The following is a 57,671-nucleotide window of genomic DNA, read 5'->3' on the forward strand; positions in this document are numbered from 1 at the left end:
GCGGACGCCGCCGAGTCGTTCTCCCGGCGTGACTTTCGGGAGATCCTCGGTTCGGGGATCGTTCTCACCCGGCTGGGACGGGTCGAGGAGGCCCGGGCGCGGTTCGAATGCGCTTCGAATCCGTCCCTGACCCCGCTCCAGCGGATGTACCTGCTCACGGCGCAGGTCGACTGCGAGATCATTGCGGGAAATCCCGTCGGAGCGAGGAATCTTTGGGAGCAGGCCGACGCGATCTTCTCGTCTCACACGCACCTGCGGACGATGCGCTTGGCTCAGCGCGTGCAGATCCTTGGGTTGCAGGGTCGGTTCGACGAGGCCGAACAGGTTGCGGCCCAGTTACTTTCGGTCGGTGCTTCGGGGGAGATCGACAGCCTGCAGGCGAGGGTGCTCGCGGCCCTGGGTGAGAACGCGTTGATGCAAGGGGATGCTGAGCGGGCGATCGCCCTGCTCGAGCAGAGCATCGACCACGTCGACCGCCATGCCTGCATCTGGAAGACGAAACGGTACGTCGACCTCATCGAGGCGCTCGTGCTTGCCGGCGATCTGCGGGCCGCCACCCGCATGCTGGACGTGACGACCGGGCGGTTGCAGCAGCGCACCCGCACGACTCTGACGTCGGCGATCCTGGCACGGGGACGGCTGCTGGTCGCCGAAATCACCGACGCCCGTGAGTTGGTCGAGCTGGCGCTGGGTTCCCGGGAAGACAAGGTTCCCGCGCTCGAGCGGGCTCGTTCCCTGGCGATCTATGCCGACCGGCTGCGGGAGAACGGCAAGGTGGCCCAGAGCCGTCAGCGGGCGCGGACGGCCTTCGCGCTGTTCGAACGCATCGGCGCCGACGGGTGGATCAGGGGTGGTCGTTGGTCCACCCGCATGGAGGTGGAGGCCGCGGCGCACCCGGTACCCGGTGATTCTCGCCTCGGGACGCTGAGCGACATCGAGCGGCGGGTGGTCCAACTCGTGGTGCAGGGCATGCGCAACCGTGAGATCGCCGCGCAACTGTACGTTTCGCAGCGCATGGTGGAGAAGCATCTCACCGGCATCTTCCGCAAACTCGGCATCCGTTCGCGCGCCGAGCTCTTCGCGTTGATCAAGAGCGAGCAGCCGGCGTCTGCTGCGGCGAGCATCCCTGTGTGAGGTTCCGAATTCCCTATGCCTGGACGACATCGATATTCGCCGTACGACGCCACACCGGTGGTTCTGGACGCGCCGGCCACACGTGCGCAACGGATCTACCGCGGGGCAGGTGAGGCCCTGCTGACGCTTGCGTTGATCGGCGCCCTGTTCATCGTGTACGAGGTGTACTGGACCGATCTCACCTCCGGACGCAAACAGCGCACGGCCACAGAGCAACTCGATCAGCTGTGGTCCGAGCCCGACCGCACGCGGACAGTGACCGAGGCGTCCGGACCGGTGGGCTTCGCGAAGCTGCACATCCCCGCCTTCGGCAACGATTTTCAGCTGACGGTGATGCAGGGAACGTCCGACGCCGACCTGGAAGTCGGGCCCGGGCATTACGAGGGGACCGCGCAACCCGGCGAACGGGGCAACTTCGCGCTTGCCGGTCATCGGGTGGGCAAGGGCTCTCCGTTCAACGACATCGACCTGCTGAAGACCTGTGACGCGGTGGTGGTGGAAACCCGGACCCATTGGTACACCTACCGGGTGCTGCCGAGCGCGAGCGAAGCGTTGGACTGGGCGACCAGCAGGAAACCTGCCACGTGTTCGGCCGGCGCGGTCCCCGTCACACCGCTGCCGGCGCCCTATCAGCGCGCGGTGGGTCAGCAGGTGGTCGATCCGAGCGCCATCGGCGTGATCGCACCCGTGCCGATGAACACGGATTATGCGGAGCCGCCGCAGGACGGAGCTGCGCTGCTGACGCTCACCACCTGCACTCCCCGTTTCTCGGCGACGCATCGGCTGGTGGTACAGGCGATCCTGGTCGACGCGGCGGAGAAGGATCGGCTGAATCCCGTTTCACCCAAAGCTCTCTCGGAAGGATAGTCGTGTACGCCTGGATCTGGCGGCATCTTCCCGGCCCCTGGCCGGCGAAACTGACCGCCGCGCTGGCGATCTTCATTGCGATCGTGGCGTTGCTGATGCTCGTGGTGTTTCCCGTGATCGAGCCGTTCGTTCCGTTCACCCGGGTGGCAGTGCTGTGAGGGCCGACCACGCGTCGGCCGTTGTCGCCGTGGCCGTTCTCCTCGCCGCAGTAGCCGGTTGCAGTGCGGCCGCGGAGATTCCCGACGTCCCGGCGGCAGCACCGTCGGCCGCCGTCGCCGCGGTGCCCGACATCCCGGTCCCGCGTACCGCGGGCGACTGCTCGGTCCTCTCGGTCGAGCAGGTCGAGGAGCTCAACGGCGAACGGATCGGGTCGGTGCTGGTCGATCCCACGGTCGACCCGCCCGCGTGCTTCTTCACCGATCTCGGCGGCGCCGTGGTGGCCTCGGTGTGGGTGGCGCGGACCGCGGCCGAGACCACTGCGGTTCAGGTGGTGGACCGCGCGACCCCGATATCGAGCAGCTCGCCGGCGTCGGAACCGGCGGGCTGGAGTGGTGGCCGATCCGGCGGTCCGGACGGTTCGGTGTACGCGGTTGCACGTGGAACAACGGCGATCGTCGTGACCACGACGCAGCCACAGTCGGTACGTGCGCAGCGGTTGGCGCTCGCCGCCGTCGAGACGATCGGGTGACGAGCCAACCGGCCAGGGCGGTACGGCATCACGCACCATCGTGTGCGCGGTCCCGCCCTTTCGTCTCGCGCCGCGGCTTACGTGTTCGGGGCACCATTACCGTCGGTGTGTTCGCGCCGCTGCGGAACATGTCATGACTCAACAAGGAGCGGTTGGTTGTTCAGGTCGATCTTTGTGATCGTGGCGGCGTTGGCGGCAACGACGTTCGCCGTCGGGTGCGGGGCCCAGCCGGACACCGCACTTCCCACCTATCAGGCCGCCGAGGGTACCTGCTACGTCCGCGAGACCGCGGAGGAGATGCTCTCGCTCAGCAACGTCTCGCCATGGGTCAACTGCGAATACCCGCATCAGCTCGAGGTATACGGCTTCGGCACCCTGCCGGAGGACCTACTGAACCAGCCCGACCGTCCGTCCAACGCGTTGGAGCGTCTGCCGGCCTCGGACGTCTGCCCGTGGGACGGGATTCGCGAATACCTCGGTGCACGCGAGTTCGACTACCAGTACGGAATCTCGGTGTGGGCCAAGTATCCGACGCAGAAGGAATGGGCCAATGGGCTCCGCACGGTGGTGTGCTCGCTCGGCGTCCAGGATCCGCTCCGACCGGACACTCGGCCCGAGTTCACCGGGTCGCTGCGGAACATCATGGGACGCACCATCTCCGACGGCATCCGGTTGTGCCGATCGGGCGAGACTCAGACGTTGTGTTCGCGTCCGCACGACGCCGAGATGACCGGGGCGATCCCCGTGCCGAACGGCGACGCCCAGGTCCGCCTCGACGCGGCCTACCGGGCCTGCCAGCCGGTGATCGACCAGTACACGGCGGGGCAGAAGCCGGAGGACTTCGTGATCAAACCTCTCGTCGGTGAGGCGTCGGCGGATTGCTGGTACGGGCCGGCATCCGGCACCGTCGTCGGCAGCGTGCGCGGTGGACTCACGTGAGCAACAAGTTCGAACTCGTCGACGCGGACGGTGTCGCCTTCACCGACGATCCCCTCGCGTTGGTGCCCGGCACCAAGCCCCCGAAGCCGCGCCCGCGGCTGCAGGCGGCATTCGCCGCGTTCTCCCGGTTCCTCGGGTACCGGCTCGAGGGCACGGCGCTCGGCTGGGTGTCGGTAGTAACTGGTGCGTCCTTCGCGGGTCTCATACTGATGCGCCTCTTCTACGGCGGCGCCATCGGTCTGAGCGACCAGGGTGACGGTCAGCGGCTCACGTGCGGCATGGGTCTGCGCGCCGGGAACCCGTACAACGCCCCGGTCGACGACCTGGTGTACACCACCTACTACCAACACCGGTGGTACGGCGAGGACTGTCCCTGGAACACCTACGGGCAGGCGTACAACTCGTCGCAGCTCTACCTGTTGCAGCTCGCCAAGTGGTTGACCCCGCTGCTGCGCCTGCCGGGCGACATGGACCTGCGCGCCCTCGGCGTCGTGTGCGCCATCGTGCTCGGTGTGCTCGCCGGACTGCTCTTCGCGTGGGTCCCGGGATCCCTGGTGGGCAAGGCGTTCGTCGTCGGCGGCGTGTGGCTGGTGGTGGCGGACGCATCGTTCGCCGGCTACTTCGTGTCGCCCTACAGCGACACCGGCGCCATCCTCGGCGTGCTGGCGCTGACCGTCGCAGCCCTGGCGATGTGGCGCGCGGCGCGCGTGCACTGGTGGCACATCGCCGCGATCGGGGTCATCGGGTTGTTCACCACAACGACCAAGACTCAGGCGGTGACCTTCGCCGTGGTCGCGGTTGCGCTCATGCTCAGTCGCCGGGTGGGCGACCCGGTATCGCTCGGCCAGTATCCGCTGCAGGGCAGATGGTTCGCGCTCGGCGCCTCGGGTGCGCTGCTCGCCTCGGTGGGCCAATACCTGCGTACGCAGCCGGCCCGGTTCGCCGAACTGAACCAGTACAACGCGGTGTTCGTCGAGATGCTCCCGCACAGTCCGCATCCCGAGCAGGACCTGGCTCGGCTGGGGCTCGATCCGTCGCTCGTCTCCGGTCTGGGCTCGCGGATCAACTCGCCGAACGCGGTGACCGAACTGCCCGGTTACCAAGGTTTCCTGGACAAGACCTCGAGTTGGGACCTGATGTCGCAGGTCTACCTGCACGAGCCCATGCGACTGCTCTCGATGATGGGGCGGGGCCTGGTGGGCATGTCCAAGCTGCGGGCCGACTACATCTATTCGTATCCGTGGTATTCGGGTCGGCCGGATACCCAGGAGTGGCGGGTGTCGGTCTTCTACCACTTCTGGCGCATGATGTTCGGCGCGCTTCCGCTGCTCATCATCGTCTCGACTCTCGTCGCGTGCGTGCTGTTCGTGGCGGTGCTGCGGGTGTGCCCGGACCAGCAGGACAAGAGCATCGGCGCAACCGGCCTGTTCCTCGTGGTGGCCGCGATCGCCCAGTTCTGGGCGGTCAATCTCTCCGAGGGTGCGTCGGACCTGATCAAGCACCTGATGCTCACCAATCTCACCGTCGGACTGGTGCTCGTGTTCGGCGTCTATTCGATGGTGGTGTTGCGGTCGAGTGTGGTCCGGGAGCGGGGAGGCGGGAAGTGACCGCCGTCCGAGCGGTGCACGAACCGGACAAGCCCGCGATCCGCTGGATCGGCGTCGGAGTCTATGCCCTGATCACCGTGACGCTGATCCTGCGTCAGCCCCAGTTCCGGGCCTGGGAAGCAGGATTGGCCGCTCTGCTCAACAGTGTGGTCGGTGGCCCGACGAAGTGGGTCCGTGGTTCGGCCACCTTCTACGTCGGCATCGGCACCAACAAGGTGTTCGCCCTCGAGTTGGTCACCGGCTGCAGCACCGCGCTGCTGATCCTGCCGATGCTCGTGCTGTCCGCGTTCTACGTCCATTTCGGTCGGGTCCGGTTGCTGCACATGACGATGGGACTGGTCATCAGCTGCTTGGCCATGCTCAGCGTGAACATGATCCGTCTGGTCGTGGTCGGGATCTACACGGTGCACAACGGACGCTCGGGGTTCGAGATGGCGCACACCATCATCGGATCGCTCATCGTGTTGGCCGGCGGAAGCGCGACCCTGGTCGTCTTCAGTCGGTGGATCGGTCGGGCCAGCACAGTCGCGGGTGACGCCGGCCCGATTCGTGCGCGTTTGAAAGAGAGCCCCCGCCAGTGACCTTCGACACCGTACTCGGCCTGACGATCGTGCTGTCGCTGATCCTGGGCCTCGTGTTCCTGGTGTACGTGATCGCCATCCTCGTCCCGTTTCTGCGCCACGTTCCCGAGCGACCCGGTGACCCGGACGAATTCGAACTGCACTTCATCATCCCGTGCCTCGACGAGGAGGCGGTGATCGGTGAGACGTTGAGCTATCTGCGGCGACACTTTCCGGCCTGCCACGCCTGGGTGACCGACGACGAGTCGGACGACAGGACCCGGGAGATCGTCTCCACGATCGAGCAGTTCGATCCTATGGTTCACCTGCTGCCGCGCACCTTCCCGAACGCGCGCACCGGTAAGGGCGATGCGCTCAACTTCGGATATCGCGCGATCGATGCATGGCTGCCGGACGACATCGACCGGAACAAGGTGCTGATCTGCATCGTCGATGCAGACGGTCGGCCGGCTCCGAACCTGCTGGAGATCTCGGCCGGACCGGATTGCTTCGGCAACGATTACGTCGGCTCCGTACAGGTCGAGGTCCGGATGAGCAACCGGGCGGATCCGCAGCCACTCGGCCCGGTACGTGGGTGGAAGAACCGGTTCGCCCGCACGCTGGTGCGTCTGCAGGACATGGAGTTTCGGGGTCCGATCTCTGCGATGCAGATGGCCCGGCGCTATTCGCGGACGGTCAGCATCGGCGGCAACGGGCAGCTGAGTCGGCTGTCGGCGCTCGACGCCGTCGCGGCGCGCTTCGGGGAGCCGTGGCACGGTGCGCTGCTCGAGGACTTCGAGCTCGGACTGCACCTGATCCTGCTGGGATGGCGCAACGCGTACACGACGGCGAGCTGGGTCGACCAGGAGGCGCTGCCGGAGTTGAAACCGCTGATCCGGCAGCGGGTCCGCTGGGCGCAGGGCGGCATGCAGTGCATCCGCTACCTGCCGGCCATCTGGCGCTCACGGCGTGTGACCAACCTCGGCGCCTGGGAGATCACCTATTTCATGCTGACGCCCTGGCTGCAGGTGCTCGGCACGATCGTCTACCCGCTGCCGCTGCTGGTGATGATCTGGAACATGGTCAACTACCCCGAGTTCTTCAAGGCGTACCTGGTGAGCGGCGGCTGGGCGTTGTTCGTGTCCTACCTGGTGCTGGGCGTCGGCGAGTTCGCGATCTGGGGTCCGCTGTATCGCCGGCGCAGCGAACCGGAACTGTCCCGCTTCCAGGGGATCGCTCTGGGCATCAGCTACGTCGGCTACATGCTGATGTCCTACGTGGTGGCGTGGCGGGCCTTCGGACGCCTCGTCAGCCGTCAGAGCGACTGGGTCAAGACGAAGCGCAACGCCGAGCGCACATCGGTTCCGATGCGCAGGATCGCCGGTACCTGAGCGGTGCGGTGGCGCGCACCGAATCCGCACATCCGGACCGCCCGGCGCCGAAAGGTCGTCTCTACGAGACATCATCGATGTGCGGCGACAGCGTAGGAACTGCACGAGAAGACGGGGATTCAGATGTACACAATGGGTACCGGGCCTAGCGTCGGTACGGGTTCGGCCGCCATGGCCGGCGCGGGAACCCTGGCCTTCACCGGAGCCCCGGTGGCCGGCGCAATGGTGCTGGTCCTGTTCGTGCTGGTGATGGGATTGCTCCTGGTTCGCGCATCGCGGGTCCGGGCGAACGAGCTGCCCGACCTGTCCTGACGCGCCGTCGTGCACCGTCGAAGTCTCCTGACGAGAACGGCGATCGCGCTCGTCGCGGCGTCGGTGCTCGCCGGCGTGGCGGTGTGGTCGACGCGTTCCGCGGACCGGGGGGAGGGGTCGCAGGACGCCTCGGCCACCGAATACGCGGCGCCGTCCGTCCCCGCCGTACCTCTACCGGAGTCGTCGCCGCGGCCGCCCGATCCCGATCCCGCACGTACTGCGGGACCGTTCGTCACGTACAACACGTATCCCGGTGCGACGCAGGCCCAGTGGGGCAAGTACTCGATCGCGCTGGAACGCGACGGCAGGTACTACCTGCTGTCCGCCGGCCACGTCGGCGGCAAGGTGGGTGCGCACCTCGAGATCGGATGGCCGGTGCCGACACCCGCGGTCGTCAGCCACACAACGCGCCGTTGGGACGACGACTTCGGCTCGATCACGGGCGGATCCGGCCTCGACATGTCGATGGTCGACACCGGACCGGTGCCCATCGCACCGACGCTGACCCTGTCGGCGGCCGAAGGCGCGACGGCGGACGACGTCGTGACGGTCCCGGCGGGAGACGGATCGGATCGGGTCACGTTGCCGCGCACCGCGCGGATCGCGGCGGTGGCCGACGACCTCGACACCGGTGCGATCGTCTGCCAGACCGGTGCCGAGTGGTTCGCGTCGGAGTACACCGCGGCGGCCGGCAACGTCCGGTGCGGACGACTGAGTGCACCGTGCCCCACATCGAGCGACGTCTGCAGTTTCACCGGTCTCGACGCGGCTCCCGCTGTCGCCGCGAACGATTCCGGGAACCCCGTGTGGGTGCCGCGGGCCGACGGCACGGTCGCGGTCCTCGGGATCGTGTACGCGGCCGGCGGCTGCGGCAAGACCGCGAGCGCCTGTTCCTCCGGGCTCTTCACACGGGTGCAGGCGTACACGCGACGGGACTGGGCGGCCGAGGAGACGCTGACGGGGTCGCCGACCGGTGCCGGTGGTCGGATCGTGGTGGCTCACTGAGCTACTCGGTGTCGTCGTCGGGTGGTCTCGTCAGCGGAAGCCCCAGGGACGTCCGTTCGCACACCCTCCGGATATCGGTTGCCGTCACGATGCCCACGAGGCGGCCGCCGGCGTCGACGACCGCGAGCAGATCGAGTCCCGGACGGAGTACGGCGGTGGACATCACCGTCTCGACCCGGGCGTCCGGACGGACGCGCGCGGGGTCTGGGAGCGGGCGGGCGAGGTGCGCGACCGTCCCCGTCCTGTCGCCCGCCCGCGCGAGGTCGCGCAGGGAAAGTACTCCGACGGGTCGGTAGGAGCCGTCGACCACCGGGAAGGTGTGGTGCCGCAGTCGCGGCAGCACGCCCGCGACGAACGTGCCGGCGTCGTCGTCGGTGTGGGCGACGACCGGCGCCGGGGTCATGATCTGCCGGACCTGTAGGTCTCCCAACTGGTGTCGCATCTTGGCGGTCATCAGTTCGACATTGGCGGCGTTGCGGAGGAACCAGCCGAGCAGCATCAACCACAATCCGCCCAGGTTCTGCGTGAACAGCGCCTGGACCACACCGAGCACGATCAGGACCAGGCCCAGGACGCGGCCGCACCGGGCGGCGCCCGCCGCCGCGGACAGGCGGTCGCCTCGACGTCGCCACAGGACGGCGTGCAGCACCCGGCCGCCGTCGAGCGGTGCACCGGGGAGCAGATTGAACACGGCCAGAACGACGTTCGCGAACCCGAGCCAGCCCAGCGACGCGGTCAGCACCGGGTCGGTGGCATCGGGAAGAGCAACTACGAGTAGCAGCGACGCGACGCCGATGGCGAGGCTGGTGAGCGGGCCGGCGAGGGTGATCCTCAGTTCGGTGCGCGGATCCGCCGGCTCGCCCTGCAGTTCCGACATGCCGCCGAGTAGCCACAGTGTGATCCGCCGGACCGGCACGCCGTCGTGGACGGCGACCACCGAGTGCGCCAGTTCGTGCGCGGCCAACGACAGCACGAACACCGCCGCGGCCACTGCTCCGACGGACCAGTACTCCACCGGTGACCGCCCGGTGTACTCGGCGGGGAGGACGGACCCGGCCAGCAGCGTGGTGATCAATACGAGCGTCACCAGCAGCGACCAGTGCAGATACAGCCGGATCCCGAACACCCGGCCGATCGGTATCGACCATTTCAGCATCGGCCACCTCGACCCGCGCTCACGCAGTACTGCTACCTGTATTCCACCGCCATCCGGGCCCCGGCGCAAAGGTCGGTGGCCGTACCGGGGCCGAGTTCCATTCAGAACGGTCGGAACGCCGTGGCCACGAAGGCTCTCACCATGGCGTCGGAGCAGCGTCCGACGATCAGACGTCCGCGGTCGACGTCGTCGGCAGGAAGTGGAAACCGAAGCCGATGTCCGTGGTGTTGGTGGGGTCCGGTCCCGCGCCGGGCGGGCCGACCCGAACCCGGGGGATGTCCCGCGGCGCGGGCTGCAACGCCGGGGCATCATGCCAGTCCGGTTGGGCGGCTTGCAGTTCCAGTGCGATCTCGATGAGCGCCGACTCGTCCCACGGCCGACCGCCGATCTGGACGCCGAACGGTAGACCGGTGGCGGCCGACCGGCCCACGGGCGTGCAGATCACCGGCGCCCCGGTGAGATTGGCCCACCGGACGTCCCCCGTCACGCCGTCGAACACCGAGACACCCGCTATCTCGACCCGCTTGGCCCCGTCGACCTTCGACCCGGGGACGAGGACGGCGTCGAGCGCGTTGTCGGCGAACATCCGGTTGTACTCGTGCTGGTAGTTCCGACGGTCCTGCGCCGCCGTCATGTAGTCGATCGACGGCACAGCCAGCGCGGCCAGGGCGCCACCGACGACCGCACGGTTCTCGATCCGGTAGGAGCCCAACCGGTCCCGGAACTGGCTGTGGTAGCTGCCCATCTCGGCCATGTCCCCGGTCAGCGCGTTCGACTGGGCATCCGGGAGTACGACGTCGACGGTGGTGCCGCCCAGTCGTCGGACGAGGTCGAGGAAGTTGTCGAACAGCACGCGGAGCGGATGGGGCAGGCTGTCGACACTCGACCGAACCACGCCGAAACGCGTGCCGGACAGCGGTGCCGGTCCGCCCTTCGCGGACAGGGGATAGCCTCCGGACGGTACCGCGGGGCCGACCGAGGTGGTCGGGTCGTCCGGGTCCGCGCCCGCCATGTAGCCGAGCAGCAGCGCCGCGTCGGCGACGCTGCGCCCCATCGGCCCGGCGTGATCGCGGGTCCACGTCAACGGAATGATCCCGCGCGTGCTGCAGCGTCCGAACGTCGGCTTGATCGACGTGATGCCGCAGGCGCTGGCCGGCAGCCGCAACGAGCCGCCGGTGTCGGTTCCCGTTGCGAGCGGGGCGAAGCGCGCCGCCAGGACGGCCGCGCTGCCACCCGACGAGCCGCCGGGCGAGAACTCGGTGTTCCACGGGTTGCCGACCTGCTCGGTGGCGACGCCGATCGCGAACTCGTCGGTGTGCGCGTGGCCGAGCAGCACCATGCCGGCGTCGCGCAGGCGCCGCCACACGGTGGAGTCGCCGGCCGCGATGTTGCCCTCGAGGACACGACTCGACGCCGTCACCGGCAGGCCGGACACCGCGAACAGGTCCTTCAGAGCCAGCGGGATCCCGCACACCAGCGGGGCGGGCCCGGCGGCGGCGCGGCCCTTCGCGGACAGGCGCTGCGCGGCGGCGTCGGCGGCCTCGTAGGCCATCTCGGGGTAGATCCGGATCCACGCGCCGATCTCGCCGTCGAACCCGGCGCTGCGGGCGATGCAGGCGTCGAGCAGTTCCCGGGGGTGCAGGGCACCGGACTGCAACAGGGCCGCGGCCTCCACCGCACCGAGCAGGGCGGGATCGGTGACGGTGATCGAGTCCGGTGCGGGAAGGTTGCCGGGGGCACTCGTGCGGCGGGGCCGGGCCCCGGCGGGGCTGTTCGTCGCGAGTGTGGTGGCACCCGCGGCGCCCAGCGCGGCCGCACCCAGAAATCCTCGTCGTGTCATGCCGAGCCTGGGCTCGTTCCCCGCGTCTTTCATCGGATTCGATCCTCCCAGTCGACGTCCCACCAAGACGTATCGGATCCTACTGACCGGACGTTTCGGACATGGCGAGCGCGGAAGCGCGGTGATCGCCTCGGTCATACAGCGGGATCGCTTCGGTCCTTTCCGTTAACTGGAACACGTTCTAAGGTGAGTCTCGCCGAGGTCTGCGCCGGTACGGGTAGCTGTAGCGGCGCGCAGACGAGAACAGGAAGGAACACCGTGACCACAGAGGCGTTCATTTATGAAGCCATCCGAACCCCGCGCGGACGGGGCAAGGCATCCGGATCGCTGCACTCGGTCAAGCCGATCGACCTGGTCACCGGGCTGATCGATGAGCTGCGCACCCGGTTCCCGAACCTCGACGAGGACCGCATCTCCGACATGATCCTCGGCGTCGTCTCGCCGCTGGGCGATCAGGGCGCCGACATCGCCCGCACCGCGGTCACCGTCGCCGGTCTGCCCGAGACCGTCGGCGGCGTGCAGATCAACCGCTTCTGCGCCTCCGGCCTCGAGGCCGTGAACATGGCCGCGCAGAAGGTTCGCTCCGGCTGGGACGAGCTGGTCATCGCCGGCGGTGTCGAGTCGATGTCCCGCGTGAAGATGGGATCCGACGGCGGCGCCTGGATGCAGGACCCGGCCACCAACTTCGACACCTACCTCGTGCCGCAGGGCATCGGCGCCGATCTGATCGCCACCATGGAGGGCTTCTCCCGCGAGGACGTCGACGCGTACGCGGTCCGCTCGCAGGACCTGGCCGCCAAGGCGTGGGCGGGCGGCTACTTCGCCAAGTCCGTCGTGCCGGTCAAGGACATCAACGGCGTCACGGTTCTCGACCAGGACGAGCACATGCGTCCCGGCACCACCGTCGAGTCGCTGGCCGGTCTGGCGCCCGCGTTCGCCGGCATCGGCGAGATGGGCGGCTTCGACGCCGTCGCGCTGCAGAAGTACCACTGGGTCGAGAAGATCAACCACGTCCACCACGGCGGCAACAGCTCCGGCATCGTCGACGGCGCCGCGCTGGTGCTCGTCGGTAGCGAAGGCGCAGGGCAGGCGATGGGCCTGACGCCGCGGGCGCGGGTCGTCGCGACCGCCACCTCCGGCGCCGATTCGACGATCATGCTCACCGGCCCCACCCCGGCCGCGCACAAGGTGCTCGCCCAGGCCGGTCTCACCGTCGACGACATCGACCTGTTCGAGATCAACGAGGCGTTCGCGTCGGTCGCGATGAAGTTCCAGAAGGACCTGAAGATCCCGGACGAGAAGCTCAACGTCAACGGCGGCGCCATCGCGATGGGCCACCCGCTCGGCGCCACCGGCGCCATGATCACCGGCACCATGGTCGACGAGCTCGAGCGCCGCGGCGCTCGACGGGCCCTGGTGACGCTGTGCATCGGCGGCGGCATGGGCGTGGCCACCATCATCGAGCGCGTCTGACGCTCACGGACCCAATCAGGAGAGACGAAAAGTGAGCGAACAGAACATCATCGGCTGGGAGCAGGACGCCGACGGCATCGTCGTGCTGACCATTGACGACCCCAACCAGGGCGCGAACACCATGAACGACCGGTACATCTCCTCGATGAAGGAGACCGTCGACCGGTTGCACGCGGAGAAGGACTCCATCACCGGCGTCGTGCTCACCTCCGGCAAGAAGACCTTCTTCGCCGGCGGCGACCTGAAGAACATGATCAAGGCGGGCCCCGAGGACGCCGAGCACATCTACAACCACAGCCTCACCCTCAAGGCCGACCTGCGTCGCCTCGAGACCCTCGGCAAGCCGGTCGTCACGTGCATCAACGGTGCCGCGCTCGGTGGCGGCCTGGAGATCGCGCTGGCCACCCACCACCGCATCGCCGCGGACGTCAAGGGTGTCAAGATCGGCCTGCCCGAGGTCACCCTCGGCCTGCTGCCCGGCGGCGGCGGCATCGTCCGCACCGTCCGCAAGTTCGGCCTCATGACGGCGCTGACCCAGATGCTGCTGCAGGGCCAGCAGCGCGGTCCGCAGCAGGCCAAGGAGGTCGGCCTGATCGATGAAGTTGTTGCCGGAGTCTCCGATTTGGTCCCGGCCGCGAAGGCGTGGATCAAGGCCAACCCCGACAAGGGCGTCCAGCCGTGGGATGTCAAGGGCTACAAGATCCCCGGCGGCACCCCATCCACCCCGGCCTTCGCGGCCAACCTGCCGGCGATCCCGGCGAACCTGCGCAAGCAGCTCAAGGGTGCGCCGATGCCGGCGCCGCGTGCGATTCTCGCCGCCGCCGTCGAGGGCAGTCAGGTCGACATCGACAACGCCCTGAAGATCGAGTCCCGCTACTTCACGTCGCTGGTCACCGGTCACGTCGCGAAGAACATGATCCAGGCGTTCTTCTTCGACATGCAGGCCATCGGCTCCGGTGCCTCGCGTCCGAAGGACATCCCCAAGCGCGAGATCAAGAAGGTCGGTGTCCTCGGCGCCGGCATGATGGGCGCCGGCATCGCGTACGTGTGCGCCAAGGCCGGAATCCCGGTGGTGCTCAAGGACGTCACGATCGAGGCGGCCGAGAAGGGCAAGGCCTACTCGGAGAAGATCGAGGCCAAGGCGCTCTCGCGGGGCAAGACCACCGAGGAGAAGTCGAAGGCTCTGCTGTCCCTGATCACCCCGTCCGCGGATGCGGCCGACTTCGCGGGCGTCGACTTCGTCGTCGAGGCCGTGTTCGAGTCGCCCGACCTGAAGAAGAAGGTCTTCCAGGAGATCGAGGACATCGTCGACGCCGACGCGCTGCTCGGCTCCAACACCTCGACGCTGCCGATCACCGACCTGGCGACCGGCGTGAAGCGGGCCGAGGACTTCGTCGGCATCCACTTCTTCTCGCCGGTCGACAAGATGCCGCTGGTGGAGATCATCCGCGGTGAGAAGACCTCCGACGAGACCTTGGCGCGTGTCTTCGACTTCGTGCAGAAGATCCGCAAGACCCCGATCGTCGTCAACGACTCGCGCGGCTTCTTCACCTCGCGCGTCATCGGCACGTTCGTCAACGAGGCCATCGCGATGGTCGCCGAGGGCATCGAGCCGGCCACCATCGAGCAGGCGGGCATGCAGGCCGGCTACCCGGCGGCGCCGCTGCAGCTGTCCGACGAGCTGAATCTCACGCTGATGCAGAAGATCCGCGCCGAGTCCAAGGCCGCCGCGCTCGCCGAGGGCAAGGAACTCCCGGCCGACCCGGCCGGCGACGTCATCAATTACCTCGTCGAGGGCAACGACCGCAAGGGCCGCCTCGGTGGCGCGGGCTTCTACAACTACGAGGACGGCAAGCGCGCCGGTCTGTGGCAGGGCCTGCGCGATCACTTCAAGTCCGGTTCGGTGACCCCGCCGATCCAGGACCTGATCGATCGCATGCTGTTCATCGAGGCCATCGAGACGCAGAAGTGCTTCGACGAGGGCGTCATCACGTCCACCGCCGACGCCAACATTGGCTCGATCATGGGCATCGGCTACCCGGCCTGGACCGGTGGCGTCAGCCAGTTCGTGGCCGGCTACCCCGGCGGCAAGGCTGGATTCGTCGCTCGCGCAGAGGAACTCGCCGCCAAGTACGGTGAGCGCTTCACCCCGCCGGCGTCGCTGAAGGGCTGATCTCGGCTGTAAATCCGCCCCGGGTGCCATGTCGGCGCCCGGGGCGGTTCGCATTTGTGGAGGATTCCTCTCGGGATCCGAGAAGAATCGTTCAGGATCAGTTCGCGCCGGGGTCGGATCAGGGGACGGTCCAGACGCCGGCGCCGGGTAGGGCGGCGACTACGTGAATCCCCCAACCTGGATATTCGGGCGTAGTGACGGCGGCGAGCACCGTTCCCGATCCGGTCCGCGCATCGACACTCGCATACTCGAGGTACGCGACGCCCGCCTCACCGGTCGAGACATTCCGCCAGTGGATGAATACGCAGCAATGACCTTCCCCGGTGAATCGGGTGACGCCCGGCGTCGCCGGGTCGGTGGTGGCGGTCATGAACATGTAGCCGCTGCTCGGCAGCCCGGTCGCATCGAACGCGAACACGGCGACGGGAATGGGCAAGACGGTATCGGTTGGTGCTGCGGTGGCGGGCTGTGCCCCGAGCAGTAGCGCCCCAGTGAGGACGGCTGCGGCGACGAGCGATGCGCGCCGCGGTCGATGGTGCGGTCGCATCGGTAGACCTCCGGTTCCGATGGCCGGTGCCCCGTCGCACCGGACGTGAATGCCGGCCGCTGGTGGATGCACCCAGCTTAAGCCGCCAACCAGTGGCGCAGGGAGCGTTTGCCCGCCCGTTGACCGGGATCCGGATACACCGGACCGGCCCCACGCCTTACGTTCGAAAGTGACGTGGAGCACACCACGCGTGTCCCGGGAACGGAGTACAGATGGCGAACTGGACGCACCATCGCGCGCGAATCAACGGGCTGGACATGCACTACGTGACGGAGGGGGAGGGGCCGCTGGTGGTGCTCCTCCACGGCTTCCCGCACACCTCGTTCAGCTGGCGCCACCAGATCGGCGCGCTGGCCGAGGCCGGCTACCAGGTCGTGGCGCCGGACCTTCGAGGGATGGGGCAGACGGACGTCCCGGACCGGCTCGAGGACTATCGCGTCGACCGGGTCGTCGCCGACATCGTCGGCCTGCTCGATCACCTCGGTCACGACAGCGCCGTCTTCTCCGGGTTGGACTACGGGCAGTTCATCGCGTACGACATCGCGATCGAACGACCCGAGCGGGTGCGGGGACTGATCGGCATGCAGAATCCGTTCTACGCGGTCTACGACCGACTTCCCAGCGAGATCGAACGCGAGCGCGGCCGACAGCACTTCAATCACATGTCGTACTACCTCGACGATCCGGTCGGAGCTCGGGTCGATCTCGACGCGCATCCCCGAGAGATCCTGGCGAAAATCTTCCACATCCTGTCCGGCGACGGCGATTTCACGCAGGTCTGGCAGCATCCGCCGGGAACGACGTACCGGCAGGCGCTCCCGCAGCCGCCGGCTCTGCCGTGGCCGTGGCTGTCGGAATGGGAACTGGAAACCTACGTCTCCGACTACTCGCGGAGCGGCTTCGGCGGCGGGATCAACTGGTACCTCGCCGCCGACATGAACTGGCAGTACCGGAAGGCTCGTGCCGAGTCGATCACACGGACGCCCTTCTACTTCCTGTGCAGCGCTTCGGACGTCGATCTCCTGAACTGGCACGGGGACGACCCGATCGACAAACTGAAGGAACACCACGCCGACGTCCGAGCCGTGCGCACGGTGCCGGGCGGCGGACATCTGCTCGCCATGGAGAACCCGGGCGAGGTCAACAAGGTCCTCCTCGAGTTCCTCGACGATCTCGGTCGGACGTCGCCCTAGGGCTGGTGTCGATCCTCGAACGAGCCGGCGCTCTGCGTTTCCGGGCGCGTCCGACCTGCGCTTTCTCGTGAGGCGGGAAGGACCCTGGGCGGCCCTCCGTTCCGGGATTAGGTTCTCCCGGGTGTGGTCCGGGACACAGGGTCGTGGACTTTCCGAACGAACGGAGAATCACCATGCTGGCGTTGAGCTTTCCAGAGGGAGCGGCCCTGGTCTTCGGTGGTAGCGGAGGAATCGGACGCGGAGTCGCTCGCGAATTCGCGCGCGCCGGCACGGCTGTCGCGGTCTGCTACAACTCCAAGCGCGATGTCGCCGAGGAGACCGTCGCCGAGCTGCGCGCGCTCGGCGTGAAGGCGAGTGCGCACCAGGTGGACGTCCGCGACGAGGCCGCCGTGGCGCGCGTGCTCGACGACGTCGTCGCCGAGCACACCCGGATCCACACGCTCGTCTGGGGCGCCGGCCCGGTGGTCGAGCAGATCACCGTCGCCGAGACCACGCCGGCGCAGTACCGCAGGTCCGTCGAGATCGAAACCCTGGGCATGTACACCGCCGTCCACGCGGTGCTCCCGCACTTCCGCGAGCACGGCGGTGGTTCGATCGTCCATCTCGGTTCGGCCGGCGATCACTGGTTCCCGCAGCTCGACGGGCTGTCGGTGATCCCCAAGGCCGCCAACGAGGCACTCGTGCGCGGCATCGCGAAGGAGGAGGGTCTCCACAACATCCGCGCCAACTCGGTGCTCGTCGGTGTCATCGAGGCTGGTATGTTCCTCGAACTCCAGGCGCAGGGCGTGTTCGACGAGGAGTGGACGCGTGAGGTGCACAAGCTGGTTCCGTTGAAGCGGTGGGGCAAGCCCGCCGACATCGGTGCCGCAGCCGTGTTCCTCGCCTCGGAGCAGGCCAACTATATTACGGGCCAGCAGATTTCGGTGTCAGGCGGTTTCGGCGTCTAGCCTGACGTAGTGAGAGGATGTGGCCGTGCCGCGAATCAGTGAAGATGCCCCGGCCACATCCATGCTCGATCGGATCGAACTGGTGCTCGAGGCGTTGGACGACAACGGGTACCTGACCCTCAGCCAGACCACTCGGCTCACGGGAATCCCCAGTTCGTCGGCGCATCGCCTGCTCGAGAAGATGGTGTCGATGCGCTGGCTCAACCGGGTCGGTTCCCGGTACGAACTAGGCGTTCGCCTGTTCGAACTGGGGTCGCGGGCGATCCGCAACCACTGGTTCCATCGGGTGTCGCTGCCGATCATGCAGGAACTGCACCGCACGACCGGCGCCGTCGTCCACCTCGCCTTCCTGGACGGCGCCGACGGCGTCTACTGGGAGAAGCTGTCGGGATCGTTCGGCGCCAACGTGCCGTCCCGGATCGGTGGACGCTACCCGGCGCACCGATCCGCGGTCGGCAAGGCGCTGTTGACCCAGATCCCCTCCGAGGCGCTGGACGACCCGATCTTCGATCACGTCGAGACCGGTGTCGTCGGCGGACGTAAGGCCCTGCGCGCGGAACTCGAACGCGCCGCGTCGGAGGGGGTGACCTACGACCGGGGCACGCTCACGTCGTCGTTGGGCTGTGTCGGTGCACCCTTGTCGAAGGGGATCCCGAAACCGGCGGCGATCTCGATCTGCGGTCCGGTCGACCGAGTCACGAAGGACCGCCGCATGATCGAGGCCGTGCAGCGCGCCGCCGCCGCGATCGAGCGTGCCGCTCGACAGGTCGACGCGGGCTCGCGCACCACGTGACGAGGAGGGCCCGCCGTCCGCACGGCGGGTTCACACGGACGGCGGGCCCTCCTCGGGTACTACTGCGGTCAGCCCTTCCACCACGGGCGCAGCGGGACGTTCGCGTCACCGTCGGGGCCGAGCTTGACGGCCAGCACCTGGTGCAGCTGAACGACGTTGCGCTCGAAACCGAGTCGCGATCCGGCCATGTACAGGCCCCACACCTTCGCGGTGCCCTCGCCGACCTCGGCGACACACTTGTCCCAGTTGTCGACGAGGTTGCGGCACCAGCCCGCGAGGGTCAGTGCATAGTGCTCGCGCAGGTTCTCCTCGTGGCGCACCTCGAGGCCCGCGTTCTGGATCTCGCTGATGATCCGGCCCGAGCCGGTGAGCTCGCCGTCCGGGAAGATGTAGCGGTCGATGAAGTAGCCGGCCTTGGCGCCGGTGCGGTTGCCCGGGCGGGTGATGCAGTGGTTGAGGAGTCGACCGCCCTCGCGCAGCTTGTCCTTCATGAACCCGAAGTACGCCGGGTAGTTGTGGACACCGATGTGCTCGGTCAGGCCGATCGACGAGATGGCGTCGAAGCCCGTCTCCGGCACGTCCCGGTAGTCGGAGAAGCGGACCTCGGCCAGATCCGACAGGCCCTCGTCGGCGATGGCGGCCTGCGCCCACTCGGCCTGCTCACGGGACAGGGTGGCGCCGATGACCTTGACGCCGCGCCGGGCCGCGTAGCGGACCATGCCGCCCCAGCCGCAGCCGATGTCGAGCAGGCGGTCGCCCTCCTTCAGCCCGAGCTTCTCGAAGACCAGGCGGTACTTGTTCTCCTGGGCGTCCTCGAGGCTCTGGTCCTCGGTCTCGTAGGCGGCACACGTGTACGTCATCGACGGGCCGAGGACGTACTCGTAGAAGGTGTTCGAGACGTCGTAGTGGTGGTGGATCACCTCGGCGTCGCGGGTCTTGGAGTGCCGCAAGCCCTCCGCGAACCGACGCCAGCGGGGCAGGTGTTCCTGCGGCGGCGGCGCGATCGGGCGCAGCTTGTCCCAGCCGATCGAACGGGTGATGGCCGCGATCTCCTTCGCCGACGGGCGATGAAAGTGCAGGTCGGTCATCGTCTTCAGGATCGCGTAGGGGTCACCGGGATGCACTCCGATGGCCTCGAGGTCGCCCGAGACGTAGGCGCGCGCCATACCGAGGTCGCCTGGGGCGGTGGCCAGGTAGGTGGTGCCGCGTGTCGAGTTCAGGTGAAGTCCGTACGGCGCGTTCGCCGGGCCGGTCGCGCTGCCGTCGTACGCGGTGAAGCGCAGCGGAATCTCACCGTCGGAAACGGTTTCGAGAATCTGCGCGAGGTTGAGCTTCTTCGCCGGGTCGGACGTCGTTCCGAGAGCCGTCACTTTCGTTGCACCGCCTTCGAGTAGAGGTCGAGTAGACGTGAATCGGGGTCGTACTGCTTCTTGATCTGTTCGTAATGGTCGCCGCCGTACAGCTGCGCGAATTCCTCCTGGTCGTAGAACGACTCGGAGTACAAGGACTTGTGGCCGTCGAGTTCGCTGACCTGCTTCTCGATCAGGCGGTTCGCCGCGCCGACGGGCGCGCCCGGCACGATCGGCACCGACGACCAGAAGCCGACGTTGACGTACGTTCGCCCCGGCTCGAGCGGGTACAGCGGCCAGGGCCGCGTGGTGTCGGCCGCCGGATGAGCGGGATCGCGAAGGCGCAACGGGCACAGCCACAGTGGCTCGATCGGGATCTCGTCGAGGAACCAGAGAAGGAACCGCGCCGTGTTCTCGAGGGGTACCTCGATGTCCTGCACGACGCGCTCGCGCGGCGGCAGCCCCTTGCGGGCCTCGAGGCGGTCGCCGATGTCGTACTTCTGGTCCAGGCCGATGAGCTTCCAGTAGAAGCTGCTGCGGCGGTAGCGCTTCGGCCAGAACCGTCGGATCTTGGGGTTCTGCGTACCGAATGCTCGGGAGCACCAGAACCAGTCGGTGTCCCAGCGCCACAGGTAGTCGTGGATGGTCAGCCGGTCGGTCTTGGGGTGGTTGACCGACTCGTGCTGGATGGACCGGTAGTAGATGTCCATGTCGGTGTAGTCGCTGACCGGTCCGGGCTCGTCGGTTTGCACGCCCAGCGTCAGGTACGCCTCGCTTGCGGTGAAGACCGTGCCGTCGAGGTAGTCCACGGCGACGCCGTCCCAGATGCGCTCGGTGACGATGCGGTCCATCGTCTCCTCGAGCTGCTGCAGGTCGTTGAAGCGCAGGTGCCGCAGCGCGACGTACTTCTCGACCGGCTCCAGCTCGATCCGGATGCGCGTCGAATAGCCCAGCGTTCCATACGAATTCGGGAAGGACCAGAACAGGTCCGAGTTCTCGCCGTCGGGCGTGGCGGTGATGATGTCGCCATTGCCGGTGAGGATGTCGATCTCGAGCACCGACTCGTGCGGAAGGCCGTTGCGGAACGATGTGGACTCGATGCCGAGTCCGGTCACCGCGCCGCCGAGGGTGATCGTCTTCAGCTGCGGCACCACCAGCGGGGCGAGCCCGTAGGGGAGCGTTGCGGCAACAAGGTTCTCGTACGTGCACATGCCCTGGACGTCGGCGGTGCGAGCCTCCGGATCGACCGAGATGACGCCGTCGAGTCCGGACACGTCGAGGCCCGGCGCGGTGCTCTTCGCCCGCTTGCGGAACAGATTGGATGTCTTTTTCGCCAACCGCACGTTCGCGTCCGGGGGAATGGCCCGGTAACTGGACAGCAGGCGCTGGACCCCCGCACGATGCGCGGCAAGCCCGATCTCGCGGATACCCCTCTTGGCGTCGACCACCCCCTGACGCTATCGCTAGTCCGATCGGTCGGCTATCGATATCCCGGTGAGTCGTCATTCCATAGCTATGCTAACGATTTGTCAGACGGGTCCCGCGCGGGCCGCGTGATCGCGATCATCGGGGACATCCGTGCAGGATGGGGGAGTACATCCCAGAGCAAGGAGACTCCCAGTGGCACAGGTCAGCGCCAGCAGTTCCATCACCACCACGGCCGCTCCCGAGCAGGCGATCGCGGCCCTGTCGGACTACGAGACCATCCGCCCGCGGGTCCTGCCGCAGCAGTACCGGGACTACCAGGTGCTCGAGGGTGGTCAGGGCAACGGGACGGTTGCTCAGTGGACGCTGCAGGCCACCGAGAAGCGGTCCCGCAACGTCAAGGCGACGGTGAGCGTGTCCGGCAACACCGTCACCGAGCGCGACGCGAACTCGTCCATGGTCACGACCTGGGAGGTCGCACCGTCGGGCACCGGGTCGACGATCACCACGACCACGCAGTGGAAGGGCGCCGGCGGGATCGGCGGCTTCTTCGAGCGCACCTTCGCCCCGATCGGGCTGCGCAAGATCCAGGAGGAGACGCTCGCCAACCTCGTTCGCGAGCTGGGCTGACGCCCGCGACGGACTACGCTGACTAGCAACTTCAGAAAGGATCAGCCCAGTGCAACCAGGTGGACAGCCCGACATGCAGCAACTCCTCGCGCAGGCGCAGCAGATGCAGCAGCAGTTGATGGCGGCGCAGGCGGAGATGGCCCAGGCCGAGGTGACCGGTCAGGCCGGTGGCGGCCTGGTGACCGCGACGGTCAAGGGCACCGGCGAGGTCGTCGGCCTCGCGATCGACCCCAAGGTCGTCGACCCGGACGACATCGAGACGCTGCAGGACCTCGTGATCGGCGCCATCGCCGACGCGTCGAACAAGGCACAGGAGCTCGCGGCGAGCAAGCTCGGCCCACTGGCCGGCGGCCTGCCCGGACTCCCGTTCTAGAGGGGCAGTTTTGTACGAAGGTCCCGTCCAGGACTTGATCGACGAGCTGGGCAAGCTGCCCGGTATCGGACCGAAGAGCGCCCAGCGCATCGCGTTCCATCTGCTGTCCGTCGAGCCCCCGGAGATCGACCGGCTCCAGGCGGTGCTGCAGAAGGTGCGCGACGGCGTCCAGTTCTGCGTCGTGTGCGGCACGGTCTCCGAGGAGGAGAAGTGCCGCATCTGTTCCGACCCGCGCCGGGACCGGACCATGGTGTGCGTCGTGGAGGAGCCCAAGGACGTCCAGGCGATCGAGCGCACCCGCGAGTTCAAGGGGCGCTACCACGTTCTCGGCGGCGCGCTCGATCCGCTGAGCGGCGTCGGACCCGACCAACTGCGCATCCGGGAGTTGTTGACGCGCATCGGTAATCAGGAGGACGGCGTCGACGTCACCGAGGTGATCATCGCGACCGACCCCAACACCGAGGGCGAGGCGACCGCGACCTATCTGGTGCGGATGCTCCGGGACTTCCCAGGGCTGACGGTGTCGCGGCTGGCGTCGGGGCTGCCGATGGGTGGCGACCTCGAGTTCGCCGACGAGCTCACGCTCGGCAGGGCGCTCTCGGGGCGGCGCACACTGTAGCCGCGACCGCCTACCGTTTGTCCGGTGTGCCCCTGACCTGCTGTGGCGGGTTCAGGGGCACACCGTTCTCCGCAGTCGCTGTCGCGCGCACCGCCGGCTTGCGCACGAGGCCGTGGTTCCACCAGGGACCTGATGCGGCCGGCGGGACCGGGGATAGGCTTGCCATTGTCATCCGTGCCGGGAAAGGACCCGCATGACAGTCGATTCCGCAGTGTTCGGTACCACGGCGCTCAGTGTCGACGAGGCGCTGGCCGGGTTGCAGTGGCGGTGCGCGCAGGGGGAGGTCCTGAGCTTCGCGGCCTGCGAGCAACGGACCGTCCCGGAGGGCGAGTCGACTGCATTGCTGGTCACGGACGGCCTGGTCCGTGTCGAGGGCCTGGGTGACCCGCAGGACCTGGCGCCCGGCGACTTCCTGTTCGTGCCGCACGGTCACGGCCACACGGTGCGAGCGCTGTCGGAAGCGGTCGTCCTGCGGGTGCGGATGACTCCGGCCGGCACGTCGGGCGCCCTGGACGCCCTTCCTCGCCGGGTGCTGCTGACCGAGTTCACCGAGCACGAGCCGATGGCGGACGCCCTGCTGCGGAATCTGGCGGAGGCCGGCGGCCATCCGCACGGCGTGCTGCGCGACCGCGTCGCCACCCTGATCGCGTCGATCGCGGTGTCCTCGTGGCATGCCCGCGGCTGCGCACCCAGCCGGTGGCTGTTGCGGGTGGACGATCCGGGACTGGCCCGCGCCGTCGCGGCCATTCATGCCGAACCGGGCCGGGAGTGGACGGTGGAGTCGCTCGCCCGCGTGGCCCTTGCGTCCCGGTCCGGGTTCGCCGCGCGGTTCCGCGCGGCGACCGGACAGCCTCCCGGTCGCTACCTGTCCGCGGTCAGAATCGAACAGGCCCAACGGATGTTGGCGCGGAAGGACGTCTCGGTCGCCGCGGTGGCGCACCGGCTCGGCTACGGTTCCGACACCGCCTTCGGGCGGGCGTTCCGCAGGCACACCGGCGTCACACCGTCCGAGTGGCAGCGGCAGCGCGCCCGAGGGTGACCCGGACCAGCACGCCGCCCGCCACGGTGATCACGGCGGCGACCGTGTAGGTCGCGGCGACCCCGACGTCGTCCACCCCGCGCCCGCCGACCGCGGAGCCGAGAATGATCGCGGTCTGGAAGCCTGCGACGATCAGCCCGCTGCCCGCCTCCACCTGGCCGGGTAGGACCCGCGTCACCCAGACCTGGGCGAGGTTCAGCAGGCCGCCGAACGCCGCACCCCAGACGACCACCGCAAGGTACGCCACGGCGGGTAGCCCGCCGGAGAGCACGATCGACAGGACCGACAGTCCGATCGCGCCAGGCACGGCCACCAGCAGAGGCTGCAGCCATCGGTCGGCGAGGCTGCCGAGCACGAAATTGCCGACGAGGCCGCCGACCCCGAACAGGGCGAGCAGGATCGCGACGGCCTCCGGGCCGGCGCCGAGCAGATCGGCCAGAGCCGGCCGGATGTAGGTGAATCCGGTGAAGTGCCCGCCGATGACGGCCACGAGACCGACCAGCCCGAGCGTCACCCCCGGGGCCCGCAGCGCGCGCCCCATCGCCGTCCACCCGACCCCGGCGGCCGGCGCGATCGGCGGCAACGTCAGCCGGACGGCGAAGGCGGCGGCGAGGGTCAGGACCGCGGCGACGGCGAACGCGACGCGCCACCCGGCGAAGGTGCTCAGGAGCACGCCGAGGGGCACCCCGGCCACGGTCGCGACCGTGGTGCCCGCGTTGACGATCATCATCGCCTTCCCGACCCGGTCGGCGGGCACCAGCTGGGTCGCGATCACCAGCGCCATCGACCAGTAGCCGCCGATCGCGAGGCCGAGCAGCAACCGCGCCAGCATCAACACCGCGACGTTCGGTGCCACGGCCACCAGGATGTTCGAGGCCACGGCGCCGACGGTCAGCGCGACCAGCAGGGTCCGCCGGTCCAGTCGGGGGAAGAGGGACCCCATCCCGAGCGCGGCCACCAGCGCCGTGAGCGCCGTGACGCTGACCGACAGGCCGACAACGCCCTCGGTGACACCGAGTTGGGAGGCGACGAGTGTGAGCACACCGGGTGGCAGGAACTCGGCGGTCACCAGCGTGAAGCTGCCCAGGAACATCGTCGCCAGGGCCGGCCAGGCGCCGCGTACTCGGTTCGCCGCGCGCTCGTCGGCGATCAGGTTGGTTGTCATGTCCGATGTCAACAACGCCGTCACCGCGATCACGCCCACCCAAACGCCACACCACTCGATCCAGACGCCGAATCGCGCCGGCCGCGCGCGGCGGGGCCGACGTGCAATCGGGTGCCGGTGGGCGGCGCACCCGGTGACGCGTCCGGTTACCGCTGGTCCGGTGTGCCCCTGACCTGCTTGGTCAGGGGCACACCGCTTTCGGTGTTTTCCATGGTCATCGTCTGCCGCAGCGAGTGGATCAGGCTCGCCATGTCGGGGGCGTCGACCGCGCCGGTGCGGACGATTCCGCTGACCGGCACCCGCAGGCGGTTGTTCCGCTCGCGCATGAGGCACAGCCCGGTCCGCGGCACCTCGGCGACGGTGCTCGCGTAGAGCACCGTCCACGCACGCGGGTTGGTGATGACGTCGAGGATCGCGGTGTGATCGCGGGCGATGGGCGGACCGAGTCGTAGGCGCCGGCCGACGTCGACGAAGGCGTTCTCGACGACGGTGTGGATCAGGACCTGGCTCTGCCGCGGCGGGAGCAGCAGCGGGTAGGGCGCGAGTTCGCTCAACTCGACGGTGGAGAACGCCGACACCGGATGGTGGTTGGACGTCGCGATCATCAGGTCCTCGACGCCCAGTTCGACGGTCTCGAGCCCGGGCCGGTCGACCTCGCCGCGGATCAGCGCGATGTCGGCGTCACCCGACGACACCGCCTCGATGCGGTCGGTGAAGTTCTTGATCACGAACTCGATGTCCAGATCCGGGTGCTTCTCGCGGACGTGCGCGATCGCGGCCAGGCTCTGCGGCGCGAAGCTCATGCTGGCGGTGATCCGGATGCGGTCGCGTGGCTCCTTCGCGACGGCGAACGCCTTGGCCTCGAGGCTCAGCACCTCCTGTGCGATCGGCACCAGCCGCGACCCGGCCGGGGTCAGCTTCACGACGCGGGTCGACCTCTCGAACAGCGAGGCCCCGAGTTCCTGCTCGAGCTTGGTGACCTGGTGACTGATCGCGGACTGCGAGATGAAGCAACGTTTCGCGGCCTTGCTGAAGCTCAGCTCCTCGCTGACGGCGAGGAAGTAGCGGAGCTGCCGGAAATCCATGCCGACATACTACTTATGAGCGATCGAGATAACTGTTCTCCGAATATCCCTGATTACTGGCGCAGAGGTCCTTAGCGCTCCTACGGTGTCTCTCATACATCTCGACCAGGTCTCTCGAATATCTCGAGAAGGAGGCAACCGTGAGCGAAACAGCAATCGACCGGACCGAAGTTGTGATCGTCGGGTCCGGATTCGGTGCCCTCGCCACGGCGAAGAAGCTGGCCAAGGCCGGTAAGCCGTTCGTCCTCATCTCGGAGACCACCGAGCACCTCTTCCAGCCGCTGCTGTACCAGGTGGCGACCGGTGTCCTCGCGGCCGGCGAGATCGCCCCGTCGGTGCGCGCGATCCTCGCGAAGTACCCCAACGCCGACGTCCGTCTGGGGCGCGTCGTCGACGTGCACCCCGAGGAGAAGGAACTCGTCTACGAGGCCGCCGGTCAGCGCCACACGCTGGGTTACGACTCGCTCGTCGCCGCCACCGGCGCCCGGCAGAGCTACTTCGGCCGCGACGAGTTCGCCAAGGTCACCTTCGCGCTCAAGACCGTCGACGACGCCGAGCGGCTGCGGGCGCAGATCGTGCGCTGCTTCGAGGAGGCGCACACCACCTCCGATCTCGAGCGCCGCAAGAACCTGCTGAGCTTCATCGTCATCGGTGCCGGCGCGACGGGCGTCGAGCTGGCCGGTCAGATCAAGGAACTCGCCGGCCGCTACTTCGAGCAGTCGATCCGCGGCGTCACCGCCGACGACGTCACCGTCACCCTCGTCGAGGGCGCCGGCGTCGCGATGCCCGCCTACGGCGGCAAGCTCAGCGAGTACACCAAGGAATCGCTCGAGAAGTCGGGCGTCGAGGTGGTGCTCAACACGCTGGTCACCGACATCGACGAGCACGGCGCCACCCTCAAGGCGCACGGCAGCGAGACCGGTGAGCGCCGCACCGCCGAGACCATCATCTGGTCGGCGGGCGTGCAGGCCAACGACTTCGCGGCCGCGCTCGCCGAGCGCACCGGCTGCGATACCGACCGCGCCGGACGCCTCCTCGTCAACCCCGACCTCACCGTCGGCGGCCGCGCCGACATCTTCGCGGTCGGCGACATGACGTCGCTCAACAACCTGCCCGGCCAGTCGCCGGTCGCGATGCAGGGCGGACGCCACGTCGCGGCCACCATCCTCGGCAAGATCAAGCGAGGCACGCCGTTCAAGTTCCGCGACAAGGGTTCGATGGCGATCATCAACCGCTTCCGCGCCGTCACCAAGGTCAAGAGCATCGAGCTCACCGGCTTCGTCGCCTGGGTGCTGTGGCTGGCCGTGCACATGGTGTACCTGGTGGGCTTCCGTAACCGCTACGTCGCGGTGATGTCGTGGTTCGGATCGTTCCTCGGCCACCGTCGTCCGCACTTCCACTACGCGCAGGAGATCGGGCCGGTCGAGGCGCCGGATGCCCACATGTCCGACGACGAACCCGCGAAGGCGGCCGCTTAGCCACGGATCGAACGCGAGAGGGCGAAACAGCAAGGAGTTGATGCTGTTTCGCCCTCTCGCGTATCGCGGGTCAGTTCACGACCGGTGCCACGGCGCCGAGCTCGCGCTTGAGGATCTTGCCGGTCGCGGTCATCGGGAGACTCGGGACGAACTCGACGGTGCGGGGGTACTTGTAGCTCGCCATCTGCTCCCGGCACCAGGCGACCAGATCGGATTCGGTGACGGTGGCCGTCGGTTCGAGGATGACGAACGCCTTGACCTCCTCGCCGTGACTCTCGTCCGGGACGCCGATCACCGCGGCGAGCGAGACCGCCTCGTGGGTCATCAGGACCTCCTCGATCTCCCGCGGATAGACGTTGAACCCTCCCCGGACGATGAGGTCCTTGGCGCGGTCGACGATGTAGTAGAAGCCGTCGCCGTCCCTGCGCGCCAGGTCGCCGGTGCGGAACCAGCCGTCCCGCATCACCTCGTCCGTGGCGGCGGGGCGGTTGTAGTAGCCCTTCATGATGTTGTGGCCGCGCAGGGCGATCTCGCCCACCTCGTCGTCGCTCACCGGCTCCCACAACTCGTCGACGAGCCGCGCCTCGATGCCCCACACCGGCACGCCGATCGATCCGGGGCGCGGATCGCGTTCCGGATCGCTGAAGAGTGCCAGCGGCGAGGTCTCGGACAGCCCGTACCCCTCCAGGATCTGGACACCGAACCGCTCGTGGAAGCGGGAGAGGATCTCGACCGGCAGGGCCGCGCCGCCCGAGATCGCGCGGCGAATGGTCCCGGCGATGCGGTCGACGTCGACGTGCTCGGTCTCGCCGAGTGCGTTGAGCAGCCCCCAGTACATGGTCGGGACGCCCGCGAACACCGTGATCTCCTCGGCGACCATCAGTTCCAGTGCGGCGTGCGCTTCGAACCGCGGCATCAGCACCAGCGTGGCGCCGGTCGAGAGGCCGGCATTCATGGTCACCGTCTGGCCGAACGAATGGAACAACGGGAGGGTGACCAGGTACCGGTCGTGGCGGGTCGGGTTGCTGTCGAACAGGCGATTGGCGGTCAGCGCGTTCATCGTCATGTTCGAGTGGCTCAGTTCGGCGCCCTTGGGCTTGCCGGTCGTGCCGCTCGTGTAGAGAATGACTGCGGTATCGGGTGATTCGCGTACAACGGTCGCGAACGTCGCCGGCTGATCGCCGAGGACCTCGGCCAGGATCTCGACGCCCGCGGTCCGTGCAGGGGTGCCTTCCGCTGTGATGACGAACAGGTCGCGGCAATCGGGTGCGTCCTCGAAGCCGGCACGGCCGAACGCGCCCATCGGGGGGTCTTCGCTGCCGTCGAAGCAGAAGTACGCCACCGCGTCGCAGTCGGAGAGATGGTAGGCGATCTCGCGAGACTTGAGCAGGATGTTCAGCGGAACCACGACGGCACCGGCCTTGAGGATCCCGTAGTAGACGAAGGCGAACTGCGGAACGTTCGGGCACGAGATCGCGACCTTGTCGCCGGGCTCGACGCCCCGCGAGGTCAGCAGGTTGGCCACCTGGCAGGCCCGAGCGTCGAGCTCGGCGTACGTGAGTCGCTCGGAACCGCACACGAGCGCGATTCGATCCGGGTAGCGGCGGGCCGAGTCTTCCAGCAGCACAGACAGGTTGAGCACGAGGTCTTCTCTTTCTCCGTACGAGGACGCGCCGATACGCATGTGCCCCCGAGGAAGGATTGGAAGACTCGGTTACACATGCGTATCGGCGCTGCTTACTGACGTGTCGGTTCCCGACACGCTCTGTTCGTCACGAGGTTGTCGTTGTCACGCCCTGACCCGAGGCCTCCGCGGTCGCGGACAACTCCTCGAGAAGGAAGGGGAGGCCGACGTTGACGGAATGGAGGCCGACCGTGGTGGCCAACTTCAACACCTCGACGATCTCCTGCGGTGTCACCCCGAGCTTCAGAGCGTCCTGGATGTGGCGGCGGACGCCCGGCGCGTAGAGGTGGGTGCAGGACACGTCGAGGGCGAGGCAGAGCAGCTGGACCGTCTGCGGCGAGAGATGCTTGCTGTCGTAGGTCTGCGCCGCAGCCCTCATGTAGTGCTCGGTCCATTCCGGATCGAACTCGAGAAGGCTGTCCCACAAAGGGTTCCAGCTTCCGTTGGCCTTGAGACCCTCGACGAAGGTGGTGAGACTGCCGCTGTCCGTCGTCATCGTCGGGCCTCTTCCGTAGTGGTGCGGAGTTCGTCGAGGAGTTCGGTGGCGCGGGGCCATTCGCCGTAGCCGGCAGCGGGATTGAGGTGTCCCACTTCGCCGACGTCGATCAGTCGGCTGCCCCACGCGTGCGCCAGATCGACGACGGTGTCGTAGGCGGCGAGGGGGTCGTTGGTGCTGGCGGCGACGATGCTCGGGAACGGCAGCGCGCTGCGCGGAACCGGGAGCCAGCCGCCCTCGTCGAGCTGCTCGCGGGTGGGATACCCGGCGGGCAGCGGCGTCGCGAAGTCCGGCGGGGTGGCCAGAAGGGCGCCCGCGACCGGACGGTCGTGGCGGGCGGCCCAGTGCACGGTGATCATCACGCCGGCGCTGTGCGCGACGAGCACCACGGGCCCGTCGACGTCGGCCAGGACCGCGTCGAGCGCCGCGACGCGGGCGTCGAGGCTGAACTTGCCGTGCTCGAGCGGCGGGACGATGCGAACCTTGTCCAGCCCCGCGGCCAACAGGGTCTGCCAGTGGTTCTCGACGTGGTCGCGCAGTCCGGGAACGATCACGACGGTCGGGGAAACGGAGCTGCTCAAGACATTTCCTCCAAGGAAGAACTAGGGGGTGATAGAGGGGTGGGGACACCGGTGGACGGTGTCCCCACTCGTCCCGGGGTCACGCGTGCTGGGTGAAGCCGACCTGGCCGGGGCGGCGGTTGGGCGCGTAGCCGAGCTTTTCGAGGGTCTCGTCGGCGTCCTTGTAGGTGGTGCCGATCTTGTAGATGTCGCGGGCTTCCTTCGCCGTGGCGACCTCACGGCCGAGTTCCTTGGCGACGCGGACGAGCTGGCGGACCTGCTCGGCGGAGGTGATCTTGACCTCGCCGCTCGGCGCCCACAGGTTGTCCTCGTTGCCGCAGCGCGGGTGCAGGCCCATCGCGATCGCCATCGTGTTGACCGGCAGCACCGACCGCATGAGGGTCTCGAGGGTCAGGCAGGCGCCGTCCGGGACCCGGTTGATGAACTGCATCATGTTGTACGGGTTCGGGCCGTCGAAGCCGCCACCGATCGCCACCCATGTCAGGTTCAACGGACCGGTGTACACGCCGCGACGGATCAGCCGCTCCACCGTCTCGAGCTGCGGAATGCTCGACAGCTGGAAGTGCGGCTGGATCCCGGCGGCCTGCAGACGGCGCAGGTGCTCCTCGACCCACTCCGGGCCGGCCGGGACGGTCATCTCGCGGTAGGTGTGGGCGAGCTCGGCGTTCTCCAGCGAGGTGCCCTTGATGTCGCCCGGCGTCATCAACTCCATGATGTTCATCTGGCTGGTGTTGATCGCGATCGTGACCTGGTCCGGCTTCGGATCCAGCTCGGCGAGCATGTGCCGGACGTTGTCCGGCAGCCACTTCGCGTCGGCGCCGTCGCCCTCCGGCGCGAACGAGATCGAGCCGCCGACCTGCAGGATCATCTCCGGCACGGCCTCACGCAGGCGGCCGAGGAGCTCGTTGAACTTCGACAGGCGCTTGGAGCCCTTGCCGTCCTCCTCGCGCACGTGGATGTGCAGCACGGTCGCGCCGGCCTCGTAGCAGTCCACCGCCTGCTGGACGTGCTCGTCCATGGTCAGCGGCAGGTCTTCGGGGAAGTCCTCCACCGCCCACTCCGGGCCGTACGGCGCGACGGTGATGACCAGCTTGTCCTGGTTCTCCGGGAAGAACGCATCGTCGTGGAAATGCATGAGTGACTACTCCTGTCGAGGAAATCGTGGAAGTGGTGGGGCCTCGAGGCGGGGATCAGATGATGACGCCACCGTTGGGGCTGATGACCTGGCCGACGCAGTAGTGGTTCTCGCCGGCGAGGTAGACGGCCAGCGAGGCGTACTCCTCGGGGTTGCCCAGGCGTCCGACCGGGACGATCTGGAACAGGTTGGCCTTCTCCTCCTCGGTGGCGTTGTCGAGGTACGCCTGGAAAGGCGGGGTGAGCACGCCACCGCACGCGATGGCGTTGACGTAGACACCGGCGCCCGCGACGTCGAGCGCGACGGTCTTGGTCAGGCTCGCGACCGCGGCCTTCGCGGCCGAGTAGCCGGGGCTGTGCGCACTCGCGGCGGAGGTGCCGGCGATCGAGGCGATGTTGATGATGCGCCCGTAGCCCTGCGGCTCCATGAACTTCAATGCCTCACGGGTGCAGTAGAAGACACCGTGGACGTTGACGTCCCACCACTTGAGCCAGTCCTCGTCGGTGAGGCTGCTGGTGATCCCCATGGACTGCCGCTCCATGGGGGTGGTGATGTACGCGTAGTGCCGGCTGCGGCGGACCTCGTCCTCAGGCGAGTTCGGCACGCGCGCAGCGTTGTTGACGAGGATGTGGACGGTGCCGAACTGCTCGGCCGCCCGGGCGAACATCTCGACGACCTGCTCCTTGGACGACACGTCGCAGCGCAGGGCCAGGCTCTTGCGTCCCAGGGCTTCGATCTCGGCGGAGACCTCCGCGAGCTTGTCCTCCTGCAGATCGCACAGGACGAGATCGGCGCCCTCCTGGGCCATGGCGAGCGCGATAGCCCGGCCCAAACCCTGTGCGGCTCCGGTCACGACGGCAACTTTGTCGAGTAGCTGCATTGCACTGCTCCTATTCTGGGTATGCGAGATCCGCACCGGCACCGGAGTACCGGTGCGGATCGTGAGGGGGAATTCGTGAGATCTACCGGACCGAGACGGCCGGAAGCTGCTCGATCGAGTCGTCGGCGAGTGTCTTCGCGGGCTTCAACTCCAGCGCCGCGAGCTTGCGGAGCCCGGCGGGGTAGAGCTTCAGGCCGAGCGCGAGGACGGCGATCGCGATGATGTAGGACAGCGGGACCCACTGGAGTGCGCCGAGCAGGCCGAGGCGATCGGACAGCATGCCGACGACGAAGGGGCCCAACGCCATTCCGAAGATGTTGTTCGCGAACGTGCCGGCGCCGAACGCCGACGCGCGGATCGAGGGGTGGGACAGGCTGGCGACGATCGCCGTGGTGGCGCCCGAGGATCCGGCGCAGAAGAAGGCGCCGACTCCGATGAGGATCAGCTGCAGCGGACCGTTGCCGAGCTGGAAGCCGACCATGAGGAACACCATTGCCAGTGCGGCGATGGAGATCGCCACCGTCCACTTGAGCTCGGGTCGCCGGCGGCTGATGCGGTCGGCCGCGATACCGCAGAGGGCCATGCCCGCGCCGATCAGCAGGACGAACACCGAGGCGGCGAGGCCGGCGCTGGACGCGTCCATGTCGTGGTAGCGATTGAAGTAGCTGGGAAGCCACGCGAGCAGCACGCCGGAAACGAAGATCTGGATGCCGGCTCCGATGTACGCGCACATCAGCGAGGCGTTGTTGACGAGGCTGGACAGGGGCGCTCGCGCGCCCACCGACGCGGGGTCCGCGGAAACCGACTGTTCGGTGGCGTGCTGCCGCAGCCGGTTCTCGGTGACGACGATCCGGAACAGCACGAGGAGGACGCCGCCGAACACCGCCATGATGAGGAACGCTGTGCGCCAACCCAAGTGGTCGGCGAGGACGCCGCCCAGCGCGACTCCGATGACGGAGCCGAAGAAGGTGGCGGCCAGGAACGAACCGCTGAGCGAGGCGTGCAGGCGCGGGGCGAAGACACTCAGCATGACGGCCATGCCGACGCTCGCGTATGCGGCCTCACCGAATCCGAGCAGGAACCGGGCACCGAGCAGCTGGGAGTAGTTGCCCGCCGCGGCGCACAGGACGGTTGCGATGCTCCACAGGACCGCCATGAGCGTCACGCTCCGGACGCGGCCCCAGCGGTCGGCGAGCAGCGACAGCGGCAGCGACAGCAGACCGACCATCAGCGCGACGGCACTGGTCAGCGCTGCGAGCTGCGAGTCCGACAGATGCCACTCGGCCTTCAGGACCGGGAAGACCGAGCTGAGAACCTGGCGGGACATGTAGTCCGACATCATCAGCCCGAAGATCAGGGCGAAGACCGCCCAGGGGAAGATCTTCGACCTTGTCGCGCTGGCAGCCGCTGTGCTGAGATCAGCATGCGCCGGGGATCCGTGTTCCATGTGTGCTCCTATCGTTGGAGCTGCGTTGGGGGACAACGCGTCTCCGATAAAACGCCGGTTCGGGTCACCGTGCGGCGGCGGCCCGAACCGGTGCGTTGTGGCGGGCTCGGCGATCGAGTCGTCGAGGTGGCCGCCCCTTCGCGGAAGGCTGGGTGTCAGGCCCCTGTCGGCGTACGGAGCTGGGGGTTGCCCAGGGGGGAGGCGTCCGTTTCGGCAATGCTCCTGGCAGTGCCGGACGGATGCGACAGGCGCGGTGACGCATGTCACGCTATACCGAACGGGTCGTTCCTCCTTGACCCATTGGGACAGATTCCTTGGCATTATGAGACGAATTGGGGAGACGGTGAAGGTACTGAGGGTTCGGATATCGGTTCTCAACGAGTACGTCGAACTGGCGCAATCTCTCGGATTGGATCCGCATCCGATCATGCGGGAGGTCGGGCTCGATCCCGCGACCTTCGCGACCCCGGACGCCTGGATCGCCGCCCAATCGGTGAGCGACCTGCTCGAGCGCACGGCGACGGCGACGTCGTGCGAGGTCTTCGGGGTGCGGATGGCGGCGGATCGCAGGATCTCCAACCTCGGGCCCGTGGGAATGGTCGCGCGGGAGGAGCCGGATGTGCGGAGCGCGCTCGAGATCGTCCTGCGGCACATGCGGCTGTACAACGAGGCCATCCGGACCCGGTTGGTCGAGATGAACGGACTGGCGACCCTCCACGTCGAGTCCGCGCAGGGGCTCGACCTGGGCCGCCAGTCGATCGAGCTGACCGTGGCATCGATCTCGCGGATCCTGGGCAGTTTCCTGCCGGCCGGCTGGCGCCCGCTGTCCACCTGCTTCGTCCACGACGCGCCGAGCGATCTCGACGTCCATCACCGCGTGCTGGGCTCGGACGTCGCATTCGGCCGCGACTTCAACGGTCTGGTGTTCTACTCGAGCGATCTCGACTCGATGAATCCGCTGTCGGACCCGTTGCTGCGACCCTATGCCCGGCAGTACCTCGATCTGCTTGCCCCGCCGGAGGATACGTCGACCATCGGGCGTGTCCGGGACATGATCGAGGCATTACTTCCGGGCGGGAGCTGCTCCGCGACGCGGATCGCCCGGAGCCTCGGTATGGACAGGCGCACGCTGCACCGGCACCTCGCGCAGTCGGGCGAGACCTACACGTCGGTGGTCGACGCGGTGCGCGCCGATCTCGCGATGCGTTACATCGCACGCGACGGGCGGACCCTCACGGACATCGCCGGGGAGCTGGGGTTCTCGGACCTGAGCGCGTTCTCACGCTGGTTCCGGCGCAGGTTCGGCCAGAGCCCCACCGCCTGGGCGGCGAGCGAACGTGAACTCGGATCGCAGTGACCGTCCGGGTCGCCTCGGCCGGATCCGACCCCCTCAGACGAGCGCGCGCAGCGCGGCGTCCCGCAGATCGTGCTTCTTGACCTTGCCGGTGGCCAGTCGCGGGAGTTCGTCGCAGAACTCGATCGTCCTGGGTGCCTTGTAGCCGGCCAGGTGGTCGCGGACGTGCGCGCGCAGGGCGTCGGCGGTCGCGTCGCCGGCCGGAACGCCGGGGTCGAGTTCGATGACGGCATGGACGTATTCGCCCATCTCGGGGTCCGGCAGGCCGAACACCGCGACGTCGGCGACGTCCGGGTGCGCCGACAGGCACGACTCGATCTCGGCCGGATAGATGTTGACGCCGCCGGAGATGATCATGAACGACTTGCGGTCGGTCAGGAAGAGATAACCGTCCTGGTCCACGTACCCGATGTCGCCGACCGTCGACAGGCGTGGATTGTGTGGGTGGCGGGAGTCGGCGGTCTTGTCCGCGTCGTTGTGGTACTCGAACGGGACGACGTCGCGCTCGAAGTAGACCGTCCCGATCTCGCCCGCACCGATCGGCTCGCCCTCCTCGTCGCAGACCACGGGCGTGCCGAGGACCGCGCGGCCGACCGAGCCGGGACGCTCGAGCCACTCGTCCGCGGTCAGGAACGTCATGCCCATTCCCTCGGTGCCCGAATACAACTCGCTCACGATCGGACCGAGCCAATCGATCGTCGCGCTCTTGACGGATGGCGGACACGGCGCCGCCGAGTGCAGGAAGTCCTGCAGCGTCGACACGTCGTAGGCGGCGCGCTCGTCCTCGGACAGCTTGAGGAGGCGCACCATCATCGTCGGCACGACCTGCGTGTGCGTGACAGCGTGCTTCTCGATGGTCGCCAGGAATTCGCGGGCGTCGAACCGCTCCATCAGCACGACGGTGGCTCCGAGTGACTGCGCGCCGGCCGACCACTGCAGGGCGGCGGAGTGGTACATCGGCGCGGGAACCAGGTACCGCGAATCCTCGGCCATGCCGAGGAGCGTCTTCGCGAAGTGACCGACGTTCATGCCCCGCGGGTCGTCGATCATGATGCCGGTCAGGGGGCGACGAATACCCTTGGGGCGACCGGTGGTTCCCGACGAATACAGCATCATGTCGCCGCGGGGTTGCTCCGCGAGTGGCACCGGCTCGAACCGTGCCATCGACTCCTCGTAGGACGCGAAGCCCTCGACGACGCCGTCTATCATGAACAGGTGCGGACGACCGTCCAGCTCGTCGACGACCGCGGCCGCGAGTTCGGCCAACCGGCGCGTCGTGACCAGCAGGGACGCCTGGCAGTCGGTCACGATGTAGGCGGCCTCCTCGGGGGTCAGGTGCCAGTTGACTGCCGTGATGTACAGCCCGGAGCGCACCGCGGCCCAGTAGACCTCCATGAACCGTGGATGGTTCTCGGCCAGGATCGCGACGTGGTCACCGGGGCGTAGCCCGAGTGAATGCCACTGCTGAGCAAGCTGGTTGGAGCGATCCTCGAGTTCGCGGTAGGTCACCACCTCGCCGGTGGGCGCGAAGACGACTGCCGCTCGCTCGGGGACCGTCACGGCATGGATACCGGGGTACATCGAGGCTGCCTCCTGGCTGACGAGGTCATGATGGATGTGCGCGCGGTCACAGGTTCTCCTGACCGTGTGCCTTGCTGGGGAACTCGTCTCGCTCAGTGAGAGCGAGACGTGGTGGTCGGGCGCGACGCCACGAACCACGCGGTCGTGACGACGATCGTGCAGCCGACGAGTTGTAGGGCAGTGGGGCGTTCGCCGAGCAGGATCATTGCCACGACGACCGCCAGGACCGGTTGCAGGAGCAACAGCGTGGCGCCCACCTCCGGCGCCAGGCGGGGGAGTGAACGGCCGAGCAGCATCCAACCCAGCACCTGCGCGGACAGAGCGAGCGCCACGAGCCAGCCGAAGGATGCCCACCCGGGTGCCAGGTCAACGGGGCCCCACACCGATCCGAGCGCGGACCCGACGACGCCGGCAGCGGCCGTCGAGATCAGGACCTGCGTCGCCGCGGTCTCGGCGGAGCCGCGGCCGCTGACGACGAAGATGTAGACCGCGTACGCGACACCCGACAGCAGGGCCAGGAACGTGCCCCAGTACAACTCCGGGCGGGTCGACGCGTCCCCCGCGATTCCTCCCGTGAGCGCAATCCCGGCGAACAGCACCGGTACCGCGGCAACGAACCGCGCAGGAATCCTGGTGCCCAGGATCAGGAACGACAACAGTGGGACCACGACCACCTGGACATTCACGAGAACCGTGGAGATGCCGGCTCCGATGACCATGATGGCCTGCGACCACAGTGCGAAATCGACGCCGAGCATCGCGCCGGCACCGATGTACCGCAGCCCGTCCCGTCGGGTGATGCGGCTGCCGCCGCGACCCTCGCGCCACGCGAGCAGGGCCAGTGGCGGAAGCGCCAGCAGACATCGGAAGAACACCGATGTCGACGGGGCCACGTCGGCCAACCGGATGAAGACCGCGGTCAGGGAGATGAAGGCCGCACCCGAAACGGCGAGCGGACGCGGGTCGACGCGCCGACCGGAAGCGTTCGCGCCGGGCGGCCGAACACGTCGGAAGTCGGTGATCTGCACCCGCCCAATTCTCGGCCGTACCAGCGGAAACAACAAGTAAGAAATGTTTCTGAATCTTCGGTAGTGTTCGTGACGTGTTGAACCTCGAACGCGTCCGCGCGCTCTGTGCGGTGGCCGAGACCGGCTCGGTCGCCGGGGCCGGGAGGCTGCTGCACGTCACACCGTCCGGGGTCTCCCAGCAGCTGGCGAAGCTCGAACGCGAGGTGGGCGCGACGCTGCTCGAGCCGGTGGGCCGAGGCGTGCGACTGACCCCCGCCGGTGCACTCCTGGCCCGTCGCGGCACGGAACTGCTGGCACGTGCGGCCGCCGCCGAAGCCGAGATCGGATCCATGCGGGACGAGGTTGTCGGGCCGATCCGGTTCGGGGCGTTCGTCGCGGCGTCGCGCGTGGTCCTGCCGTCGGTGGTGGCCGCGTTGCTGAACCGCTATCCGGTACACGTTTCCGTTGCCGAGGCCGAGACCGAGGTGACGCTCGAGTCGCTGGCCCGGCGACGTATCGACATCGGCGTGGTCGACAGCTGGGAATCGACGCCGGTGGACATACCGGTCGGACTGGAATCGATATTGATACATCGGGATTCGGCGGGAGTCGCCCTGCCCCGAGAGCATCCGCTCGCGGGGCGCGGAATCGTTCCGTTGCGCGAACTCGCAGGGATGGCCTGGGTCGCGTGGGGCGCCGGCACCGCCTTCCGGGAGTGGTTGGTGAGGACGTTGCGCGCGCAGGGGTTCGAGCCCCGCGTCGACTTCGAGGCGTCGGACGTCTCGACGCATCTCGCGTTCGTCGCCGCGGGGCTCTCCGCCGCGCTGGTCCCGCACCTTGCGGTCGGTGACCTGCCCGCCGGTGTGGCGCTCCTGCCGACCGATCCACCGCTCCGCCGGGACATCCACGTGGTGTGGCGTCCGGACAATGCCGGCCCGGCCATCCGCGCCGGCATCGCGGCGGTCGCGGAGGCGTTCGACCGCAGAGGATCTCAGGCGTCCAGCGGCCGCTGAGCGCGCTCGACCCCGAGATCGCGGGGGCAGTAACCGGCGGGGTAGCCGGGGTAGGTGCGGTTCTTCGGGTCGCCGGATCCGGCCGACACCCGCCGCTTCGGAAGCCGTCGCACGATGCCCGACCGGGCCCGCAGGCCCGCCTCCGCTACCGCCCGGACCCGTGCCGAACCGGCCGGGAACCCGAACGCGGTGGCCATGCGCTCGTCGATCAGCGCGTACACCGCGGCGGCGACGGGGCGTTCGAGTGCCGCCGGATACCACGACTGGAACAGTCGCAGGGTGTACGTGCCGATGCGGTGGTTGTCGTCGCTGTAGACGAAGTGCTTCCGTTCGTAGTCCATCTTGAAGCGATGGAACTCCTGGTACGAATCCGGAATGTCCTTGATGCCCATTCGGATTCCGACCTGGCGGTAGAAGTGGTACGACGCGAGCCGCTCGTGCGGATGCAGGCGACGCCACCCGTATCGGTCGATCCAGTCGATCGGGTCGTACACGAACGTCGACAGCACGTAGAGCATGTCGTCGTTGGAGATCGCGTACCGGCCGTGCATCCGGTTGATGTTGCGCAGCGACTCCCGTCCGCGCTCGGAGTCGTACCCGTGCTCCACCAGTTCGCCCATCAGCAGCGCGGTGTCGTCGTAGCGCTTCTGCGGGCGATGCTCGAACTCGCCGGTGCGGGCCAGCAATTCGGATATCGAGGGCACGCAGTACGTGCGGAACAGGGCGAACTCGAGCGAACGCTGGTAGTCCCATGGGAATTCGTAGCCGGCCGTGATGCGGAGAATGTCCTGGTGCCGCGTCTGTGGGTCGAGCCCTTCGATCACCCGCACCCACCCCATCCGTCCGCGGCCTGCGTGCGGATCGGGGTCGGGAGCGGGGAAGGTGAGGACGCGTCGTGTAGTGGTCAGCGTCACGGCGTCACCGTCCGTGCCGAGCCTTGAGCATCCACGCCGAGATCTTCATGTCCCGGGCGGACCGCTCGAGGGTGAGCAGATTCAGTGGGGCCGAGAACTTCTGGACGGTGACCGCCTTGGGGTGGCTGAACTCGCGGAGGCCATCGGCGCCGTGGATGCGGCCGAAGCCGGATTCGCCGATGCCACCGAACGGCAGCGACGGGATCCCGGCGTATCCGAGCACCGAGTTGACCGACACCATGCCCGCGCGCAGACGGCCGGCGATGTCCCGGCCGCGGGACCGGTTGCGGGTGAACACCGACGCACCGAGACCGTACGACGTCGCGTTGGCGCGCTCGATGCCCTCCTCGAGGTCGCGGACCTTGTTGACGACCACGGTCGGCCCGAACGTCTCCTCGCACACCGCCGACGATCCCTCCGGCACATCGGTGAGGATCACCGGGTCGACGAATCGTTCATGGACGGAGTCGATTCCGCCGATCACCGCGCGCGCACCCTTGGCGAGCGCATCGGTGACGTGGTTGCGCACGATGTCGACCTGACGCGGCAGGGTCATCGGGCCGTAGGTGTCGTCGTCGGACCCGCCCGGGCTGAGTCGTTCCGCTGCGGTGGTGAGCTTGTCGAGGAACTGTCGATAGACGGGTGCGGCAACGTAGATGCGCTCCACACCGGCGCAGGTCTGGCCGGCGTTGCCGAACGCGCCGAAGGCCGCGAACTCGACGGCCTGATCCAGATCGGCGTCCTCGGCGACCAGCATCGCGTCCTTGCCGCCGCACTCGGCGACGAGCGGGGTGAGCGTCTCGGCGCAGACCGCCATCACCTTCCGCGCGGTGGGCCCGGAACCGGTGAACGCGATCTTGTCGACGCCGGCCCGGCACAGGGCGGCGCCCGTCGGGCCGAGGCCGGTGATCACCTGCAGCACAGGCTGGGTCGGTGCGAGCGAATCCCACTTGTCCTCGAGCCACTTTCCGACGCCCGGGGTCAGTTCGCTCGGCTTGAAGACGATCGCGTTGCCCGCCGCCAGTGCGTACGAGATGGAGCCCATCGGGGTATAGGCAGGGTAGTTCCACGGCCCGATGACGCCGACGACGCCGTACGGCTGGTAGCCGAGCGTGGCCGACTGGTTGGCGCTGACCAGGCCGGCCGGCACCCGCCGGGGCTTGAGCACCTTCTTGGCGTTGCGGGCGGCCCAGTCGAGGTGCTCGACCGCGAGCATCACCTCGAGCAGGGCGTCGTCGTGGGGTTTGCCGGTCTCCGCGGAGATGACCCGGGCGAGGTCGCCGGCGTCGGATGCGATTGCCTTCTTGAACTCGAGCAACCAGTCGCGACGCCCCCGGAATCCCTGTGCGGCCCACCAGTTCGCCGCGCTGCGCGCGCGATTCACCGCAGCGGCGACGTCGGACGCCGTGGCCACGGGATACTCGGCGAGGATCGTCCCGGTCCGCGGATCCAGGCTTGCGAACGTGGACGGGGCGGAGTCGGGGGATAAGGCGGGGTCGGCGTCGCTCAGTTCTCGGGTCATGTCGAACTCCCTCCACTCAAGGGGATCGCATCAAATATATTTGATGTGATTTACTGTGGTGACGCTCACATTATGCGGCCCGGCGGGCACGGACAACCCCTTCATGCGGTGTCCCGCCCCGATTCGGGCCACAGGGAACTCGATAACTCGATTCTTTGCAGGCAGGAGCACGTCAATGACGATCGATTTCACCCCCGAGCAAAACGACTTCGCGCAGGCGGTGGCCGCGTTCTGTCGCAAGGAGTGCGGCACCCGCGAACAGCGGGACGCGCTCACCGGTCGAGGCGAGCACACCCACAATCAGGACCTGTACCTGAAGATGGCCGACCTGGGCTGGCTCGGGGTCACCGTGCCGGAGGAGTACGGCGGGTCGGCCGGCACCGCGGTGGACATGTGCATCCTGCTCGAGCAGGCCGCGCGCGGCATGGCGCCGATCGGGGGCATCGGACCGACGCTCATCACCGGCGCCGCGTACGCGAAGTTCGGCACCGAGTCGCAGAAGGAGACCGTGCTCGGCGGCATCGTCCGCGGGGCGTCCGAGTCGATTTCGATGTCCGAGCCCGAGGCGGGATCGGATGTGGGCAACCTCAGCTGCAAGGCCGAGAAGGTGTCCGACGGTTGGCTGATCAACGGGCAGAAGACGTGGTGCTCCAACGCGCACTTCGCCGAGAACATCCTGCTGGTGGCCCGCACCGATCGGAGCGGTTCCAAGCACGAGGGCCTGACGATGTTCCACTTACCGGCCAACACGCCGGGCCTCAAGATCAGCGGCATCGACACCATGGGCGGCAAGGAGGTCAACGACCTCTACCTCACCGACGTGCATCTGCCGGACGGCGCCGTGATCGGTGAGGTCGGGAACGGCTGGATGCAATTGATGACCGGGCTCAACATCGAGCGCCTCATCCTCGGCGCGATGATGCTCGGCACCGCGCAGCGGGCGTTCGACGACGCGCTCGAATTCATCACGCAGCGAAAGCAGTTCGGACGCCCGGTGGGGACCTTCCAGGCGCTGCGGCACCGCATCGCGGACCTGGCCACCGAGATCGAGTGCACCCGCCTGCTCGTGTACAACACCGCACGACTCGTCGACGCGCACCCGACCGAGTTGTTCCCGCGGGAGGCGTCGATGGTGAAGCTCAAGGCCACCGAGACCGCGAAGAAGGTGGCGCTCGAGGGCATGCAGATGATGGGCGGATACGGATACGCCACCGAGTTCGACATGGAGGGGCACGTCCGCAGGACGCTGGTCTCGTCGATCTACGGCGGCACCAACGAGATTCAGCGCGACATCATCGGCAAGACGTTCGGGCTGTAGGGGCGGACATGGCTGCCCCGACGCGCCCCACCCGGCCACTGCGCAGACCGCAACTCTCCGACGCGGTGGCGGCACACCTGCGCGGCGCGGTCATGTCCGGGCGTCTGCGTCCGGGTTCGTTTGTGCGTCTCGACGAGACCGCGGCCGAACTCGGCGTCAGCGTCACCCCGGTCCGGGAGGCGCTGCTCACGCTGCGCGGTGAGGGAATGGTCGAGTCGGTCCCCAACCGGGGATACGTCGTCTCGCCGCTCGAACGGAACGACGTGCACGACATCTTCTGGTTGCAGGGGCAGATCACGGTGGAGCTCGCGGTCCGCGCCTCGCGAGCTGCCACGGTCGAGGACCTTGCGAGGCTCACGGCGCTCAACGACGTGCTGGGTGAGGCGGTGGACGCCGCCGATCCCGAGCGGATCGCGGACGCAGAGTACGAGTTCCACCGAGAACTGTGCCGGATCGGCGGCGGACACAAGCTCGCATGGTTCCTGCTCCACGCCGCCCGATACACGCCCTACCGGCTGTACGCGGCCGATCCGGCGTGGGGGGAGTTGGCGGTGGCGTCGCACGCGAACCTGATCGACGCGATGCGAGCGCGGGACCGCGAGGCCGTCGTGCAGCACACCCGCGTCCAGTTCGACGACGCCGCACGGCGGCTCGTCGCGCACCTCGAGCGAGTAGGGATATGGGAATGACGAATCTATCTGTCGCGGAGGAAGACACCGGTCGGCTGGACCTCGCCGACTTCGTCGGGGAGTCGATGCTGCTGATCGGTGCGGGGGCCACGGTCCTGCTGCAACTCGCGGTGCCCGGCGTCGGACGCGGGGTGGCCGAACACAGCACTACGCTCGAACGTCCGCTGGACCGGCTGCGGACCACCATGACGTACGTGTACGCGGTCACCCTCGGGACACCCGACGAGAAGCGGGCGGTGGTGCGCCTGGTCAACCGGGCGCACGTCCCGGTGCGGTCGGATCGATACAACGCGTTCGATCCGGAACTGCAGCTGTGGGTGGCAGCAACGCTGTACCGCAACGGTTTCGACATGTACGAGCGCTTCTTCGGGAGACTGTCGGACGTCGACGCCGAGCGGCTGTACCGGCAGTCGGCGGTGTACGGGACGGCGCTCCAGGTAGGGGAGGACATGTGGCCGGCGAGTCGGACAGAGTTCGACGCGTACTGGAACCGGATGATCGAGGCCGCCACGGTGGACGAGCAGGTGCGGGCGTACGTACGCGGACTGCTCTCCGGTGGCAAGGCGCCGCTCCCCGTGCGTATCACGATGCCGCTGCAGCGTTTCCTCACGATCGGCCTGCTGCCCCCACGGGTCCGGGACCAGTTCGCGCTGCCGTGGAGCCCCCGAGACCAGCGACGCTTCGATCGGCTCATGACGGTGTTGCCGGTCGTCTACCGCCGCGTACCCCGGCCCCTGCGCCAGATCACGGCCACCTACTACCTGCGGGACATGCGACGGCGACTGGCGGCGCACCGGCACCTGATCTGAACCGCCGGCCCCGGTCAGAGCGCGACGTCGCGTTCGAGGCCGAACCAGAAGTGCTCGCCGCCGTCGAACACGAGATTGCCCTTGCCGTTCATGACGCCGATGACGGTGTCGTCGTCGACCTTCTTGAAGTGGTCGAACACCGGCATGCCGTCGTAGACCATGGTCGTGGTGACCTCGCCGCGGAAGACGACCTCCCACAGGCTCGCCTCCCCGTGCCCGGTTCCGATGTCGGAGACCAGTTTTCCGGAATCGTCGCGGCACAGGAGGGGTTGGACGTCGAACTCGCTCGCGAACGCCTTGCCGTACCAGTGGATTCGTCCCAGCAGCGCGCCGGTGCGATGACCGGTGTCGAAAGCGAATCCGCGCCAGCGGTATCCGATGAGATCGACCGGCCGGCACGGTTCGAGTCGTGCCCACAACGCATCGAGTTCGCGTGGGTCGATCCGATCGGTCCGGGCGCGCAGGTCCGCCACCTCGTCCTGGATGCTCATGCCGAACCTTCCGTGTCGCCGATCGAACTGCCGAACAGTGTCGCGAGCATGAGCGTCTGGACACGAGCCTCGTTGACCGGGGTGGCGTCGAAGCGCATCACGCGTCCCACATCGAGGACGAGGCTCAGTGCGGCGTGCACCAGGAACCGGCATTCGACGACGGACAGCTCGGTACGGGTCTCGCCGAGCAGTCGAGCCCACTCCTCGACGTTGAGCCGCTGCACGTTTCGCAGTTCGGTGCGCTGGGCGTCGGGCAGGCTCCCGATCTCGGCGAAGTACACGCTCATCAGCTCGTTCTGCCTGAAGGACAGCCGAACGTACACCTCCACCAGCGACTCGAGGGCCTCCCGCGGCGTCGTGGCGCCGGCCAACGCGGTGCCGACAGCGACCGCGAGGCGGTCCGCGGCCCGGTGGAACGCCGCGGCGAGCAGATCGGACTTGCTCGCGAAGTGCCGGTACACGCCCGAGGCATTGATCCCGGCCGCCGTGCCGATGTCCTCGATGCTCACCTCGTGGTAGCCGCGGGCGTGGAAGAGCAGGATCGACTCGTTCAGGAGCACTTCACGCTTGTTGGACAGCGGGATTCCCTGCATCGGCGGTGAGGTCGTGTCCGGCTGCGCGGCGGGCGTGGGTAGGTCGGCGCGGGCGACGGCGCGGCAGGCACCCAGCAGCAGTCCCTCGAGTCGTCGCGCCGGCAGATTCGCCCGGTGCACGGTGATACTCCCGATCACGGAGAGCATGCCGACGCAGATCAGGAAGTTGTCGCGATTCGACAAGTCCGGCCGCAGCCGGGCCAGGGTCGCCCCGATACGCCGGTTGACGGCCTCGATCGTCCCGCGAATGTAGGCGCGGTCGGCGGCGTCGAGGTACCGGCTCTCCCACCGGTACAGGCCCGCGGTCCGGCGGTTGGCGACGGTGGTGCGGACGGCCGTGAGAATCTGCCCGTCGAGCCGCTGCGCGGCGTCCGGGACATCCCTTTCGGCGTCGGCATCGATCGCCTGCTCGAGTGCCGTCGCCGGACTTGTCGCGGCGTCCAGGAAGAGCGCGTACTTGTTGGGGTAGTGGCGGTAGAGGGCCGGCCCGGAGATGCCTACCGTCGCGGCGATGTCGTCGACGCTGACGCTGTGGTAGCCACGTTCGCTGAACGCCTCCGCGGCCACCATCGCGATCTGCGCCTTGCGATTCTTGGGGCGGCGCCGTGGCTCGGTCTCCGTTCGTCCCGCCACCGAACCTCCTGACGTGTGAGGGTGCTGATGGCCGAAGCATAACGCACAGGTGAGTGCCGGTAATCCTCGTTCGGTACAGCAATTCCCCAGATACTCCGGCGAATTCACCTGACCACTGGCTCTTGACAATCGCGCGCGGCGCCGCGAAAGTTAGCGACGATTCTCGGAGACCGGATGGATGCGCACCGAGTCGTGAAGGCCGCGTGCGCCTGATGGACGAGGGGTGCGCGCGATGACGACCGCGACAGGCGAGGGGTTGCGCCGCGAACTACGCGACGCGGTGTTGGAACTGACGATCTCCCGGCCGGAACGGATGAACGCGGTCGACATGGCGACCATGCTCGCGCTCGGCGACGCGATCCGCAGCGCGGGAGGCGACCCGGCGGTGCGCTCGATCCTGCTCACAGGATCCGGGTCCGCCTTCTGCACCGGGGCGGATCTGGCTGCCACGGTGGAGAATCCGACGGATCCGTCGGTTGTCATGGACGTCGCGAACGACGTCGTCCGCGCGATCGTCGAGGTGCCCGTTCCCGTGGTGGCCGCAGTGAACGGGCCGGCCGCCGGTATCGGGGTGTCCCTCGCACTCGCGGCAGATCTGACGTACGCCGCGGAGAGTGCGTATTTTCTGCTGGCGTTCGTGAGGATCGGCCTCATGCCCGACGGCGGCTCGAGTCTGTTGGTGCCGGCCGCGATAGGACGGGCGAAGGCCGCCGAGATGGCACTGTTGGGTGAGCGTGTCTCGGCGATCGACGCCGACCGGATCGGGCTGGTCTCCCGCGCGCTTCCCGACGACGAGCTCGCGGACCACGCCCGTGGGGTCGCGCTGCGGCTCGCGTCGGGGCCACGTCGCGCCCTCGAACTGACGAAGCGGTCGCTCAATTCCGCCACGCTGGCCGCGCTCGACGACGCGCTGACGCTGGAGAAGACGGGCCAGGCGGACCTGCTCGCGTCCGCGGACTTCGCCGAGGGGGCCGCGGCGATCCTCCAGAAGCGCGCACCGCATTTCCCCTAGTGCGCGGAATTGGCGTCAACTTGTGGGGCCGAGGCGGACGGATCACTCGGGATGCGCGACTCCGCGAGATGTCCGTTTGGGTCGGTAAGGGTTGTGTGTCCGAACATATTTCGCACTGCGTTGCTCGGCTGCCCCGAGCTCGGAATGCATCTCGACGATGGAGAATAGTGACTAACAAAATGCATGCCGAAACCGCGCATAACATGTAATCTGCCTCACATCGAACCATGGGTCCGGTCAGGTCGGGAGGACCCGCGCCGCACGAGAGGAACCCTCGATGGTCACTTCCGCTGCTGTCCCCGCGGCCTCGCTCGAGGCTCAGCGGTTCCGTCGCAACAATTGGAACAATCAGGTCGCGCGGCACGCGCGGATGATCCCGACCCAGGTCGCGTTGCGGTTCCAGGGTGCGTCCGTCACGTGGTCGACCCTGAACGCCCGGGTCGAGAAGCTGGCAGACGCCCTGTCTCGGCGCGGCGTCGGCTTCGGCGACCGGGTCCTGATCCTCATGCTCAACCGCCCCGAGTATCTCGAGGTCGTCCTCGCCGCCAACGCGCTCGGTGCGATCGCCGTCCCGGTGAACTTCCGGATGACGGTGCCCGAGGTGACATTCCTGTTGCGCGACAGTGGTGCTCGGGTCATCTTCGCCGATGCGACGCTGGCACCGCTCGCCGACGCGGTCCGTGCCGCGACGGGCGGCCTGGACCTCTCGATCGTGGTCGGCGCCGCGAGCGAGGACGACGTTCCGGATGTCCTCGGGTACGAGACGCTGATCGCCGAGGAGGGGGTCGCGCACCCCGCCGTCGACATCCCCGACGACACCCCCGCGCTGATCATGTACACGTCGGGTACCACCGGCCGCCCAAAGGGCGCGGTGCTGACGCACAGCAACATGGCGGCGCAGGCGCTCACGTGCATCCGGGCGTTTCAGTTGGATCGCTCCGACGACATCGGGTTCTGCGCGTCGCCGATGTTCCACATCGCCGCACTGGGGTCGATGGCGCCGAGTCTGATGCTGGGCCTCACCACCGTGATCTACCCCGTGGGAGCGTTCGATCCGAACACGCTGCTCGATGTCCTCGAGGAGGAGCAGGTCACCACGTTGTTCCTGGTGCCCGTCCAGTGGCAGGCGGTGTGCGCAGCCCAGCAGGCCCAGCCGCGAAAATTGAAGCTGCGCGGTATTTCCTGGGGCGCGGCGCCGGCGTCGGACACGGTGCTGCGCGCCATGGCCGCGACCTTCCCGGACGCGTCGAACGTGGCGGTCTTCGGGCAGACCGAGATGTCGCCCATCACCTGCGTCCTGGACGGCGAGGACGCGCTCCGCAAGCTCGGATCGGTCGGTCGGGTGATTCCGACGGTGCAGGCCAGGGTCGTCGACGACGACATGAACGACGTCGCCCCGGGCGAGGTGGGGGAGATCGTCTACCGGGGTCCGACGATGATGCTCGAGTACTGGCAGAACCCGACCGCAACCGCGGAGGCGTTCCACGGCGGGTGGTTCCACTCGGGCGATCTCGTGCGGATGGACGACGAGGGGTTCGTATACGTGGTCGACCGCAAGAAGGACATGATCATTTCGGGCGGCGAGAACATCTACTGCGCCGAGGTGGAGAACGTGCTCTTCGCTCATCCGAAGATCCTCGAGGCCGCCGTCATCGGCCGGCCCGAGCATCGGTGGGGCGAGATCCCGGTGGCGGTGGTCGCCCTGCGTCCGGACGCGGGCGGCGAACTCACCCTGGACGAGTTGCAGCCGTTCCTCGACGAGCAGTTGGCACGGTACAAGCATCCCAAGGTGCTGGTGTGCGTGGATGCGTTGCCGCGCAACGCCAGTGGCAAGGTCGTGAAGGGGACACTGCGCAGCGACGCCGCCGTCGTGCAGGGTTGACGTCACTCGGACCGGCCTCGCGGTTGTGGGGGGGTCGGGCGGCAGCGGGTTCGGGACGGAACCGGGGAGGGGCCGGCGAAATGAGCTTCGAGTTGCCCAAAGCGAAGGGGCCGGTGCAGGACGTCGCGCTCCAGGGCGGATACCTCATCGGCTTCTCCGTGCAGGCCCTCGTCGCGCTGGCGCGGGCGGTGCTGCGGGGACGGTTGTCGCTGCAGGAGACGGTGACCCAGACCCTGTTCATCGGGCGGGTGAGCACCGGACCCTCGTTGCTGCTGATGATTCCGATCGGCGTGTTCGTGGCCGTGTCGGTGGGTGAGCTGGCCGGCCGCATCGGTGCCGGCGGGTACTCGGGTGCCGTGGTCGCCTTCATCATCGTCGGGCAGGCGTCGGCGCTCGTGTGCGCGCTGATGATGGCCGGCGTCGCGGGATCGGCGATCTGTACGGATCTGGGCTCGAGGAAGATTCGCGAAGAGATCGACGCCATGGAGGTCATGGGGATCGACGTGCTCGAGCGGCTGGTCGCGCCCCGACTGGTCGCCGCCGTCGTCGTGTCGCTCGCCCTGTGCGCGATGGTGACGTTCGGCGGCGTGATGGCGTGCTACCTGTACCACATCTACGTCCAGCACCTGCCCGCCGGAACGTTCCTGGCGACGTTCAGCCAGTACGGCCGCACCTCGGACTTCGTGATGGCACTGGTGAAGGCCGCGATCTTCGCGCTCACCTCGACGCTGATCGCGGCGTTCGCCGGCCTGCACGCCAAGGGCGGCCCGCGCGGTGTCGCCGACGCGGTCAACGAGGCCGTCGTGATCGCGTTCGCGTTGGTGTTCATCGTGAACACCGCGCTCTCCGCGCTGTACACGGTGATCGTCCCGGCGGTAGGAGCCTACTGATGATCAGCTTCGACACCCGGGTGCGACTGCGCCGCGCCGTCCGTCCGGTCGACGCGGTGTACGGGGGCCTCGCCGACGTCGGTCGGCACGTCACCTTCTTCTGGCGCACCGTCGTCTCGCTGCCGTACGCGCTGACCCGGTACCGGCGGCACGTGCTCACCCAGATCAGCGAGGTCAGTTTCGGCACCAACTCGTTGCTCTCGGGCGGCGGCACCATCGGGATCGTGTTCGCGATGTCGCTCGCCGCGGCGATGATGCTCGGCGTCGAAACCCAGCGTGGTCTCGAACTGATCGGCATGACAACCTTTTCCGGAATGCTGTCCGCGATCGCGAACACTCGCGAACTCGCCCCGGTCGTGGTCGCGATCGCGCTGGCCGCAAAGGTGGGTACCGGGTTCACCGCGCAACTCGGCGCGATGCGGATCTCCGACGAGATCGACGCGCTCGATTCGATGGCGGTGCGCTCGATCCCGTTCCTAGCCGGGACGCGGGTGCTGGCGGCGATGGTGTGCGTCCTGCCGATCTTCATGATCGGCCTGCTCGCCAGCTACCTGTCGACCCGAATGGTGATCGTGTTCTGGGGTGGCGCGTCCGCCGGCACCTACGACTACTTCTTCCACCTCGCGCTGTCGCCCGAGGACCTCGTGTACGCCGCGATCAAGGCGATCGTGTTCGCGGGTGTCGTTGCGCTGGTGCACTGCTCGTACGGATACCTCGCGTCGGGCGGCCCCGCCGGCGTCGGTCAGGCCGCGGGACGTGCGCTGCGGACGGCCATTCTCGCGATCGGGGTGCTCGACGTACTCATGACGTTCGCGCTGTGGGGGCTGGTGCCCACGATCCCCGGCATGGGGGTGTGACATGGTCCGCCGCCGCGGCACCGGTCAGGCCGCCTTCGCGCTACGCGGCGCGATCGCGCTGCTGGTGGCGGTTGTGGCGGGCGGCGCGATGGTCATGCGGGGCACGGGGCAGTTGCAGCGCGACCCCGAGGTGGTGGTCGGCATCCCCGCCTCCGCGGGGCTCGTCAACGGCGAGGCGCCGGTTCGCTATCACGGCGTGAACGTGGGGCGGATCTCCGGCATCGACTCGGACGTCGAATCGTCCCGCGTGCGGCTGCAGATCGATGCCGACGCCATCGGGTCGATCCCGGCATCGGTGGTGGTGCGGGTGGTACCGCGAACCTTCTTCGGCGACATCTACATCCAACTCGTCGGCGACCGCGCAAACGACGCCGCCGCACCCCTGTCCGACGGCGACGAACTCCGCATCGACGAGAGCGCGGACGCGGTGGCTCTCTACGACGTCTACACCAGGCTCGTGGACGTGCTCGATCGCATGCAGCCGCAGCAGATGCAGACGGCGCTGTCGACGCTCGCACGGGCCCTCGACGGGCGCGGCGCGACGGTGGGCCGGATCGTCGATCGTCTGGCCGCGGCGGCGCCGACCCTGACCCCCGCCGTGCAGTCTCTGCTCGATTCGACACCCGAGTTCCGGACCGTCCTGCAGGCAGTGGACGCCGCGACCCCCGACGTCGTCGCCACCCTCGCCGCCGCGACCGGGGTGTCGCGCACGGTGGTCGAGAAACAGGGCGATGTCGCCGACACCATCGGTGCGGCGGCAGGTTTCGCGGCCGTCCTGACCGGGTTCGTGGGGGAGCAGCAGGACAAGATCATCACCGTCGTGGACTCGGCAGGGACCGTCCTGGCGACCACCGCCGCCGATCCCAACGGGTTGACCGGCACCCTCGACCGCGCGCGGACGTTCGGTGCGGCCGGTGCCCGGGTATTCGCGACCGGCCACTTCGACATCGTCGCGGTGCCCACGTTCGCCGACCCGATGCCATATACCGCCGCGGACTGTCCCAGCTACGGGGATCTAGGCGGCGCATGCGGCCCGAGCACCGTCGACGGTGGACCGCGTGAGCAGCAGGCGTTGGACGTTCTGCGGAACCGATTGCTGGGGAACACAACGGCGTCGGAAGGCCCGGCCTCGACGAACCCGTTGGCGCCGGTCCTGCTCGGCCCGCTGGTGCGCGGGACGGAGGTGCGGGTGCCGTGACGATCGGATGGGTACCCCTCGCGAAGGCCGCGGGGTTCTGCATCGCCGGTGTGGTGTGTGGGCTGTTGGTCGTCAACACGTTGTCGGTGCCGGTGCGCGGCGACACCGACACGTACATCGTCGAGTTCACCGACGTGGAGGGGCTCGATCCGGGGAATCCGGTGACCATGTCCGGGGTGCGGATCGGGCGGGTCGACTCGATCGAATTCGCGGACGCGGGCGGCGGAACCAGTAAGGCCGTCGTGCGGATCGAGGTGTCGTCCCACTACACCCTCGACCGGGGCGTCACCGCCGCCATCCGGTACGGCGACATGCTCGGCGCCCGGTATCTGGCGCTGGCGCAACCGGCCGAGGCCGCCGTCGCACCGGTCGCGTTGGGGGAGAACGACAATGCGCTGCCGCCGGGCGGCGTGATCCCCCTCGACCACACCACCCCACCGGTCGACCTGACCGCCCTGATGAACGGGTTCGCGCCGCTGTTCGACGCCTTCGACCCCGAGAAGGTCAACACGCTCACCCGGACCTTCGTCGAGACGTTCGACGGGCGCGGCGCGGCCGTCTCCACGCTGATCGACCGGATCGGAACGCTCACCACCGATCTGGCGAACCGCCGCGGCGTGTTCGAGGAACTGGTCGGCAACATGACGGCGCTCCTCGGGTCGGTGGACCAGCGGGGGCCGCAACTCGAGCAGCTCATCGCCGGACTGCGCGACCTCACGTCGTCGGTCGTCGACAACAACGACCAGCTGGCCGCCCTGTTGGACGACGGCGACCGGGCCGTCGCGTCGCTCGCCGGCGTCCTGAGCCGATCGCAGGACGCGTTCGGCAACTCGGTCACCGATCTGAAAGCGGTGACCGACCAGTGGATCACGGACACCGACTCCTTCACACGGTTCGTCGCCGGGATGCCGCAGTTCGCGGACGGCGTCAACCGCATCAGCAGCTACGGCGGGTTCGTGAGCCTGTACCTGTGCAACCTGGTGTTGAAGGACGGCGATCTCGAGGCGAACATCTTCGGGCCCACCCACTCGGAGGTGTGCCGCTGATGTTCCTCGTGAAGATCGTCGACGTCGCGGTCGGCATGTGGCTGTTCGTGTTCCGCGGCGACCGTCGGCCCGGCTCGGCCACACCCCTGGCGCTCGGGACGGTGGGCATCGTGGCACTCGTCATCGGTCTCGCCGCGGCGATCGGCATCCCCAAGGTGTGGTATCTGGCCCGGACGAGTCCGTACACCGCCGAACTCGCGAACGCGAGCGGGCTGTCCGGCGGCGATCCCGTCTACGTCGCGGGCGTGCCCGCCGGGCGGGTCGAGTACATCGTGCTCGCGGGCGACCATGTCCGCGTGGAGTTCCGGCTCGACGACGGCCAACCCCTGGGCAACCGGACCACTGCGTCCGTGCGCCTGAAGACGGTGTTGGGCAAGCGGTACCTCGAGGTTGTGCCGGCGGGGGTCGTCGACGAGGACCCGGCGGACGGATCGTCACCCGACGTCATCCCGTTGTCGCGCACCACGGTTCCCTACAGCCTCGACGACGTCGGCCGCGACGCCACCGAGGCCGCGCAGCAGATCGACGCGAAGTCGTTGGAGGCGATGATGACGACACTGTCGCGGGTGATGCCCGACGACCCCGAGCAACTCGGCAAGGCGCTCGCCGGCATCAGCGGCGCATCGGCCGCCGTCGCGCAGAACGGCGAACAGATCGACCAACTGCTGACACTGGCGCGATCGCTGTCGGATCTGGCTGTTCGGCAGCAGGAATCGCTGACGACGACACTGTCGAACGCACAGACCGTCGTCCACACCCTGGCCGTCCGCAAGCAGGTGCTCACCCGCCTCGCCGAGAACCTACGGTCGGTGCTCGCGACCACGGCCTCGTCGTTCACCGCGCACGAGGAGCAGTTCTCGCAGATGACGGACAACCTCGTCGAGGTCACGAACACCCTGCAGCAGAACGCCGACAACATCGACCGAATCCTGACGCGACTCCCACCGGCGCTGCGCTCGGCGACCGACGCGACCGGCAACGGGAACTGGACGGACGTGACCGCACCCGCGGCGGTCGTGCCCGACAACCTGCTGTGTGCACTCGGTGTGATGCAGGGGTGCCGGTGAGCGCCCGGTCCGCGGCCCGGAGCCGCCGCGGCGGCCGCGTCGCGATCGCGGCGATCCTGGTCGGCGCGATCGCGACGGGTGCCTGGTACGTCTTCGGGCGCACCGACCGGGCGACCACCGTCCACGTCGACTTCGCCTCCGTCGACGGCCTGTACCCGGGCAGCAAGGTGACGGTGCTGGGGGTGCCGGTCGGCACCGTCACCGAGGTGGAACCGCTCGGCACCCACGTGCGGGTGACAGCCTCCGTCTCCGACGACGTCTACCTGCCGGCCGAAGCCAACGCGTACATCCTGAACCCGTCGGTCATCAGCGACCGCCATCTCGAGTTCGGTCCCGCTTACCAGGGTGGACCGCGGCTCGAGGACGGCGCCGAGATCCCGCTCGAACGCAGTCACGCGCCGATCGACTTCGACGGGCTGATGGGCAGCCTCAGTACGCTCACGGAGGCACTCGGCCCGGACGGTGGCGACGCCGGCAGCCTGCTGTCCCAGGCCGCAGCCGGAATGGCGGGGCAGGGCAAGGAGATGAACCGGGCCGTCCGGAACCTCAGCGCCGCAACGGGGGTCGTCGGCGCGCGCACCGAGGACATCGGCGCGCTCGTCGACAACCTGAACTCGTTTATGGTCGAACTCGACGCCCGCCAGGTGAGCATCGACCAACTGGTGTCGGAACTCGGTGCGCTCGGCGACGAATGGTCTGCCCAGGATCTCGACATCACCCAGCCGCTCCAGGACCTGAAGACGGTGTTCGACCAGATGGACCGCTTCGCGACCGAGCACGGCGACGACGCCGGCGCCATTGCCGGCAACCTGCGCGTCCTGGGCGACACCCTGGCCGCGCACCAGCCCGGGCTCGCGGAATTCATGGACCTCGTGCCGCTGCTGATGCAGAACCTGTCGAGCGGTGTCGGTCCCGACGATCGGGGACGGATCCGGCTGAACATCTCCACCGCGCTCACCCAGTTCGCGGTCGCGCAACCGCTGTGCGCGCAGTACCCGATGCCGCTGTGCACGGGCGCCGGATTCACCAATCCGATCTCCTTCCCGGTCAGCGCTTCCGACCCGCTCGGGTTGGCCACCCTGCTCTCGGGCGGTGCCGCGGCGACAGGAGGCCGATGATGCGGCGGCGCGTGCCGGGAATCGTCGTGGCGGCCAGCGGCGTGCTGCTCGCCGGGTGTGGTGTCGGTATCCAGGATCTGCCACTCGGTCGATCCGTGCCCGGTGACAACTACACGGTGACAGTTCAATTGGCGCACGCCGACGGGATTCTCCTCGGCGCCGACGTGCGGACCGGCCAGCGGGTGATCGGCCGGGTGTCGAGGCTGTCGACGGACACGGTGGGTGCCGTCGTGGACCTGAGCCTGTCGAAGTCGGTGGAGTTGCCCGACAACGTCGAGGCGGCGGTGGAGCTGCCGTCGGCGCTGGGCAATCCGTTCATCAGGCTGCAGGCCCCGCAGGAGCCGTCGGTGGCATCGCTGGCCGACGGCGACGTGATCGCCGAGTCCCGCACCGAGATCGGTCCACAGATCGAGAGTGCGCTGGCCACGCTCGGGACGATCCTGACCGGCAGTGGTTTCGAGCAGATGCAGACCGTCATCGACGAACTGAACACCGCGTTCGGGGGCAGGTCGCAGGAAGTCCGGAGTCTTCTCGACGCGATGACCGCGCTGACCGGCACCGCGACCGCGCACCGGACCGACTTCGACGCCGCGATCGATCTAGCGCGCGACATCTCCCGTCAGCTCACGGATCAGCAGGATGTGCTCGACGGATTCCTCGACACGGTGCCCGACGCCACGACGGTCCTTGCCCAGCAACGGGACCGGCTGGCGTCGCTGCTCGATTCGTCGTCGCGGCTGGCCGGGTACGCGGACACCGTGCTGGCGGCGACCGACCTCGCCGGCATGGTCGCCGACGGCGCGACCGTGCTGGCGACGCTGCGTTCGTTCAACTCCCGGATGGGGGAGACGCTCACCAACATGAACACCTTCCTCGCGAACTTCGATCGCGCGGCCAAGGGCGACTACCTGGTGTTCGACGGAACCCTCGACATCCCCGACGGTATCGAGAATCTGCTGACCGGTGGCACGGCCGCCCTGCCGCCCGAGGCCGGCTCGTTGCAGTCGCTGCTGTCGGGAGGTGTCGGATGAGGCGGGTGGTGCTGGTCCAGCTGATCCTGTTCGCGCTCACCGCCGCGGTGGTCGTGCCTTTCGGCATCGCGTACGTGGTGGGATCGCGGGCGTTCGGCGATCCGATCCGGTTGCACGCGAGCATGTCCGACGCGCTGGGCCTGACCGCGGGCACCAGCGTCACCTACCGCGGTGTCCAGGTGGGGCGCGTGGCATCGGTGGCGCTCGACGGTGAGCGCGGCGGGGCGCGGATCGAGTTCGATCTCGACCCCGGGACCCGGATCCCGCGTGACAGCATCGCGATGGTCACGATGGGCACCGCCGCCGGCATCCAGAGCGTCGACATCCGCCCTGCGACCGACACCGGCCCGTATCTCGAGGACGGCGACGCCCTCGACGCGCCGCAGGATCGGCAGCCGGTGCAGATGGACCAGCTCATGGGTGACGCCGCGAAGCTGCTGGGCGGAATCGACCCCGAGGCGGTCAGCACCGTCGGTACCGAACTCGGAGCGTCCCTCGACGGCCTCGGGCCCAGCCTGGCGCGCATGATCGACGACGGCGACAAGCTCTCGGCGCTGGTCGAACGGCAGGCGCCGCAGCTACGATCGCTGCTCACCCGCACCGCGAGCCTGACCGACTCGTTCGCGGCCGAGGCGGACTCGTTCGGCCGGGGAACGGCAGCGGCGCGGACCTTCACCGAGCAACTCGACGACAACGAGCCCGTCCTGGTCTACCTGCTGGACCGCTCGTCCGATGCCCTCGCCCACACTCAGGAACTGTTCGACCGGTACCACGATACGTTCGGGGCGCTGCTCGCCAATCTGGCGACCGTCACCCCGATCATCTCCGATCGGCGTAACGCTCTGGCCGCCGGACTCGACGAGATCCCCGAGGGACTCGGCAAGCTCGAGTCGATCGTCAGGGGGGACAAGGCCGAGTTCGCGCTCGTCGGCACGCAGGGGCCGGTGTGCAACTACGACACGCCGCGCCGAGCGGTCGGTGACCTGAGCCCCACCCAGCCGAACCTCACGCTGTACTGCCCACCGGGCCCGAACATCGCACAGCGCGGATCACGAACGGCGCCGCACCCCAACGATCTCGGGCTGCAGAACGCGACCACCCCGGGCACGGTCATCGGTCCGCCGATGGTCCCGGACCCGGTCCTCGTCCCCACCGGGGTCGAGGCGCTCGACCAATGGAACCAACTGCTGGAGGAGCTCGGAGATGGCGAACGATAAGCCCGGGATCGACACGACGGATACCGCGGTCGCGACAGTACCGGCGGCCGCGGAGACCGATCCCGGACAGGACGACTCGGCGTCGCCTCAGCGGCGGCCGCGGGGTCGCATCGCCGTCACGATTCTCGCCGTCCCGGTCGTCGTGCTCGCCGCTGCGCTCGGGTGGCTGCTGTGGCAGCAGCACCGCGCCGACACGCTGCGCACCGAGGCCGTCGACACCACCCGCGAGTACGCACAGACCATCGCCACGTTCGACTACCAGAACCTCGACGCCAACCGCGACACGATCGCGAGCATGTCGACCCCGGAGTTCGCCGGCAAGTACAACGAGATGGTCCAGGCACTGGGCAAACTCGTCACCGACGGGCAGGGACAGGCGACCGCGACCGTCACGGACGTCGGCGTCGAGAGCATCGAC

Annotated in this window: 55 protein-coding genes (2 of these 55 running past the window's edge); 36 read left to right on the plus strand and 19 right to left on the minus strand. The window is 68.1% G+C overall.

Annotation, left to right across the window (positions count from 1 at the left end; translation table 11 throughout):
* From ACQ5DX_RS25870 to ACQ5DX_RS25915, 10 genes are all read left to right on the plus strand, one after another.
* On the plus strand, positions 1-1,134 hold the end of the coding sequence (locus ACQ5DX_RS25870) for a LuxR C-terminal-related transcriptional regulator (RefSeq protein WP_430335317.1). Its footprint begins 1,626 nt before the window's first position; the window shows 1,134 of its 2,760 coding nt (coding positions 1,627-2,760); the start codon falls outside the window, past its left edge; its stop codon occupies positions 1,132-1,134.
* Positions 1,135-1,191: 57 nt separating this feature from the next.
* The gene (locus ACQ5DX_RS25875) at positions 1,192-2,001 is read left to right on the plus strand and encodes a class E sortase (RefSeq protein WP_430335318.1); all 810 of its coding nucleotides are present in this window, start codon (positions 1,192-1,194) and stop codon (positions 1,999-2,001) included.
* 2 nt (positions 2,002-2,003) lie between these two features.
* Positions 2,004-2,159 carry a hypothetical protein gene (locus ACQ5DX_RS25880; RefSeq protein ID WP_430335319.1) on the plus strand — a complete coding sequence of 52 codons (156 nt, stop codon included), beginning with the start codon at positions 2,004-2,006 and terminating at the stop codon, positions 2,157-2,159.
* Positions 2,156-2,689, plus strand: a complete 534-nt coding sequence (locus ACQ5DX_RS25885) for a DUF2020 domain-containing protein (protein WP_430335320.1) — start codon at positions 2,156-2,158, stop codon at positions 2,687-2,689. The genes ACQ5DX_RS25880 and ACQ5DX_RS25885 overlap by 4 nt, the downstream gene beginning before the upstream one ends.
* 156 nt (positions 2,690-2,845) lie before the next feature.
* Positions 2,846-3,628, plus strand: coding sequence for a septum formation family protein (locus ACQ5DX_RS25890; RefSeq protein WP_430335321.1), 783 nt, complete (start codon positions 2,846-2,848; stop codon positions 3,626-3,628).
* Positions 3,625-5,235, plus strand: a complete 1,611-nt coding sequence (locus ACQ5DX_RS25895; protein WP_430335322.1) for a hypothetical protein — start codon at positions 3,625-3,627, stop codon at positions 5,233-5,235. The genes ACQ5DX_RS25890 and ACQ5DX_RS25895 overlap by 4 nt, the downstream gene beginning before the upstream one ends.
* A complete protein-coding gene (locus ACQ5DX_RS25900) occupies positions 5,232-5,816 on the plus strand; it encodes an exosortase/archaeosortase family protein (RefSeq protein ID WP_430335323.1) in 585 nt (194 codons plus the stop codon). Before ACQ5DX_RS25895 ends, ACQ5DX_RS25900 begins: the two co-directional genes overlap by 4 nt.
* Positions 5,813-7,186 carry a glycosyltransferase family 2 protein gene (locus ACQ5DX_RS25905; RefSeq protein ID WP_430335324.1) on the plus strand — a complete coding sequence of 458 codons (1,374 nt, stop codon included), beginning with the start codon at positions 5,813-5,815 and terminating at the stop codon, positions 7,184-7,186. Before ACQ5DX_RS25900 ends, ACQ5DX_RS25905 begins: the two co-directional genes overlap by 4 nt.
* 132 nt (positions 7,187-7,318) lie before the next feature.
* The gene (locus tag ACQ5DX_RS25910) at positions 7,319-7,498 is read left to right on the plus strand and encodes a hypothetical protein (RefSeq protein ID WP_430335325.1); all 180 of its coding nucleotides are present in this window, start codon (positions 7,319-7,321) and stop codon (positions 7,496-7,498) included.
* 9 nt (positions 7,499-7,507) lie between these two features.
* Positions 7,508-8,503 (plus strand): hypothetical protein, encoded by a 996-nt coding sequence (locus ACQ5DX_RS25915; protein WP_430335326.1) that lies wholly within the window; start codon positions 7,508-7,510, stop codon positions 8,501-8,503.
* Position 8,504: 1 nt separating this feature from the next.
* Here the strand turns inward: ACQ5DX_RS25915 and ACQ5DX_RS25920 are convergent, their stop codons facing one another.
* Positions 8,505-9,659: a site-2 protease family protein gene (locus tag ACQ5DX_RS25920; protein WP_430335327.1), complete on the minus strand. Its 1,155-nt coding sequence runs from the start codon at positions 9,657-9,659 to the stop codon at positions 8,505-8,507.
* Positions 9,660-9,825: 166 nt separating this feature from the next.
* A complete protein-coding gene (locus tag ACQ5DX_RS25925) occupies positions 9,826-11,532 on the minus strand; it encodes an amidase (RefSeq protein ID WP_430335328.1) in 1,707 nt (568 codons plus the stop codon).
* Between the two features lie 225 nt (positions 11,533-11,757).
* Here ACQ5DX_RS25925 and ACQ5DX_RS25930 point away from each other — a divergent pair, with 225 nt between their 5' ends.
* Both ACQ5DX_RS25930 and ACQ5DX_RS25935 read left to right on the plus strand, forming a co-directional pair.
* The gene (locus tag ACQ5DX_RS25930) at positions 11,758-12,972 is read left to right on the plus strand and encodes an acetyl-CoA C-acetyltransferase (RefSeq protein ID WP_430335329.1); all 1,215 of its coding nucleotides are present in this window, start codon (positions 11,758-11,760) and stop codon (positions 12,970-12,972) included.
* 31 nt (positions 12,973-13,003) lie between these two features.
* Positions 13,004-15,145 (plus strand): 3-hydroxyacyl-CoA dehydrogenase NAD-binding domain-containing protein, encoded by a 2,142-nt coding sequence (locus ACQ5DX_RS25935; protein ID WP_430335330.1) that lies wholly within the window; start codon positions 13,004-13,006, stop codon positions 15,143-15,145.
* 118 nt (positions 15,146-15,263) lie between these two features.
* On the opposite strand, the gene ACQ5DX_RS25940 is transcribed toward ACQ5DX_RS25935, so the two are convergent.
* The gene (locus ACQ5DX_RS25940; RefSeq protein WP_430335331.1) at positions 15,264-15,581 is read right to left on the minus strand and encodes a hypothetical protein; all 318 of its coding nucleotides are present in this window, start codon (positions 15,579-15,581) and stop codon (positions 15,264-15,266) included.
* 323 nt (positions 15,582-15,904) lie between these two features.
* Here ACQ5DX_RS25940 and ACQ5DX_RS25945 point away from each other — a divergent pair, with 323 nt between their 5' ends.
* The 3 genes from ACQ5DX_RS25945 (at position 15,905) to ACQ5DX_RS25955 (ending at position 18,625) form a co-directional block, all read left to right on the plus strand.
* Positions 15,905-16,885, plus strand: coding sequence for an alpha/beta fold hydrolase (locus tag ACQ5DX_RS25945; RefSeq protein ID WP_430335332.1), 981 nt, complete (start codon positions 15,905-15,907; stop codon positions 16,883-16,885).
* Between the two features lie 182 nt (positions 16,886-17,067).
* Entirely contained in the window at positions 17,068-17,832 is a 765-nt protein-coding gene (locus tag ACQ5DX_RS25950; protein WP_430335333.1) for an SDR family NAD(P)-dependent oxidoreductase, read from the plus strand.
* A 25-nt stretch (positions 17,833-17,857) separates the two neighbouring features.
* Complete coding sequence (locus ACQ5DX_RS25955) at positions 17,858-18,625, plus strand: IclR family transcriptional regulator (RefSeq protein ID WP_430335334.1); 768 nt, start codon at positions 17,858-17,860, stop codon at positions 18,623-18,625.
* A 68-nt stretch (positions 18,626-18,693) separates the two neighbouring features.
* Here the strand turns inward: ACQ5DX_RS25955 and ACQ5DX_RS25960 are convergent, their stop codons facing one another.
* Together ACQ5DX_RS25960 and ACQ5DX_RS25965 are read right to left on the minus strand one after the other, a co-directional pair.
* A complete protein-coding gene (locus ACQ5DX_RS25960) occupies positions 18,694-19,995 on the minus strand; it encodes a class I SAM-dependent methyltransferase (protein ID WP_430335335.1) in 1,302 nt (433 codons plus the stop codon).
* Positions 19,992-21,422: an FAD-binding oxidoreductase gene (locus ACQ5DX_RS25965; protein WP_430335336.1), complete on the minus strand. Its 1,431-nt coding sequence runs from the start codon at positions 21,420-21,422 to the stop codon at positions 19,992-19,994. Before ACQ5DX_RS25965 ends, ACQ5DX_RS25960 begins: the two co-directional genes overlap by 4 nt.
* 172 nt (positions 21,423-21,594) lie before the next feature.
* Here ACQ5DX_RS25965 and ACQ5DX_RS25970 point away from each other — a divergent pair, with 172 nt between their 5' ends.
* The 4 genes from ACQ5DX_RS25970 to ACQ5DX_RS25985 all read left to right on the plus strand — a co-directional run bounded on the left by ACQ5DX_RS25970 (position 21,595) and on the right by ACQ5DX_RS25985 (position 24,060).
* The gene (locus ACQ5DX_RS25970) at positions 21,595-22,029 is read left to right on the plus strand and encodes an SRPBCC family protein (protein WP_430335337.1); all 435 of its coding nucleotides are present in this window, start codon (positions 21,595-21,597) and stop codon (positions 22,027-22,029) included.
* Positions 22,030-22,078: 49 nt separating this feature from the next.
* Positions 22,079-22,402 carry a YbaB/EbfC family nucleoid-associated protein gene (locus tag ACQ5DX_RS25975; RefSeq protein WP_430335338.1) on the plus strand — a complete coding sequence of 108 codons (324 nt, stop codon included), beginning with the start codon at positions 22,079-22,081 and terminating at the stop codon, positions 22,400-22,402.
* 10 nt (positions 22,403-22,412) lie between these two features.
* Complete coding sequence (gene recR, locus ACQ5DX_RS25980; protein WP_348610605.1) at positions 22,413-23,021, plus strand: recombination mediator RecR; 609 nt, start codon at positions 22,413-22,415, stop codon at positions 23,019-23,021.
* 193 nt (positions 23,022-23,214) lie between these two features.
* On the plus strand, positions 23,215-24,060 hold the full coding sequence (locus ACQ5DX_RS25985) for a helix-turn-helix domain-containing protein (protein ID WP_430335339.1): 846 nt from the start codon (positions 23,215-23,217) through the stop codon (positions 24,058-24,060).
* On the opposite strand, the gene ACQ5DX_RS25990 is transcribed toward ACQ5DX_RS25985, so the two are convergent.
* Entirely contained in the window at positions 24,020-25,225 is a 1,206-nt protein-coding gene (locus ACQ5DX_RS25990; protein WP_430335340.1) for an MFS transporter, read from the minus strand. The genes ACQ5DX_RS25985 and ACQ5DX_RS25990 overlap by 41 nt on opposite strands.
* Positions 25,226-25,371: 146 nt before the next feature.
* Positions 25,372-26,310, minus strand: coding sequence for a LysR family transcriptional regulator (locus ACQ5DX_RS25995; protein ID WP_430335341.1), 939 nt, complete (start codon positions 26,308-26,310; stop codon positions 25,372-25,374).
* Between the two features lie 155 nt (positions 26,311-26,465).
* Between ACQ5DX_RS25995 and ACQ5DX_RS26000 the strand changes: the two genes are divergently transcribed.
* Positions 26,466-27,788 carry an NAD(P)/FAD-dependent oxidoreductase gene (locus tag ACQ5DX_RS26000; protein WP_430335803.1) on the plus strand — a complete coding sequence of 441 codons (1,323 nt, stop codon included), beginning with the start codon at positions 26,466-26,468 and terminating at the stop codon, positions 27,786-27,788.
* 70 nt (positions 27,789-27,858) lie between these two features.
* Here ACQ5DX_RS26000 and ACQ5DX_RS26005 read toward each other — a convergent pair whose 3' ends face one another.
* From ACQ5DX_RS26005 to ACQ5DX_RS26030, 6 genes are all read right to left on the minus strand, one after another.
* Positions 27,859-29,430, minus strand: coding sequence for a long-chain-fatty-acid--CoA ligase (locus tag ACQ5DX_RS26005; RefSeq protein WP_430335342.1), 1,572 nt, complete (start codon positions 29,428-29,430; stop codon positions 27,859-27,861).
* Between the two features lie 130 nt (positions 29,431-29,560).
* Positions 29,561-29,968: a carboxymuconolactone decarboxylase family protein gene (locus ACQ5DX_RS26010; protein WP_430335343.1), complete on the minus strand. Its 408-nt coding sequence runs from the start codon at positions 29,966-29,968 to the stop codon at positions 29,561-29,563.
* Positions 29,965-30,549, minus strand: a complete 585-nt coding sequence (locus tag ACQ5DX_RS26015) for an RBBP9/YdeN family alpha/beta hydrolase (RefSeq protein ID WP_430335344.1) — start codon at positions 30,547-30,549, stop codon at positions 29,965-29,967. The genes ACQ5DX_RS26010 and ACQ5DX_RS26015 overlap by 4 nt, the downstream gene beginning before the upstream one ends.
* Before the next feature lie 79 nt (positions 30,550-30,628).
* On the minus strand, positions 30,629-31,684 hold the full coding sequence (locus ACQ5DX_RS26020; RefSeq protein WP_430335345.1) for a 3-keto-5-aminohexanoate cleavage protein: 1,056 nt from the start codon (positions 31,682-31,684) through the stop codon (positions 30,629-30,631).
* Positions 31,685-31,739: 55 nt separating this feature from the next.
* The gene (locus tag ACQ5DX_RS26025; protein ID WP_430335346.1) at positions 31,740-32,564 is read right to left on the minus strand and encodes an SDR family NAD(P)-dependent oxidoreductase; all 825 of its coding nucleotides are present in this window, start codon (positions 32,562-32,564) and stop codon (positions 31,740-31,742) included.
* Positions 32,565-32,646: 82 nt separating this feature from the next.
* A complete protein-coding gene (locus ACQ5DX_RS26030) occupies positions 32,647-34,011 on the minus strand; it encodes an MFS transporter (RefSeq protein WP_430335347.1) in 1,365 nt (454 codons plus the stop codon).
* A gap of 343 nt (positions 34,012-34,354) precedes the next feature.
* On the opposite strand from ACQ5DX_RS26030, the gene ACQ5DX_RS26035 reads away from it, so the two are divergent.
* Positions 34,355-35,368, plus strand: coding sequence for an AraC family transcriptional regulator (locus ACQ5DX_RS26035; protein WP_430335348.1), 1,014 nt, complete (start codon positions 34,355-34,357; stop codon positions 35,366-35,368).
* Positions 35,369-35,401: 33 nt separating this feature from the next.
* Here the strand turns inward: ACQ5DX_RS26035 and ACQ5DX_RS26040 are convergent, their stop codons facing one another.
* Together ACQ5DX_RS26040 and ACQ5DX_RS26045 are read right to left on the minus strand one after the other, a co-directional pair.
* Positions 35,402-36,946: an acyl-CoA synthetase gene (locus ACQ5DX_RS26040; protein WP_430335349.1), complete on the minus strand. Its 1,545-nt coding sequence runs from the start codon at positions 36,944-36,946 to the stop codon at positions 35,402-35,404.
* A 92-nt stretch (positions 36,947-37,038) separates the two neighbouring features.
* A complete protein-coding gene (locus ACQ5DX_RS26045) occupies positions 37,039-37,968 on the minus strand; it encodes a DMT family transporter (protein WP_430335804.1) in 930 nt (309 codons plus the stop codon).
* 80 nt (positions 37,969-38,048) lie between these two features.
* Between ACQ5DX_RS26045 and ACQ5DX_RS26050 the strand changes: the two genes are divergently transcribed.
* Positions 38,049-38,966, plus strand: a complete 918-nt coding sequence (locus ACQ5DX_RS26050; protein ID WP_430335350.1) for a LysR family transcriptional regulator — start codon at positions 38,049-38,051, stop codon at positions 38,964-38,966.
* Here the strand turns inward: ACQ5DX_RS26050 and ACQ5DX_RS26055 are convergent.
* Positions 38,945-39,805 (minus strand): oxygenase MpaB family protein, encoded by an 861-nt coding sequence (locus ACQ5DX_RS26055; RefSeq protein WP_430335805.1) that lies wholly within the window; start codon positions 39,803-39,805, stop codon positions 38,945-38,947. The genes ACQ5DX_RS26050 and ACQ5DX_RS26055 overlap by 22 nt on opposite strands.
* A 79-nt stretch (positions 39,806-39,884) precedes the next feature.
* On the minus strand, positions 39,885-41,402 hold the full coding sequence (locus ACQ5DX_RS26060; protein ID WP_430335351.1) for an aldehyde dehydrogenase family protein: 1,518 nt from the start codon (positions 41,400-41,402) through the stop codon (positions 39,885-39,887).
* Between the two features lie 175 nt (positions 41,403-41,577).
* Between ACQ5DX_RS26060 and ACQ5DX_RS26065 the strand changes: the two genes are divergently transcribed.
* Genes ACQ5DX_RS26065 through ACQ5DX_RS26075 form a run of 3 tightly spaced genes read left to right on the plus strand, consistent with a single transcriptional unit; the run spans position 41,578 to position 44,218 of the window.
* The gene (locus ACQ5DX_RS26065; protein WP_430335352.1) at positions 41,578-42,720 is read left to right on the plus strand and encodes an acyl-CoA dehydrogenase family protein; all 1,143 of its coding nucleotides are present in this window, start codon (positions 41,578-41,580) and stop codon (positions 42,718-42,720) included.
* Between the two features lie 8 nt (positions 42,721-42,728).
* Positions 42,729-43,409, plus strand: a complete 681-nt coding sequence (locus ACQ5DX_RS26070) for a GntR family transcriptional regulator (protein WP_430335353.1) — start codon at positions 42,729-42,731, stop codon at positions 43,407-43,409.
* On the plus strand, positions 43,406-44,218 hold the full coding sequence (locus tag ACQ5DX_RS26075) for an oxygenase MpaB family protein (protein WP_430335354.1): 813 nt from the start codon (positions 43,406-43,408) through the stop codon (positions 44,216-44,218). The genes ACQ5DX_RS26070 and ACQ5DX_RS26075 overlap by 4 nt, the downstream gene beginning before the upstream one ends.
* 14 nt (positions 44,219-44,232) lie before the next feature.
* Here the strand turns inward: ACQ5DX_RS26075 and ACQ5DX_RS26080 are convergent, their stop codons facing one another.
* Together ACQ5DX_RS26080 and ACQ5DX_RS26085 are read right to left on the minus strand one after the other, a co-directional pair.
* Positions 44,233-44,709 carry a DUF4334 domain-containing protein gene (locus ACQ5DX_RS26080; RefSeq protein ID WP_430335355.1) on the minus strand — a complete coding sequence of 159 codons (477 nt, stop codon included), beginning with the start codon at positions 44,707-44,709 and terminating at the stop codon, positions 44,233-44,235.
* Positions 44,706-45,935, minus strand: coding sequence for a TetR/AcrR family transcriptional regulator (locus ACQ5DX_RS26085; RefSeq protein WP_430335356.1), 1,230 nt, complete (start codon positions 45,933-45,935; stop codon positions 44,706-44,708). The genes ACQ5DX_RS26080 and ACQ5DX_RS26085 overlap by 4 nt, the downstream gene beginning before the upstream one ends.
* Positions 45,936-46,167: 232 nt before the next feature.
* Between ACQ5DX_RS26085 and ACQ5DX_RS26090 the strand changes: the two genes are divergently transcribed.
* The 11 genes from ACQ5DX_RS26090 to ACQ5DX_RS26140 form a co-directional block, all read left to right on the plus strand.
* The gene (locus tag ACQ5DX_RS26090; RefSeq protein WP_430335357.1) at positions 46,168-46,947 is read left to right on the plus strand and encodes an enoyl-CoA hydratase; all 780 of its coding nucleotides are present in this window, start codon (positions 46,168-46,170) and stop codon (positions 46,945-46,947) included.
* Between the two features lie 277 nt (positions 46,948-47,224).
* Complete coding sequence (fadD5, locus tag ACQ5DX_RS26095; protein WP_430335358.1) at positions 47,225-48,829, plus strand: fatty-acid--CoA ligase FadD5; 1,605 nt, start codon at positions 47,225-47,227, stop codon at positions 48,827-48,829.
* Positions 48,830-48,909: 80 nt separating this feature from the next.
* On the plus strand, positions 48,910-49,719 hold the full coding sequence (locus ACQ5DX_RS26100) for an MlaE family ABC transporter permease (protein ID WP_430335359.1): 810 nt from the start codon (positions 48,910-48,912) through the stop codon (positions 49,717-49,719).
* On the plus strand, positions 49,719-50,576 hold the full coding sequence (locus ACQ5DX_RS26105; RefSeq protein ID WP_430335360.1) for an MlaE family ABC transporter permease: 858 nt from the start codon (positions 49,719-49,721) through the stop codon (positions 50,574-50,576). The genes ACQ5DX_RS26100 and ACQ5DX_RS26105 overlap by 1 nt, the downstream gene beginning before the upstream one ends.
* A gap of 1 nt (position 50,577) precedes the next feature.
* Positions 50,578-51,774, plus strand: coding sequence for an MCE family protein (locus tag ACQ5DX_RS26110; RefSeq protein ID WP_430335361.1), 1,197 nt, complete (start codon positions 50,578-50,580; stop codon positions 51,772-51,774).
* Entirely contained in the window at positions 51,771-52,820 is a 1,050-nt protein-coding gene (locus ACQ5DX_RS26115) for an MCE family protein (protein ID WP_430335362.1), read from the plus strand. The genes ACQ5DX_RS26110 and ACQ5DX_RS26115 overlap by 4 nt, the downstream gene beginning before the upstream one ends.
* Positions 52,820-53,887 (plus strand): MCE family protein, encoded by a 1,068-nt coding sequence (locus tag ACQ5DX_RS26120; protein ID WP_430335363.1) that lies wholly within the window; start codon positions 52,820-52,822, stop codon positions 53,885-53,887. Before ACQ5DX_RS26115 ends, ACQ5DX_RS26120 begins: the two co-directional genes overlap by 1 nt.
* Positions 53,878-55,005, plus strand: coding sequence for an MCE family protein (locus ACQ5DX_RS26125; protein WP_430335364.1), 1,128 nt, complete (start codon positions 53,878-53,880; stop codon positions 55,003-55,005). The genes ACQ5DX_RS26120 and ACQ5DX_RS26125 overlap by 10 nt, the downstream gene beginning before the upstream one ends.
* The gene (locus ACQ5DX_RS26130; protein WP_430335365.1) at positions 55,002-56,036 is read left to right on the plus strand and encodes an MCE family protein; all 1,035 of its coding nucleotides are present in this window, start codon (positions 55,002-55,004) and stop codon (positions 56,034-56,036) included. The genes ACQ5DX_RS26125 and ACQ5DX_RS26130 overlap by 4 nt, the downstream gene beginning before the upstream one ends.
* On the plus strand, positions 56,033-57,253 hold the full coding sequence (locus ACQ5DX_RS26135; RefSeq protein WP_430335366.1) for an MlaD family protein: 1,221 nt from the start codon (positions 56,033-56,035) through the stop codon (positions 57,251-57,253). The genes ACQ5DX_RS26130 and ACQ5DX_RS26135 overlap by 4 nt, the downstream gene beginning before the upstream one ends.
* A protein-coding gene (locus ACQ5DX_RS26140) for a mce associated protein mas1a (protein ID WP_430335367.1) crosses the window boundary here: on the plus strand, positions 57,240-57,671 show its 5' portion. 147 nt of this gene lie beyond the right edge of the window; 432 of the gene's 579 nt are visible here — the first part of the coding sequence; its start codon is at positions 57,240-57,242; its stop codon lies beyond the right edge, outside the window. Before ACQ5DX_RS26135 ends, ACQ5DX_RS26140 begins: the two co-directional genes overlap by 14 nt.

It is taken from the genome of Rhodococcus sp. ACT016 (assembly GCF_050477185.1).
Taxonomy (GTDB): Bacteria; Actinomycetota; Actinomycetes; order Mycobacteriales; family Mycobacteriaceae; genus Prescottella.

Bases quoted from the DNA above. Each gene is read 5' to 3' on its own strand.
- ACQ5DX_RS25910 (WP_430335325.1), top strand. From the start codon at position 7,319: ATGGGTACCGGGCCTAGCGTCGGTACGGGTTCGGCCGCCATGGCCGGC.
- ACQ5DX_RS25920 (WP_430335327.1), bottom strand. From the start codon at position 9,659: ATGCTGAAATGGTCGATACCGATCGGCCGGGTGTTCGGGATCCGGCTG.
- ACQ5DX_RS25925 (WP_430335328.1), bottom strand. From the start codon at position 11,532: ATGAAAGACGCGGGGAACGAGCCCAGGCTCGGCATGACACGACGAGGA.
- ACQ5DX_RS25945 (WP_430335332.1), top strand. From the start codon at position 15,905: ATGGCGAACTGGACGCACCATCGCGCGCGAATCAACGGGCTGGACATG.
- ACQ5DX_RS25985 (WP_430335339.1), top strand. From the start codon at position 23,215: ATGACAGTCGATTCCGCAGTGTTCGGTACCACGGCGCTCAGTGTCGAC.
- ACQ5DX_RS25990 (WP_430335340.1), bottom strand. From the start codon at position 25,225: ATGACAACCAACCTGATCGCCGACGAGCGCGCGGCGAACCGAGTACGC.
- ACQ5DX_RS25995 (WP_430335341.1), bottom strand. From the start codon at position 26,310: ATGGATTTCCGGCAGCTCCGCTACTTCCTCGCCGTCAGCGAGGAGCTG.
- ACQ5DX_RS26010 (WP_430335343.1), bottom strand. From the start codon at position 29,968: ATGACGACGGACAGCGGCAGTCTCACCACCTTCGTCGAGGGTCTCAAG.
- ACQ5DX_RS26020 (WP_430335345.1), bottom strand. From the start codon at position 31,684: ATGCATTTCCACGACGATGCGTTCTTCCCGGAGAACCAGGACAAGCTG.
- ACQ5DX_RS26025 (WP_430335346.1), bottom strand. From the start codon at position 32,564: ATGCAGCTACTCGACAAAGTTGCCGTCGTGACCGGAGCCGCACAGGGT.
- ACQ5DX_RS26030 (WP_430335347.1), bottom strand. From the start codon at position 34,011: ATGGAACACGGATCCCCGGCGCATGCTGATCTCAGCACAGCGGCTGCC.
- ACQ5DX_RS26040 (WP_430335349.1), bottom strand. From the start codon at position 36,946: ATGTACCCCGGTATCCATGCCGTGACGGTCCCCGAGCGAGCGGCAGTC.
- ACQ5DX_RS26055 (WP_430335805.1), bottom strand. From the start codon at position 39,805: ATGGGGTGGGTGCGGGTGATCGAAGGGCTCGACCCACAGACGCGGCAC.
- ACQ5DX_RS26060 (WP_430335351.1), bottom strand. From the start codon at position 41,402: ATGACCCGAGAACTGAGCGACGCCGACCCCGCCTTATCCCCCGACTCC.
- ACQ5DX_RS26065 (WP_430335352.1), top strand. From the start codon at position 41,578: ATGACGATCGATTTCACCCCCGAGCAAAACGACTTCGCGCAGGCGGTG.
- ACQ5DX_RS26070 (WP_430335353.1), top strand. From the start codon at position 42,729: ATGGCTGCCCCGACGCGCCCCACCCGGCCACTGCGCAGACCGCAACTC.
- ACQ5DX_RS26075 (WP_430335354.1), top strand. From the start codon at position 43,406: ATGACGAATCTATCTGTCGCGGAGGAAGACACCGGTCGGCTGGACCTC.
- ACQ5DX_RS26080 (WP_430335355.1), bottom strand. From the start codon at position 44,709: ATGAGCATCCAGGACGAGGTGGCGGACCTGCGCGCCCGGACCGATCGG.
- ACQ5DX_RS26090 (WP_430335357.1), top strand. From the start codon at position 46,168: ATGACGACCGCGACAGGCGAGGGGTTGCGCCGCGAACTACGCGACGCG.
- fadD5 (WP_430335358.1), top strand. From the start codon at position 47,225: ATGGTCACTTCCGCTGCTGTCCCCGCGGCCTCGCTCGAGGCTCAGCGG.
- ACQ5DX_RS26100 (WP_430335359.1), top strand. From the start codon at position 48,910: ATGAGCTTCGAGTTGCCCAAAGCGAAGGGGCCGGTGCAGGACGTCGCG.
- ACQ5DX_RS26105 (WP_430335360.1), top strand. From the start codon at position 49,719: ATGATCAGCTTCGACACCCGGGTGCGACTGCGCCGCGCCGTCCGTCCG.
- ACQ5DX_RS26110 (WP_430335361.1), top strand. From the start codon at position 50,578: ATGGTCCGCCGCCGCGGCACCGGTCAGGCCGCCTTCGCGCTACGCGGC.
- ACQ5DX_RS26120 (WP_430335363.1), top strand. From the start codon at position 52,820: ATGTTCCTCGTGAAGATCGTCGACGTCGCGGTCGGCATGTGGCTGTTC.
- ACQ5DX_RS26130 (WP_430335365.1), top strand. From the start codon at position 55,002: ATGATGCGGCGGCGCGTGCCGGGAATCGTCGTGGCGGCCAGCGGCGTG.
- ACQ5DX_RS26135 (WP_430335366.1), top strand. From the start codon at position 56,033: ATGAGGCGGGTGGTGCTGGTCCAGCTGATCCTGTTCGCGCTCACCGCC.